The sequence below is a fragment of the Pedobacter africanus genome, assembly GCF_900176535.1.
Taxonomy (GTDB): domain Bacteria; phylum Bacteroidota; class Bacteroidia; order Sphingobacteriales; family Sphingobacteriaceae; genus Pedobacter; species Pedobacter africanus.
Genome location: NZ_FWXT01000001.1, coordinates 1,384,118 through 1,441,788 on the forward strand (window position 1 = coordinate 1,384,118; position 57,671 = coordinate 1,441,788).

46 protein-coding genes and 1 pseudogene (2 of these 47 running past the window's edge) are annotated in these 57,671 nt (G+C 44.0%); 7 read left to right on the top strand and 40 right to left on the bottom strand.

Translation table 11 applies throughout. The features are described from left to right. The 7 genes from B9A91_RS05795 to B9A91_RS05825 all read right to left on the bottom strand — a co-directional run. Nucleotides 1-841 carry the 5' portion of an AGE family epimerase/isomerase gene (locus B9A91_RS05795; RefSeq protein ID WP_084239595.1) on the bottom strand. It extends 374 nt beyond the left edge of the window, so the window shows 841 of its 1,215 coding nt (coding positions 1-841); its start codon is at nucleotides 839-841; its stop codon lies beyond the left edge, outside the window. Nucleotides 842-846: 5 nt separating this feature from the next. Then, on the bottom strand, nucleotides 847-2,418 hold the full coding sequence (locus tag B9A91_RS05800; RefSeq protein ID WP_235012466.1) for a sialidase family protein: 1,572 nt from the start codon (nucleotides 2,416-2,418) through the stop codon (nucleotides 847-849). 19 nt (nucleotides 2,419-2,437) lie between these two features. Then, complete coding sequence (locus B9A91_RS05805; protein WP_084237441.1) at nucleotides 2,438-3,679, bottom strand: MFS transporter; 1,242 nt, start codon at nucleotides 3,677-3,679, stop codon at nucleotides 2,438-2,440. A 21-nt stretch (nucleotides 3,680-3,700) separates the two neighbouring features. Continuing rightward, the gene (locus B9A91_RS05810) at nucleotides 3,701-4,837 is read right to left on the bottom strand and encodes a kelch repeat-containing protein (RefSeq protein WP_235012467.1); all 1,137 of its coding nucleotides are present in this window, start codon (nucleotides 4,835-4,837) and stop codon (nucleotides 3,701-3,703) included. Nucleotides 4,838-4,878: 41 nt separating this feature from the next. Further along, nucleotides 4,879-5,817 (bottom strand): dihydrodipicolinate synthase family protein, encoded by a 939-nt coding sequence (locus B9A91_RS05815; protein WP_084237443.1) that lies wholly within the window; start codon nucleotides 5,815-5,817, stop codon nucleotides 4,879-4,881. Between the two features lie 75 nt (nucleotides 5,818-5,892). Next, nucleotides 5,893-7,476, bottom strand: coding sequence for a RagB/SusD family nutrient uptake outer membrane protein (locus tag B9A91_RS05820; protein WP_159451649.1), 1,584 nt, complete (start codon nucleotides 7,474-7,476; stop codon nucleotides 5,893-5,895). A 10-nt stretch (nucleotides 7,477-7,486) separates the two neighbouring features. Beyond that, on the bottom strand, nucleotides 7,487-10,822 hold the full coding sequence (locus tag B9A91_RS05825) for a SusC/RagA family TonB-linked outer membrane protein (protein WP_084237445.1): 3,336 nt from the start codon (nucleotides 10,820-10,822) through the stop codon (nucleotides 7,487-7,489). A 166-nt stretch (nucleotides 10,823-10,988) separates the two neighbouring features. Here B9A91_RS05825 and B9A91_RS05830 point away from each other — a divergent pair, with 166 nt between their 5' ends. Then, entirely contained in the window at nucleotides 10,989-11,690 is a 702-nt protein-coding gene (locus B9A91_RS05830; RefSeq protein WP_084237446.1) for a FadR/GntR family transcriptional regulator, read from the top strand. A gap of 14 nt (nucleotides 11,691-11,704) precedes the next feature. Here the strand turns inward: B9A91_RS05830 and B9A91_RS05835 are convergent, their stop codons facing one another. The 11 genes from B9A91_RS05835 to B9A91_RS05890 all read right to left on the bottom strand — a co-directional run bounded on the left by B9A91_RS05835 (nucleotide 11,705) and on the right by B9A91_RS05890 (nucleotide 26,331). Further along, nucleotides 11,705-12,073 (bottom strand): response regulator, encoded by a 369-nt coding sequence (locus tag B9A91_RS05835; protein WP_084237447.1) that lies wholly within the window; start codon nucleotides 12,071-12,073, stop codon nucleotides 11,705-11,707. 604 nt (nucleotides 12,074-12,677) lie between these two features. Continuing rightward, on the bottom strand, nucleotides 12,678-13,160 hold the full coding sequence (locus B9A91_RS05845; protein ID WP_084237448.1) for a hypothetical protein: 483 nt from the start codon (nucleotides 13,158-13,160) through the stop codon (nucleotides 12,678-12,680). A 113-nt stretch (nucleotides 13,161-13,273) separates the two neighbouring features. Beyond that, complete coding sequence (locus tag B9A91_RS05850) at nucleotides 13,274-14,689, bottom strand: TlpA disulfide reductase family protein (RefSeq protein WP_084237449.1); 1,416 nt, start codon at nucleotides 14,687-14,689, stop codon at nucleotides 13,274-13,276. Next, nucleotides 14,686-15,909, bottom strand: a complete 1,224-nt coding sequence (locus B9A91_RS05855) for a TlpA disulfide reductase family protein (RefSeq protein ID WP_084237450.1) — start codon at nucleotides 15,907-15,909, stop codon at nucleotides 14,686-14,688. Before B9A91_RS05855 ends, B9A91_RS05850 begins: the two co-directional genes overlap by 4 nt. A gap of 10 nt (nucleotides 15,910-15,919) precedes the next feature. After that, entirely contained in the window at nucleotides 15,920-17,185 is a 1,266-nt protein-coding gene (locus B9A91_RS05860; protein WP_084237451.1) for a TlpA family protein disulfide reductase, read from the bottom strand. A 13-nt stretch (nucleotides 17,186-17,198) separates the two neighbouring features. Further along, complete coding sequence (locus B9A91_RS05865; RefSeq protein WP_159451650.1) at nucleotides 17,199-18,284, bottom strand: TlpA disulfide reductase family protein; 1,086 nt, start codon at nucleotides 18,282-18,284, stop codon at nucleotides 17,199-17,201. A 61-nt stretch (nucleotides 18,285-18,345) separates the two neighbouring features. After that, nucleotides 18,346-19,833, bottom strand: coding sequence for a RagB/SusD family nutrient uptake outer membrane protein (locus B9A91_RS05870; RefSeq protein ID WP_159451651.1), 1,488 nt, complete (start codon nucleotides 19,831-19,833; stop codon nucleotides 18,346-18,348). Between the two features lie 19 nt (nucleotides 19,834-19,852). After that, complete coding sequence (locus tag B9A91_RS05875; protein WP_159451652.1) at nucleotides 19,853-23,338, bottom strand: SusC/RagA family TonB-linked outer membrane protein; 3,486 nt, start codon at nucleotides 23,336-23,338, stop codon at nucleotides 19,853-19,855. Nucleotides 23,339-23,592: 254 nt separating this feature from the next. Continuing rightward, nucleotides 23,593-24,510 carry a TlpA family protein disulfide reductase gene (locus tag B9A91_RS05880; RefSeq protein WP_084237455.1) on the bottom strand — a complete coding sequence of 306 codons (918 nt, stop codon included), beginning with the start codon at nucleotides 24,508-24,510 and terminating at the stop codon, nucleotides 23,593-23,595. Nucleotides 24,511-24,524: 14 nt separating this feature from the next. After that, nucleotides 24,525-25,667 (bottom strand): FecR family protein, encoded by a 1,143-nt coding sequence (locus B9A91_RS05885; RefSeq protein WP_084239596.1) that lies wholly within the window; start codon nucleotides 25,665-25,667, stop codon nucleotides 24,525-24,527. Nucleotides 25,668-25,734: 67 nt separating this feature from the next. Beyond that, nucleotides 25,735-26,331: an RNA polymerase sigma factor gene (locus B9A91_RS05890; protein WP_084237456.1), complete on the bottom strand. Its 597-nt coding sequence runs from the start codon at nucleotides 26,329-26,331 to the stop codon at nucleotides 25,735-25,737. 218 nt (nucleotides 26,332-26,549) lie between these two features. On the opposite strand from B9A91_RS05890, the pseudogene B9A91_RS05895 reads away from it, so the two are divergent. The 4 genes and pseudogenes from B9A91_RS05895 to B9A91_RS05915 form a co-directional block, all read left to right on the top strand. Continuing rightward, a pseudogene (locus B9A91_RS05895) lies at nucleotides 26,550-26,897 on the top strand (PD-(D/E)XK nuclease family transposase); the annotation flags it as partial. A gap of 449 nt (nucleotides 26,898-27,346) precedes the next feature. Next, nucleotides 27,347-27,844 carry a hypothetical protein gene (locus B9A91_RS05905; RefSeq protein ID WP_144008872.1) on the top strand — a complete coding sequence of 166 codons (498 nt, stop codon included), beginning with the start codon at nucleotides 27,347-27,349 and terminating at the stop codon, nucleotides 27,842-27,844. A 171-nt stretch (nucleotides 27,845-28,015) separates the two neighbouring features. After that, complete coding sequence (locus B9A91_RS05910) at nucleotides 28,016-28,582, top strand: peptidase M16 family protein (RefSeq protein WP_084237460.1); 567 nt, start codon at nucleotides 28,016-28,018, stop codon at nucleotides 28,580-28,582. A gap of 282 nt (nucleotides 28,583-28,864) precedes the next feature. Continuing rightward, nucleotides 28,865-29,164, top strand: coding sequence for a RhuM family protein (locus B9A91_RS05915; RefSeq protein WP_084237461.1), 300 nt, complete (start codon nucleotides 28,865-28,867; stop codon nucleotides 29,162-29,164). Between the two features lie 119 nt (nucleotides 29,165-29,283). Here B9A91_RS05915 and B9A91_RS05920 read toward each other — a convergent pair whose 3' ends face one another. Beyond that, nucleotides 29,284-29,523, bottom strand: a complete 240-nt coding sequence (locus B9A91_RS05920; protein WP_235012562.1) for a DUF1016 N-terminal domain-containing protein — start codon at nucleotides 29,521-29,523, stop codon at nucleotides 29,284-29,286. 114 nt (nucleotides 29,524-29,637) lie between these two features. Between B9A91_RS05920 and B9A91_RS05925 the strand changes: the two genes are divergently transcribed. Beyond that, nucleotides 29,638-30,546: an Rpn family recombination-promoting nuclease/putative transposase gene (locus B9A91_RS05925; protein ID WP_084237463.1), complete on the top strand. Its 909-nt coding sequence runs from the start codon at nucleotides 29,638-29,640 to the stop codon at nucleotides 30,544-30,546. Nucleotides 30,547-30,656: 110 nt separating this feature from the next. Here B9A91_RS05925 and B9A91_RS05930 read toward each other — a convergent pair whose 3' ends face one another. The 3 genes from B9A91_RS05930 to B9A91_RS05945 all read right to left on the bottom strand — a co-directional run bounded on the left by B9A91_RS05930 (nucleotide 30,657) and on the right by B9A91_RS05945 (nucleotide 32,376). Then, complete coding sequence (locus tag B9A91_RS05930) at nucleotides 30,657-30,860, bottom strand: hypothetical protein (protein ID WP_144008873.1); 204 nt, start codon at nucleotides 30,858-30,860, stop codon at nucleotides 30,657-30,659. A gap of 315 nt (nucleotides 30,861-31,175) precedes the next feature. After that, a complete protein-coding gene (locus B9A91_RS05935; protein WP_144008874.1) occupies nucleotides 31,176-31,661 on the bottom strand; it encodes a hypothetical protein in 486 nt (161 codons plus the stop codon). 355 nt (nucleotides 31,662-32,016) lie between these two features. Further along, nucleotides 32,017-32,376: a DUF1801 domain-containing protein gene (locus tag B9A91_RS05945; RefSeq protein ID WP_084237467.1), complete on the bottom strand. Its 360-nt coding sequence runs from the start codon at nucleotides 32,374-32,376 to the stop codon at nucleotides 32,017-32,019. Between the two features lie 264 nt (nucleotides 32,377-32,640). Between B9A91_RS05945 and xth the strand changes: the two genes are divergently transcribed. Beyond that, nucleotides 32,641-33,435 carry an exodeoxyribonuclease III gene (xth, locus tag B9A91_RS05950; RefSeq protein ID WP_084237468.1) on the top strand — a complete coding sequence of 265 codons (795 nt, stop codon included), beginning with the start codon at nucleotides 32,641-32,643 and terminating at the stop codon, nucleotides 33,433-33,435. On the opposite strand, the gene B9A91_RS05955 is transcribed toward xth, so the two are convergent. The 18 genes from B9A91_RS05955 to B9A91_RS06040 all read right to left on the bottom strand — a co-directional run. After that, nucleotides 33,432-34,130: a zinc metallopeptidase gene (locus B9A91_RS05955; protein ID WP_084237469.1), complete on the bottom strand. Its 699-nt coding sequence runs from the start codon at nucleotides 34,128-34,130 to the stop codon at nucleotides 33,432-33,434. The two genes, xth and B9A91_RS05955, sit on opposite strands and share 4 nt — an antisense overlap. Nucleotides 34,131-34,405: 275 nt before the next feature. Further along, a complete protein-coding gene (locus B9A91_RS05960; RefSeq protein WP_084237470.1) occupies nucleotides 34,406-35,128 on the bottom strand; it encodes an AAA family ATPase in 723 nt (240 codons plus the stop codon). A gap of 92 nt (nucleotides 35,129-35,220) precedes the next feature. After that, nucleotides 35,221-35,721 carry a protein-disulfide reductase DsbD domain-containing protein gene (locus tag B9A91_RS05965; protein ID WP_084237471.1) on the bottom strand — a complete coding sequence of 167 codons (501 nt, stop codon included), beginning with the start codon at nucleotides 35,719-35,721 and terminating at the stop codon, nucleotides 35,221-35,223. After that, nucleotides 35,721-37,226 (bottom strand): hypothetical protein, encoded by a 1,506-nt coding sequence (locus B9A91_RS05970; RefSeq protein ID WP_084237472.1) that lies wholly within the window; start codon nucleotides 37,224-37,226, stop codon nucleotides 35,721-35,723. The genes B9A91_RS05965 and B9A91_RS05970 overlap by 1 nt, the downstream gene beginning before the upstream one ends. A 10-nt stretch (nucleotides 37,227-37,236) precedes the next feature. Beyond that, nucleotides 37,237-38,412: a TlpA disulfide reductase family protein gene (locus tag B9A91_RS05975; protein ID WP_084237473.1), complete on the bottom strand. Its 1,176-nt coding sequence runs from the start codon at nucleotides 38,410-38,412 to the stop codon at nucleotides 37,237-37,239. Between the two features lie 2 nt (nucleotides 38,413-38,414). Next, on the bottom strand, nucleotides 38,415-39,614 hold the full coding sequence (locus tag B9A91_RS05980; protein WP_084237474.1) for a TlpA disulfide reductase family protein: 1,200 nt from the start codon (nucleotides 39,612-39,614) through the stop codon (nucleotides 38,415-38,417). A 51-nt stretch (nucleotides 39,615-39,665) separates the two neighbouring features. Further along, nucleotides 39,666-41,102 (bottom strand): RagB/SusD family nutrient uptake outer membrane protein, encoded by a 1,437-nt coding sequence (locus B9A91_RS05985; protein WP_084237475.1) that lies wholly within the window; start codon nucleotides 41,100-41,102, stop codon nucleotides 39,666-39,668. Nucleotides 41,103-41,135: 33 nt separating this feature from the next. Continuing rightward, on the bottom strand, nucleotides 41,136-44,636 hold the full coding sequence (locus B9A91_RS05990; protein WP_235012468.1) for a TonB-dependent receptor: 3,501 nt from the start codon (nucleotides 44,634-44,636) through the stop codon (nucleotides 41,136-41,138). Between the two features lie 152 nt (nucleotides 44,637-44,788). Continuing rightward, nucleotides 44,789-45,883 (bottom strand): FecR family protein, encoded by a 1,095-nt coding sequence (locus B9A91_RS05995; RefSeq protein ID WP_084237476.1) that lies wholly within the window; start codon nucleotides 45,881-45,883, stop codon nucleotides 44,789-44,791. An 87-nt stretch (nucleotides 45,884-45,970) separates the two neighbouring features. Next, nucleotides 45,971-46,549 carry an RNA polymerase sigma factor gene (locus tag B9A91_RS06000; protein ID WP_084237477.1) on the bottom strand — a complete coding sequence of 193 codons (579 nt, stop codon included), beginning with the start codon at nucleotides 46,547-46,549 and terminating at the stop codon, nucleotides 45,971-45,973. 255 nt (nucleotides 46,550-46,804) lie between these two features. After that, a complete protein-coding gene (locus tag B9A91_RS06005; protein ID WP_084237478.1) occupies nucleotides 46,805-48,019 on the bottom strand; it encodes a TlpA disulfide reductase family protein in 1,215 nt (404 codons plus the stop codon). A 157-nt stretch (nucleotides 48,020-48,176) separates the two neighbouring features. Next, a complete protein-coding gene (locus B9A91_RS06010; RefSeq protein WP_084237479.1) occupies nucleotides 48,177-48,629 on the bottom strand; it encodes a protein-disulfide reductase DsbD domain-containing protein in 453 nt (150 codons plus the stop codon). A gap of 63 nt (nucleotides 48,630-48,692) precedes the next feature. Next, nucleotides 48,693-49,784: a TlpA disulfide reductase family protein gene (locus B9A91_RS06015; protein WP_084237480.1), complete on the bottom strand. Its 1,092-nt coding sequence runs from the start codon at nucleotides 49,782-49,784 to the stop codon at nucleotides 48,693-48,695. A gap of 2 nt (nucleotides 49,785-49,786) precedes the next feature. Then, nucleotides 49,787-50,863, bottom strand: coding sequence for a TlpA disulfide reductase family protein (locus B9A91_RS06020; protein WP_084237481.1), 1,077 nt, complete (start codon nucleotides 50,861-50,863; stop codon nucleotides 49,787-49,789). A 26-nt stretch (nucleotides 50,864-50,889) separates the two neighbouring features. Beyond that, on the bottom strand, nucleotides 50,890-51,990 hold the full coding sequence (locus tag B9A91_RS06025; RefSeq protein WP_084237482.1) for a TlpA disulfide reductase family protein: 1,101 nt from the start codon (nucleotides 51,988-51,990) through the stop codon (nucleotides 50,890-50,892). A 9-nt stretch (nucleotides 51,991-51,999) separates the two neighbouring features. After that, a complete protein-coding gene (locus tag B9A91_RS06030; protein ID WP_235012469.1) occupies nucleotides 52,000-53,310 on the bottom strand; it encodes a TlpA disulfide reductase family protein in 1,311 nt (436 codons plus the stop codon). Nucleotides 53,311-53,381: 71 nt separating this feature from the next. Next, nucleotides 53,382-54,815, bottom strand: coding sequence for a RagB/SusD family nutrient uptake outer membrane protein (locus tag B9A91_RS06035; protein WP_084237483.1), 1,434 nt, complete (start codon nucleotides 54,813-54,815; stop codon nucleotides 53,382-53,384). A 30-nt stretch (nucleotides 54,816-54,845) separates the two neighbouring features. Next, on the bottom strand, nucleotides 54,846-57,671 hold the 3' portion of the coding sequence (locus B9A91_RS06040) for a TonB-dependent receptor (RefSeq protein WP_084237484.1). It continues 726 nt past the right edge of the window; the window shows 2,826 of its 3,552 coding nt (coding positions 727-3,552); its start codon lies beyond the right edge, outside the window — the gene reads right to left on this strand; it ends in the stop codon at nucleotides 54,846-54,848.

A 57,671-nucleotide genomic window follows, 5' to 3' on the forward strand; every position in this document is an offset into this window, starting at 1 on the left:
GCTCGTCCCAACCGCGGTCCCACATGTAATCGAGCATCTTACAGCCCAGCTTAATTAACCTGGGGTCATTGTTCCTGTATTTTGCTTCATGAAGGATAAACCAGGCCCCTTCAATGGCATGTCCGGGGTTTAGCGTACGGCCATCGATGTGGTCAATGATGCTGCCATCAGGAGCCACCTGTTCCATTACACACCTGATGTCATCTTTTACAAAATCTGTTTCTATTTCATTGATCCACCTATCAATCCATTCGTCGCAACGCGGGTCACCTATGGTTTCCCTGAGTTGCTGGGCAGTATTGATCATGATCATCGGTACACCAATACCCTTTGCAGGCCGTGTATCCATAAACTTTGATGGCAGCAATGCGGGGTTGGTAGCATATTCAATGCATTTGCCGAAGAGGTAGCGGGCCTGCCCGGCAGCCTCCTGGTCTCCGCTGGCCCTGGCATAAGCGGCATTGGCTATTACGGCAAAAGTTTCTGAAAAATAATAGCGGCGCTTACGGATCGGCTGCCCGTTTCGGGTTACGTGGAAAAACATACGCCCGTCAGTATCAAAGCAATGCCGGTTCAAAAAATCTATGCCCGATTTTGCCCCTTCCAGCCATTCCTGTTTTTTCTCTACAGTATTGTATAGCGTAGCCAGCAGCCAGGCTGCACGCCCTTGTATCCACACGGCCTTGTCATCATCTATCAGGCTCCCGTCCTGGTCGCGCATCAGTAAATAACCGCCAAATTCTGTATCTACAGACCTTGGGAACCAAAAAGGCACCGTATCATTCAACAACTGGTCCTGGTAAAACTTTTGCAGTTCCTTTAAGTTCTTTATGTCTTTCATCTTGCTCACTTTATAATTTCTTTTACCGGCACACGTACAAAATAAAGGTCCCTGATGCCTTCATATAAAATCCCTATCGTTTCCTCATCAATTTTTGTCATTGCCGAATAACCAAAAGAAGGCCGTTCATCCAGCAGCAGCTGATTGGCTTGTTGCCAGGTTTCGCCCATATCCAAACTGGCCTTAATGGTCAGGTTGCGGCGGGGCGCTTCAGAAACATTGGGGTTGCTGAAAAACAACACCTCCCTGAGCTTTCCTTTCACCCTAACTTTGGCCTTAATAAAGCTACCCATACATACAGGGTCAGCAAGGTCCCGATAAGACGTTGGGTGTTCCAGCCAGCTATTGCCCATATCGGTGGTAGTGGCCACGCTCCTGAACCTGCCCCGGTTATCCCGCATGTTCAGCATCAGCGTTCCGGGTACAGTTTCTACCAACTGGCTTTCCGTAGTATTAGATTTGGCACCGATCCCGCTTTTCCAGGTTTTTCCATGGTCGGCACTGTAAATCAGGGTAGAATGCGGGATTTTCTGCGCATCCCAATACTGGGCCGCAAAAACGATCTTTCCATCGGCCATGGCTATGCCATTACCCGGTCCATTGAAAAACAATCGCCATTCTTGCCGCTTTACCTGGGGCGTTAAACTGTAGGGGGCGGTCCAGGTTAATCCATCATCACTGCTGCTCACCACTGCAAACTGCCCCGTTTCGTCCGCAGAAAAACCAGGGCCAGAGCCTGCAATAGAGCGGTTTCCCTTGCTCCACAATGCTACCACCCATATCTTTTTTGTAACCGGGTCAAACAGTACGGCCGGGTCTCCTACGCCATTGTTTTCATGTGGGGCGCCCATATCCATAATTACCTTCATAGGCTCCCATGTTTTACCCCCGTCCCTGCTCCGGCTCAAGCCCACATCAATGTTTCCGGGCAGGTCGCCGCTGTTCTTATACCTGATGTCGTATACGGCTATGAGCGTACCTTTATCGGTAGTCACCATTCCCGGAATCCGATAAGAGTTTACCCCATCATCGCCAGGCTGCCTTAGGGCAATACCTGTGCTCTGCGCCATAGGCTTCAGCCCCTCAGCCTGCTGCCATTTACCCTGAACATTCCCAAAAAGCAATGTATTTAATTGCACAAGCCCATCAACATCGGCGTCATCCTTTAAAACGGCACTTATCCATACATGAGCTACACCTGGTTTCAACTGCAGGCTTACCGGAATCTCAAAATTTTTGTCCCTCAGCCTCAGTTCCCCAATTTTTTTTGCTTCTGCAAGCACAGGTTTCCCCTCTGCAAGGTAAACTTCCAGTTTTTCAATCTGCTTCAGCCCCCCGGCGTTCAAGCTGCCCGCTATTTTCACATAGCTGGCTTCTGCATTAGCATCCGGCACACTTATTTTAACCAGCTGCAATGGGTTCCGGGCCAGCCTTTTCAAAACCGGGCTCTGTGCTGGTATGGCCTGCAGGCGCGGTCCTTCGGCAACAACCGGCTTATACATTTTGCCGGTACAGGCTGCCAACACCATCAATAGCAGGCAAAGGCAGTATTTATTTTTCTGTAAAATCATTTTCATTGTCATTAAAAGTTAAACCTCAGCTTCCGGATTCCGAAAAATCGTTCAGCTTTGGCCTTAAAAAATACAATTGCACCAGTAAAGCCAGCAACACCACCGCGGCCAGCATGGCAAAATCACGTCCCAAATGCCCTCCATCAGATGATTTGCCCAGCAGATCGGTTACATAAGCACCTGCAAATACACCCGTCATATTCATCAGTCCGTAGGCTGTGGCCCTATGCCTTGCCGAAACAAACTGGCACAGTATGGGCATATTGTTGGCATCGAACATCCCAAAACCTACACCAAAACCTACCGCGGCACCTGCCACATAAAAAAGTGAATGCCCGAAGCCCAGCATCAGCAAAGAAGGGATGGTAAGTGCCAGTCCTATAGCACCGGTATACACCCTGCCTCTTACATTTTTCTGCACCCAGCGGTCAGATAAGATGCCACCTGCAATTACCCCCAGAAAAGAAGACGCGGCAATGGTTATGGTTGAAAGCGGCCCTGCGGTAGACATAGGGATTTTTAAATTCTCTGCAAACAAGGTAGGCAGCCAGTTTTTTGCCGCCCAGCCAGGCAAACTGGGCACTGCAAAATAGAAAAGGATGGTCCAGAAAGCGCTATTCGTAAAAAGCAGGGCCAGCCCTTTAAAAACCGAAGGTTTTAAACCGGCACCACCTTCCACTGCCGCTTGTTCCCTATGTTTTTTCTCTTTCAGGAAAACAACCAGCACCAGCGCATAAACTATACCTGCAAAGCCAAATGCATGAAACGTTGCCTCCCAGGAAAAACGCTCGGCTATAACTGCACCGAAACCACCCAATGCCTGGCCCATGTAAAGGCCCGTCATGTGGATACCTATAGCCAGCGACCTGGTTTTTGAAGTATGGTAATCTGCGATTAAAGACAGCCCGGCCGGAATATACAGTGCTTCACTTACACCCATTAAGGCCCGTAGCCAATAAACCTGGCTGAAATCAGTGGCATAGCCCATTAGCCAGGTCACTGCAGACCACACAAACAAACTCCCTACAATCAACCATTTACGGTTTAATCTATCGGCTATAATGCCCGAAACCGGGCTCATGAAACCGTATATCCATAAAAATATGGCCATCAGCTTGCCAAAATTAATGGCCGACTGCAGTTCAATGATATCTGCCTGCATGGCTGGTTTCATCGTAGACAGCATTTGCCTGTCCATGTAATTCAGCAAGGCCACCACCCAAAGCAAGCCTACAACTACCCAGGCATATGTTTTTGTATTTGTCATGTATGTTTTTTTCCTGTTAAATTACTCAATTCTGCCCAGCCTGACCTCGGGTGTACGTATGCCCGGTTTAACTTCCCCGCTGGGAATTACGATGTTGCCTTCCCAAAAAACCGCAGTTGTGGTTACCTGGGCCGGGAAAGGCAGTTCTGCTATTTTTGTCCACGCATTGCTCAGCGTATTGTACAACAGCAGCCCTCGGTAAAAGCCTTTATGATAAACGCTCAGCTTATTTTTTGCCTTTACCAGCTTGTTTTTTTCTGCTTTATCTTTTGCCCTGGCTATCTGCGCAATATAATTTTCTATCCGGTGGAAGATTTCTCCGGTATCCCCACCCATAATCAGGATAAAATGACCGGCACAGGCAAGCCCTGTACCTGCAGAAAAATGCAGGGCATTTTTCCCATCTGATATTGCTGCAGCTTTCTTCCACAACCGGTTTTTAACATCATATACAAATGTTGTTGACCTCAATGTACTGATTCCTGAAGGATTTTTTGTTCTTCCGCCTATCACATATATCCCAATCCCCTGGCCTGTGGTTTGTGTTAGCACTACGGCGTTGGCAAGGGCAAGGGGCAATGGGGGCAGCTTTGTCCAGCCCGCTTTAGGATTCTCCAGGTCCAGGCTAAAAAAGCCGGCCGAAGAACCTGTTTTGCCATCTCCGCCAGCTGCGTACACCACATTTCCGATATGCGTTAGCCCAATATTTGTAAGCGCCAGGGGCAATTCCGGCAATGGGTTTACTTTTACAGCTTTTGCACTTAAATCCAGTTTCAATAGGTAAGCACGGCTGGAAGGGCCATTTTCATTTTCACCTCCGGCATAAACTATACCCGCCGGAGTAGAAACACTGCCACAATAGGCAACAGGTTCTGGCAACTGCCCGCTAAAATCCCCATTCCATACAAAGCCCGATTCTGTACGCTGCAGTACCTGTATTGCATCGGAGTAATGCTTTTTCCCCCCGTCCCATGGCATTTTCTCCGGAAAATTTGCCCCTCCGGCCAAAAGCAGCAGGCCCTGATCAACACCGCTGATCATCCCTGCAAATCCCAGAGATGCCGCTCCGTTAACATCCTGCAGCCGTGCAGAGGCCATCCACTTTACTTTCGGCTGTTCATTTTCCTGGGAAAAAACAAGTCCTGTTGCCAACATCATATAAAATAAAAGACAGCTAATTTTGTACATAAACTAAATCATCAGGATCTGCCAACTGGCCAAACAGATTTAAAATTATCAAAATCCAGCTGTTCCACATCCTTTTTAAACAACTCAAACTGCAGGCCGTCCATGTTTTTTACCGGCAGCCTGAATTCACCGCAATCCATTCCTGCAAGTTTCATATAAGCCTTGCCTACAGCAATGCCCCCATATTTACCCAGCAACCTGATCATGTCTATAGATTTTTGCTGAAGCACACGTGCATGGGCCAGGTTGCGGGTATTAAAAGCCGAAATCAGCTCGTGGTATAGCGGTGCAGCATAATTGAATGTACTGCCTACAGCTCCTTTTGCGCCCAGCACCAATGCCGAAAGCATGTTCTCATCCCGGCCCCAAAGCATGTCATACTTACCTTCCTTAAAGTTCATGCAGCTTTGGAAATCCATAAAATCTTCATGGGTATATTTGATGCCGGCAAAATTATGTACCCGCCCGTCAATAGCCTGTAAAAGATCGTACATGGCATAATTCCCTCCGGTAAGTACCGGAATATGATAGTAATAAAAAGGCATATCAGGTACTGCCGCCGCAATTTCAGCACATGCATCTGCCAGTATGCCTGCGTTTGCCGGCTTAAAATAAAAAGGCGAAGTGAAAGATACCGCATATAAACCGATCTCGCTGGCATACAAGGCCAGCTCTTTGCAATCTGCAATGCTGGTACCGCCCAGCAGCAGCATCACTTTGAACGCATCATCCTGCGCAGTACAATCTGCCCAGGCGGCTGCCACTTTCTTTTTTTCGGCACTGGTCAGTGAAACCCCTTCACCCGTAGAGCCGCAGATAAAAGCACCCGCAACCTGGTTGGCCTTCAGAAAGCGGTAATAATCAGGGATGAGCCCCAGATTTAAGTTTCCTTTTTCATCCATAGGTGTAAAAGGAGCGGCAATTAAACCTTCAATTTTTTTAAATTTCATCTATGTATTGTTTTTAATGGTCGGCTGCTGTTTTTACCTACAGCCGGCATAAGCTGCCGGCCGTAAAGTTGTTCCTCAGGTGCCCGGATAACCGGTATTCTGGTCGTTTTTAAGGGTCTCATCGTTATTCAGGGTATTCCTGTCAATCGGCAGCACAAGCTTGTAGGCTTCTGTTGCTTTATCGAGCACCCCAATCAGCGGCAGGTCTTTTCTGAAAACCAGCGGACTGCCCGAAGCATCCTGCATACGGCGCAGGTCGTACCAGCGTTTGCCTTCAAAAACAAACTCTTTGGTCCTTTCTTCCAGAATGGCCAGTTCATTCTGTTCAAAGCTTCCGTTTGCATAAACAGGATAAGGGTTATTGCCATAGGCGCGCTGCCTTATGCGGTTGATTTCTGCAGAAGGGTCTTGTCCCTGTTTGTTTTTTATCTCGGCAAGCAGCAGAACCGCATCGGGCAGGCGGTACATCGGAATATCGTCTACAAACCTGCGTATGCCTTCGGTAATGGCGCCCATAAACTTGGTCATCATGATAAAGCGGTTTGTAGCTGTTGGCGCTTTGTAATAGTCAAAGAAGGTAGCCGCCCTACGCGTGTCGTTGGCGTCGTACCTGCTAAACAGATCGTATTTGTATTCGTAGCGGATAATGGAACTGCTGCCCGCAATGCTCAGCGGATCTGAAGTATAAGGCTGCCCGGCAGCGTTTAAAAAGCCCGCCATGTTATCTGCCTGCTGGTAAACAAACTGGCTTGCCGCATTTGCCGCTTCGGGATAGGCATAACGGAGGGCAAATATGATTTCGTTATTGCCTTTGTTGGCCGGAACCCCTGCGCTATTGAACACACTGGCAAAACTGCCCTGCAGATTGTACTTAGGGATAATGGTTTCCAGTGCAGCTCTTGCTGCACTCAGATCAGCAGCCGTATTGGAAGGGTTCTGCCCATCGGTAAGCACTTTTGCCGACCACAGGTACACTTCTCCTTTTAACATCAGTGTGGCGGCAAGCGACCACTGTGCCTTCTGGTTTTTTGTGGTAAACACATTGTTGAAATTTGTTTCAGACTGACCGATATCGGATTTGATAAAATCCAGCGTCTCTTTTTCAGATTTTGCCCTGGGCAAATAAGCCTGATCAGAACTGGTTGGCGTATTGGTCAGCACTTTAGGCTCGGTAGCCAGCGGCACACGGCCAAATGTTCGGTACAAATGAAAATAGTATAAGGCCCGCAGCCCATAAGCCTGCCCTAAATAATAGCCTTTATCTTCGGCCGATAGGAAATTGGTCTGGCCTACCTGGTAAATAAAGTTATTGATCTGGAATATGTCTGCATAAAAACCCGCCCAGCCCGATAAGCCCGGGCTCGACTCGCGAATGTCCTGGCGGATAAAATTGCCAGAATTGAGTGAAGAAGAGCCTGTGCCACTGGTTTGGCTGTTGAACACCCCGCTGCGCAGCTCTCCCATGGTAAAAAGTGTAAACTGCTGCCCCCGTAGTGTACTGTGCAGGCCCAGCATTGCCCCTTCCACCTGCGATTTGTTTTTCCAGAAATTTCCGCTTCCAAAATAATCTTCCGGAGCAAGTTCCAGTTTTTTGCAGGCATTAAATGTACACAGTACAAGTCCTGCCAGGAGTATGGATAAAATATAGTTTGCTTTCATCTCAGATAGTTTAAAAAGTAAATTTTGCACCGAAAATAATTGTACGCGGCAGCGGATAACCTGAAGAGCCGCTGATGCCCTGGCCACCATAAACTTCAGGTGAGAACAAGGTTGACTCACTAAAATAGGTGAGGTTTTGGCCCGTGATACTCAGCACTACCCCTTCGCTTTTTATTTTCTGCGCCAGTCGCCTTGGCAGACTATAACTCAGGCTTGCTTCCCTGAAGGCCAGGTAATCGCCTTTTTTATACAACATGCTTGAGCCCCTGTTCAGGTTATTTTTGTACAGCTGATCTGCCCAGTAATAAGTTGGGTATTTTGCATTGACATGATCGGGTGTATAGGTATCCAGTACATCGGTTGTGGTATTGAAAGTTCCCTGCATGTTTCCCAGAAACCAGGCACGCGGCCCGTCAAACTGTACAAAGCCCAAAGCATAATCCCATCGGGTGCTTAAAGAAAAGTCCTTGTACTTTAAATAGGTACCAAAACCGCCGGTCCAGCTGGGCTTGGTACGCCCCATATAGGCCCGGTCTTTAAAGTCTATCACATTGTCGCCGTTCAGGTCTGCCCATTTCACATCGCCCAGTGCGATAGGGAAAAAGTTATTTTTCTGTGCAGTGGTCAATGCATTATACGCTACAGGCGGTAGCAGCACCCTGTTGCCCTGCAGGTCCCGGAAAGCCGGGTCAATGGCATCCAGATCGGCCTGCGTGCGGTAAAGCCCGTTGGCCACATAGGCATAGGCCACATTCGGATCCTGTCCTTCCTGGTAGCCCCCTACAAAAATCACCTGTCCGCTTTTCGGATCGTATACCTCTAAGCCACCCTGCCTGTTGTTTGGAAGCCCATTGAAAGGCAGTTTAAGGATTTTATTCCTGTTAAATGCGGCATTGGCGTTCACACTAAAGTTCCAGTCGCCCTCGCTGATCACCCTGTAATTCAGGTCCAGCTCCAGGCCCTGGTTCTGCATGCTCCCGTTATTGGTGGTCAGGCTGGTCATGCCAGCAGTTGCGGGTAAAATGAAGGATGATATTTTATCTTCCGTTTTACGTTTGTAATAGGCTGCCGTAAAATCAATTTTATTGAACAATGTAGCCTCCAGTCCAAACTCAACGGTTTTTGAATTTTCCCACCTCAGGTTCGGGAAGGGCAGTCCGGTAAGGCTGTACCCAACAGCACCGTCATAACGTGTGGTACCATAGGCACCCTGCAAGGTATAGGCACCTATAAAGTTGCTGTTCACATTGCCGCTCTCCCCGTAGCTGGCCCTGAGTTTTAACTTGTTCAGCACCCTGCCAAAATAGTTGGCCAGGAATTTTTCGTTGTGCAGGTTCCAGCCCAGCGATACCGCAGGAAATGTTCCCCAGCGGTTATTGATCAGCGTAGAATAACCATCCCTTCGGGCGGTGAGCTGAAGCAGGTACCTTTTGTCGTAGTCGTAATTTACTGTGCCAAAGAAAGACAGGATCCTTCTCCTGGTATGGTACGAATCGATCGACCTTCTGTCTTTATCCGAATTGGTTAAAGCCAGGTCCATAAAGTCATCTGTTGGTGCCCCGCTCCCTGCCGCAGATAGCCCCCTGCTGTAAAAATCATAGAATTCCGAGCCAACCGTAGCACTAACGTTGTGTTTTTCGGCGATGGTTTCATTGTAATTGATAACGGCATTATAGGTCTGGCTCAGCTCCCGTCCAAAACTTGCACTGCTGGACCGCGTGATGTTGAGGCTGCCCGGCCCGTTCAGGTAATCTTTATTGAAGCTTTCGTAAAGCCCTTCGTCATAAAACAGGTTACCGCTCGCTTTTAACGACAGGCTTTTCGTAAAATCAACTTTAAAAGCCTGCGATAAGGTAAATTTATCGGTATTGTTTTTCCGGATAAGCTGCCCGTCATAAACCGCCGGGTTGCCATCGCCACCGGCACGGCCAATCAGCAGTTCTCCTTTTTCATTGGTGCCCCGCAGCGTGGGCGGCGCCCCAAGCATCCTGCCCAGGTAATCACCCTCGGCAATTAAAGAAGGGTTCCTCCATTTGGCATCTGCAAAATTGAGCGAAGAAATGGAGCTCAGCCAGGGTTTTATTTTATATTCGCCGTTCAGTAAAAAAGTTAAGCGGTTGTAAAAGGTATTGATGGGCATACCTTTCTCGGTATAATAACCAATACCGGCGTAATACCTGCCTTTGTCGTTACCGCCTGTTACCGAAGCATTATAATCCTGGGTAAGGCTTTGTTTTTTTAAAGCATAATCCGCATAATTAAAATCTTTAAAGATAATGTCCTTGTAGGTACCGTTGATATCATAAGCACCAAGGGCGTTTGTAGGAACAGGATCTTTCATCACCTGCCATCCTGCGTCCAGCTTTTCACGGTTTACCGCATCTAAAAACATCGGGCTCCACACTGCCGAAGAATTTACGTTACCATCGTAGTAATTTCCGTTTGCATCTTTATAGATGTTCCCCGTGCCGAATGGCCCTGGCGCGTTCAGTTGGGTAAGACGCGAGGCTTCGTATTGCCCGGATACCAGTATGGCCCTGCGCGACCAGTTCAGGTATTGTTCTGCATTTATAAAATTGAAGGGGTCATTCAGTGTATTGATTCCAGACCTGGCCTGCAAAGAAATGTTGGAAACCCCTGCTTTTCCTTTTTTGGTAGTGATCAGTACCACACCGTTATTTGCCCTTGCCCCATAGATGGCGGTAGCCGAAGCGTCTTTCAGCACTTCAATAGATTCGATATCTTCCTGGTTGATCTCACTGAACCCGCTCCTGAGAAAACCGTCTACCATTACCAGTGGCGAACCGAAACCGTCATAATCCGTTCCGCCCCGCAATACAATACTGGCCACGGCCCCCGGCCTGCCCGAACTTTGCTGTACCCTTAAGCCCGGAATAGTGCCTGCCAGTGCAGATGAAGGGTTGGAACGCACACCTGTTTCCAGTACCCTGCTGTCCAGCTTGGAAACCGAGCCCGTGATCTGTGAACGTTTCATGGTTCCATAGCCCACAACAACCACCTCTTCAAGCCCCTTATTGTCTGGCTGGAGCATCACCTCAACTTGCTTCTGGCTGGTAATGGCAAGCTCCTGGGGCAGGTAGCCCGTTGAACTGATCATCAATACATCTCCGGATTTAACGGCAATCACAAATCTGCCATCTGTATTGGAGGCCGTTCCGTTCCGGGTTCCCTTAATTAATATACTGGCACCGGGAACCGGTTTTTTGTCGGGGTCGGTTACCCGCCCGGAGAGCTGCTGTGCCTGCCCTCTTGCCGTAAGCACAATGATGCTTACTAGTAATGTCAACAGGACTTTGTTGACATAGTTTTGGTAAAGTCTTTTCATATTGTACAGGTTTGGTTAAGGATTATGTATAACATAATACCACTAAGGTAAAGAGTTTTATTTCTATATTCCAAGAATATTCCAATTTATTTTTTCATATTTAGGGCAATACGCTTATATTTGGCCCCAGAACACCTCAACACAAACAATATTATCATACATAATAATGGAAAGCATAGCCGAATCCTTTCAGCCGCTCGATACCAGTTCGTTGGTAGATAAAGTGGAGGCAAACCTGGTGCAGCTGCTGCGCGACAGGAAATTAAAAGTGGGCGACATTATACCTACGGAACTGGACCTCTCCAAAACATTGGGCGTAAGCCGCACCGTGGCCCGCGAGGCGATACTCCGCCTACGGATGATGGGCCTGATAGAAACCAAGAAGAAAAAAGGCTCCGTTATTACCAGCCCCGATATTTTTGGTATCATGAGCAAAAGTATGAACCCCCATATTCTTGATCAGGAAACCTTAAAAGGAATATTTGAGATCAGGCTGGCGCTTGAAATTGGCATGGCCGATTTTCTTTTCCAGCGGGTAACCCCGGAAGACATTGCCGAATTAAAGGAAATTGTAAAAAACGAACCGGATACTTCGCAGAATTATATTTTTCATATAGACCATGAAATTATTTTTCATGGCAAACTCTATGAAATTACAGGCAACGAATCACTTAAAACATTTCAAAAAATGCTGCTTCCCGTATTTGATTATGTGCACAATAGCGGCCTGCTGAAAAAACAAACGCATATCCATAAATTCGTATCCCATAAAGGACTGGTAGATACCCTGGAAAATGGTTCTCCGGAACTGTTCAGGAATGCCATGCGCAATCACCTGGAGAACCATTTTGCAAGGTTATTTGAATAACTCTCCACTTGCTGCTACTCCTCATTTTCACTATTCCTTTTAACCACATCAACCATATGGTCTAAATCAAAAGGTTTTTGGATATAATCGTCGGCTTTGCTTTCCTCCGCCAGCTTGGGCAGCTGGGCTGAAGTTGAGGTCAGTACTGCAGGGATGCCCTCAGTTTCCGGATCGGACTTCAGTTCTTTAATTACTTTAGAGCCTTTTTTACTTCCCTGAATGTGGTCATCAATCACCACAACATCGGGCTCAATCTGATCAATTTTTTCGATGGGCTCGGTTGTTAATGATGAAGTAACTTCAAATCCTTCTTCGTCTAACACCTGGTCCATGATTTCAAGGACCTCTTTATTGTCCTGAACTAAAACCACCTTTTTCTTCATCGGTTTAAATGAGATTGTTTTGTACTAAATATAAGAAAAAGACCAATACCCTATGCATAAAAGAGGAGTATATTTATATTGATTTGTAAATCCTGATTAACGGGAACCAGATCTTTCAAAAACAGACCTGATCCTGGTAAGCATACCGGTTTTAACACTTCGCTGTTTCTCTGGGCCTGTTAAAAAACCGTAGGGCTGCAGGTCGGCTTCTGGCCACTTTAACCTTGTGCGTTGATCTTTTTTCGGAAAATCTTAAACAAATTTTTATGCCAGCGGTTATTACCCCCAGTTGTTTCAAATACAGCTGAAACATCCAGAACATTTACCTTTATTAAACAATAATTATGGCAGCTAAAAACACAGGCCGGCACAAAGACTGCCCCTAAAACAAACACAAAATCAAAAACCGGAAAAATGGAAAATTCAGAATTCCATGAATTCTTTGTAGATGAGTTGAAAGACATTGCTGGCCGCGGCTTTTGAAAAACATACGGAAGAAACCAATAACCACATTGAGATTGCTAAAAGGCACCTTAATCCCACTAAACCCCAATGCATCCTGCTGTTAGCGCTCATTTAGCTCAATAGTTGGGAGTGATTGTAGCTAATGCTGTACACTGTCACTATTGGCTGCAATAATTAGCTGCTTAATGGCGCTAAGGTGGTAGGCCGCATGGGGCAATAACGCCAGGGTGCCTTTCAATAAAAAAGGGTTCGACCAGTCTTTAACATCTTTGATTGCATAAACCAATTTCTGATAAGCGACCAGCAATGCAAGCTGCAGCTGCTCCCATTGTTCTTCATTTACTTCATGTATTTTCCAGCTTTCTGCCCAATTCCCTTCCGGCTGCCGGCCCTGGTAAAACTCCATTGCAAATTCAATACTCCATCTTAAATGCTCCACATGGGCCGCTACTGTTGATCCGCCCTTTACTTGCGGTGTAGATGCCTGTTTGGCTGTTAATTCCTTTATAGTCATCGTTAGGCCATGCCCCGGCTTGGCATCAATAATCCAGACTTCTTCGTTTTCAGAACCTATGTAAATTTCACGCATAAGGTCCAGAAATGGTTTTAATATCGTTTCCATAGTTATGATGTTTTAAGAAGAACAATCCCGAAACCAGAATGTTCAGGGTTGAAGCCGAGAGATGGTACCTTATACTATAAAAGCCCAAATCTATACCCAGGCACTGGAATTGATCATGTTTTACGCGCCATCTCTACCATTTGTACCACTTCTTCTGCAACAGCCTCATCTTTCCCTTCAAATCCTTCCACTTTAAAGCGGATCTTTCCATTACCATCAATGATAAATTTGGCAGGGATCCCGTCTATTTTGAAAGCATCTGCAGCTGCACTATGCTTGGTGTCGGGATTTCTCGGATCCAGGTACAAATCGAATGTATAATTGCGTTTGGCCAGAAAATCTTTACCATCATTTAACAGATCCGGTACATTATTCCAGGTGTAAATGAAGAGAAATTTTACATCCGGGTCATTCTTGTAGCGGTTCACAGCCATCTGCATAGCTGGAAATGACGCTACACATGGTCCGCACCAGGTTGCCCAAAAATCCAGTACAATGGTTTTTCCTTTAAAATCAGCCAAAGAAACTACTTTTCCGTTCACATCTGTTACCGTAAAATTTGGTGCCGCTTCACTAATCAACATCGGTGAAATATCTGCCTTAATTTTTTTGATAAAAGTATCTTTCAAGCCCTGAATGTAGGCATCAGCATCCTTATCGGGGTTCAACTTTGTATAACCTTTTTTAACCTGATCGATGTACTTCTGCTCAAGCTTCCCTGCCGCAACGGCTTTTGCCAATATGGGTAGCGCTTGTGCGTAGTCGCCGTTCAAACTGGAAAGGAAAGCATAATTTTCAATCAATTCCCCATCCTTATTTTTAATGTTACGATAAGCTTCGGAAGTATACCTGAACGCTTCATCATTTTTCCCGGCTTTAAAGAGTAACTTACCATAAAGGTTAATAAAATCATAATAAGCAGATTTCGGATCTATTTTCGGGGGACCACTTAATGCGGTCTTATCTTTCATTTTTTTCGCGTTTTCTAATTCGCTGGTGGCAAAATCCAAAGCCTTTGTGTTATTTATCGCAGCCATTTCCTGAGTTGACATCACCAGGGACTGTAATCGAAATCCCGGATTAGCAATGGAGTTGATATATTGCCGTGTTTTCGCAGGGTTCATTTCAGTAGCATACATAGTCGCCATAAAGTTTTTCTCCATATCTAAATTGACATTCGGATAATCTTTGATCATATTTTGCAAATGAGCTTCCATGTTTTCCACTCCTTTGATGTTAAGAAAGGAGGTGATTCTCATCATTTGGGCATTTTTACTATTGGGGTATTTTTTGAGCAGAATCCTGGTTACCGCATTTTTTTTGACTTCATTTTTATCATAATACTGAATCAATGTCCATAAGTCCTGATCGGAACCATTTTCCAAATCTTTGATCCTCTGATTGAGGACCGTTTTATTTTTTGTTTGCTTTAATACTGCTAATTTAGCATTATTACCTTCTTTTTCCCTTTGTTGCGCCACCACGCTCAAACAACTGAGCATCAGCATTATAAAAATTAATTCTCTCATTTGCTATTCGTTAATTTTACTTTGGCGAGTTCCACCATAGCTTTCAACTTATAAAATTCTTTATCATCTGAACCTGCATAACCTATGCCTGTTTGATTGATGTCTCCCTTCGCATTGATGATAAATTTCTGAGGCGTACCCAATGCACCCAGCGCTTTGAACATTGTTTCATCCTGATCAAATAACACATCAAGTTTGTAGCCTTTCTTTTCCATATAGGGTTTCACAATATCCGGGCTCTCCCCCTCATTGATAACAAACAACTGAAAAGGTTCCTTACCATACAAATTAATTGCACGCTCGAATGCCGGAAACGCCGCTACGCATGGTTTGCAGGCAGTACTCCAAAAATCGATCACCACAATTTTACCTTTGTAATCAGCTAACTTAACGGCCTTGCCGTTCATATCTGTTAAAGTAACATCTGGTACAGGTTTGGTATCGGCAATCCAGGCCTTGGCAACTTCCTTTGCAACTTTCTGATAGGCTTCTTCCTGTAGTGAACTGATATATTTGTCCATCCCGCTTTTACTGCCTTTTACCTTCTGGTAAGCAGCTTTCAAACTGACAACTGTTTTTGGTGTGGAGGCTGCAGTACGCACCGCCTTAGACAGGGTATCGAATGCCTGTTGATGCCGGCCGGCTGCCAATAAGATCAGGCCAAGGCGGTTCAGGTAATTGGCATTGGAATTTCTGAAATATGGAAATTTCCTGAACGTGGCATTTTTATCCGACTTTTTGATATTCTCCATCGCAATAGCCAGGTTGCCGAGTTTGGCATTAGCCACTGCATTCACTTCAAGCAAAACACCGTTCCGATCAAAGGTATCATCATGCCTTTTTAGCGCGATTTCGCCCAAAACCTGTTTTGAAATTTGTTGTACCCATTCAATATGCTGATCATCGTCTACCCAGGATTCCAGCAGGTTAGAAAGCTCGAACAATTGAATTGCTGTAAATTTGGGATTGGTATTCTTGTAGAAATGATATCTATCAATATTCCCTTTTTTCAGCCAGTCAATTGCCAATTGCGCACGATATTCAGCGTATTGTGCTGGCTTTGCCGGGTCAGCAGGATATTTTGAGAGAAGTTCATTATAGAACCGCTCCTGGTCCTCTACGTTTACAAGAGCATTAAATTCTTTAGCCATCTCCTTAGATGACTGCTGCCCGTATACATGCGTGGAAATTAGTACCAACAATAAAACTAGTCTTTTCATATACTTTCAATTAACCTCTTGCCTTTATGATTTCCACCATAGCTTTCAACTTATAGTATTCCCTGTCGGTTGAACCGGCATAGCCCGAAGCGAAGAACCTGATATTCCCCATCGGGTCGAATACGATTTTAGTTGGCGTTGCACGGACGTCGTACATCTTATTTTCCTGGTCCCTCAATACTTCCAGTTTAATTGGTTTCTGAGCAGCAAAAGCCTTTACGGTTTCACCCTCCTCAAACAAGTTCACAACGAACATCTGGAATTCATCCTTTTTGTAGTCAGCAACCACTTTTTCAAATCCGGCAAAAGCCGCAACGCATGGCGTACACAAGGTCGTCCAAAAATCCAGTGCAAGGATCTTTCCTTTCTGGTTCGCCAGGTTAACCACGTTCCCCTCCATGTTGTTCATCGTTACTTCATAAACTGGCTTTGTAGCATGGAAGGTGGTCAGTTTTTTCCTGGCATCGTTTGGGTCGGGGATGATTCCATCCAGTGTTTGTTGTGCTGGTGCCACGTAGGACATCTCCACTTCTTTATAGTATTTTTGGTAAGCTTCAGCCTTCAGAGATTTGAGCGTATCTTCAAATCCATTTTCAGTGCCTTTTACTTTTTTAAATGCTTCTTTAAATGTATCCACCATATACGGGTTGCTTTCAGCTTCCCTAAAAGCTTTGAACAGGATATCGTATGCCTCTTGATGCGCTCCCGTGGCCAACTTTACTATGGCCAGACGATTGAGGTAATTTGATTGCGAATCTTTAAAATACTTAATTAGCCGGTCCGCACTTCCTTTATCGGCATCTGCCTTGGCCATCTGTTTTTTCGCCACATCTAAATGGCCCAATTTGGCATTGGCTGCTGCGTTTACCTCTAACAATACGCAAGTCTTTTCAGTAATCCCGTCATTTAACAGTTCCTGCGAGATTTGCGCAGCGTCCTCATATTGTCGTTTTTCATCAAACAGTTTCTCTACGGCATAAGATAGGTAAAGTGCCTGGCGGTAAGAAAATTTCGGTTTGGTTGCCTTATAAAATCTATAGCGTTCTACATTACCCTTGGCCAACCACATGTAAGCCAGTTCTGCCCGAAAATCATTTAGGGCAGTAGGTGTCAGGTTTTCAGGTGAAACGCGAAGCATTTCGTTGTATTTTTTCTCCTGGTCTTCAACCTTCTCAATCAGCATGAACGCATCGATGCCGTATTTGTTTTTTTTTACACCTTGTTGTGCCCAGCCCGTGCTGGGAATCAGTAAAAGCAAAAAGAGTATTTTTTTCATAATTATCTGCTGTTTATTTAATTAATTCCGCTAAACGGTTATGGAGCTCGCCCCCTCTGAGATCTTTTCCCACAATTTTGCCAGTTGGGTCAATCAATACGTTAGAAGGTATGCTAGATACCTCATAGGCCTTTGTTGCCTTACCTTGGTCGGCCTTAAAATCGCAAAGTTGTTTCCAGGGAAGCTTGTCTTCCTTAATGGCTTTTAACCAAGCCTCCTTTTTAGTATCCAGCGAAACGCCCAATACTTTAAAGTTTTTATCCTTGTATTTTTCGTAGGCGGCTAAAACATTGGGATTTTCCTGGCGACATGGGACACACCAACTGGCCCAAAAATCAACCAAAACGTAATTGCCCCTGTAAGCGCTTAACGAAACTGGCTTACCCTCTGTATCATTAATGGTAAACTCTGGAGCCGTCATATTTCCGCTTACGAAAATTCTCGCCTTATCCAATTTCGGTTTCCAGTTCAGTACCTTCTCAGATTGCTGCATACGCTTACTCAATCCATCGTACATCGGTCCAACAAGATCAGGGTTAATGGCTGCCTGGGTAAATATATCTAATAAATCAACGGCTACGTAACTGTCTGGATAGGCATGAATCACCTCCCTGACTGCCCCCGCCAGCATCGCCATGCCGTCCGTGTTTTTATCTGCATCCTTTGATCGTTTGCTAACCTCTCTTCCATAATACTCCCATGCTTTTTGTTCATTCCCTCCTCCCATATAAGACGCCATTCCTTCACTATCGAAGGTTACATTGACATCGCCGTCGAGGTAAAACAGGCCTACATTTTTCATGTTTCCACCATCATCTGATGACTGCTGCCTATCCGGTTTCGCCTCAGAACGGGGCACGATCAGGTTCAGCTCCGCAAGCTGAGGTCTTTCAATACTTCCACTGAATCTAAATTGTCCATTTTTAATCAGCGTAGTGTCGGATTTGTATTTCCCTCCTTTATCGTCAGGGGGATAAGACATGACGGCTTTAACAGCCTTATGGCTGGCGGGCAGCTGTCCTTTAATGGTATAACTGGTTTGTGCGTTAGACAATACCGGCAACATACAAGCCGTTGCCCAAATCATTAGTTTATTCATATCTCTGTTGAATTTCAAATTGCTGCCTTTCCGGGCAGCAATTTGCTTAAGTAATTCTTTCTTATGGGTTTTCTTGCAAACCGTTACTTTCATTCAGCATCCGCTCTCCAAATTTAAGCGCGAACCTTTCCGGCTTAAGCTCATACGAAGACTTTTCTATGCCATCCTGATCGTAAATCTTGTGTGTGAATTTAATGTGATTGCTATATACAGGATCAACAGAAAGACGTCTCATATCCAGCCAGCGTAAACCAGTAATAGCAAATTCACGAATGCGTTCATCCAAAATAAATCTGACCAGGGCTTGTTGATTTGTAGCAATGCCGGAAGGAACAAGGGCTGCAGTGCCCGCAATTCGTTTGGCTCGCAAAATTTGCAAATCTGTTACCGCCCCAGATAGATCGTTTGACCGCGCCTTGCACTCTGCACGCATTAAGTATAAATCGGGTAGCGAGGGCCCGACATTTATTCCTGTAAAGAAATCTGTATTCCGGCGTCTCATTCCAAGTGGATACGCTGTCGTCGTAAACAATTGAAAAGGCGAATACAAGTTTAGACGTCTGTCGGTTGAACCATATAAGGCGGCTGTTTGCGGACCAAATACAAATGCATTAACAGCTTGAAATTGAAACCAACCTGCATTGATATTATAGATGGTTTCTGTATTGTTGGCTGCAATAGGTACATTTTCCAGCCCGAAAAAGCCATCCGGAAGCCAGGACCCTTCTGCATCTGGATTATCTGCATCGAGGACCATCGTGTAATCATACAATTTCATAGGAATCTGAGCTTTTTGAGCCTCTAAAAATGCAGCGTCGAGATGTGTTTTTGCAGCGGCGAAATTGTTCATCGCGATATAAACCCTTGAAAGGTAAAATTCTGCCGCCAATCTGGAAATCTTGCGGCGATGTGTAAGTGCGCCTAAGTTAGGTAAAGCCTCATTTAGATCGCGGATTACCAAATCATAACCGGCTTGCAAAGTCCCTCTTTTAAAATCCTTTTGGGTCACATCTGCCACAGTAAGGTTTGGGATCCCTAAATCGTTGCCGGCAGTGTTGACGTTATAGGGTTTGGTGAAATCTGATAAAAACATGAAATTACAGATTGCGCGGCCGGCTTGGGCTTCAGCGAGCAATGCCCGTTTCTGGTCATCGCTTCCACCTTTAGAATCCATGACTTCATTAATTATTTTATTAAACAGGTAAAGTCTCCTGATGTAGTTCGTTTCACCTGTAATCTCATTGGGCAACTCAGCAACATCGTATACCCGCGCTTCATACTTAAACAAGCGCTGCTGCCGGAGCAATTCAGAGCCCTCCAGGTTGCTAAAATCAGGTTGCAAAGCAGCCATCTCATCTCCCTGATATACGCCCGCAGTGAACGTCGTTGCCAAATAATTTGCATTCAATAGCTTCTCATAATCGGCTGTTGTTATAGCGATCGCCTGACCTTTAGGCACAATCTCCAGGAATTCACGTTTGCAGGATACCTGAACGATAGCCACCATCAGTGCGAATGAACCTAAAATATATTTTCCGAAAATTTTCATATCTGATTCTGTTTGATAATTAAAACGTAATGTGCGCGCCAAGACTAACTGTTCCCTGGGCATCCCGTATCTGGCCTAAAAACTCCGGATCTATACCATTTTTATTGGCAGTCCATAACAATAAATTATTTACCTGGAACCTGAAGGATACAGCCTGTGCACGAATTGATTTTACCAATATTTGCGGAAGGCTGTAAGATAGGGTGATGTCGCGGAGTTTGATATATGCTCCATTTAGCGCGTATCGCTGAGATTGATTGAAGTAGCCGATATTACGGGCACTTGCCAGCTCTCCAGAAGGTACATACCTTGGAATATCCGTTTTTTGCTCATCACCGGCAGACTTCCAGCGGTTCAAAAATTCTACTGGCAAACTGTTGTTACCAAGAATGGATTCATTTGTAGCAGGATTGCTGTTATTGGTGATTTTATACCCTCCGCTGTAAATCAGGCTTGCACTCAGATTAAATGATTTGTACTGAAAATTGTTTTGCAATCCACCTGACCAAACTGGTTGCGTAGTACCTGCGTAAAGGATGTCCGCTGGTTTAGTGATGTTAATTTCGGAGGTTACTGTACCATCCGCCAGTCTGACCTGTGGATCCCCATCCGCATTCAGGCCTCCATAATTGTAGATAAAGAGTGTGTATAAAGGATAATCTACCAACCTTTCCCGCAAACTCAGTTCATCCCCTGTAACCGGCGGATTCTCACGCAGTAACGTCAATTTGTTTTTATTGTAGCTAAAGGTAAGCCCAGTACTCCAGCTGAAGTCATTTGTGCTGATGTTGGTGGAATTCAATCCAATGTCTATCCCTTTATTATCTAAATTACCATAATTGCCGATTACGCTGTCATAACCCGTAAACGGTGAAGTCGCCAGTTGGCCAATCAGGTCTTCCGTTTTCTTGATATACCCGTCAATGGATCCACTCAACCTGTCCCTGAATATAGAAAAGTCTATACCTGCATTGTAAACTTTTGTGCCTTCCCATGTTAGCTTGGTATTGGCGGGAGAACTTAGCAAGTATCCCGCTCCTGTCACATAATTAGGATTACTTTCAGCCGTCAGAATATCGTAAGACGCAGCTGCTCCCGCAAAAGGGGCATTACCGGTAATTCCGTAGGTCAGGCGAAGATCCAGTTGACTGAGCCAGGTAGCTGGCTCCATAAATCTTTCCTTGCCTAACGCCCACTTCCCACCAATACTGTAAACAGGCCTGTTTTGTGCAGATTTATCGCGTCCGAATAAATTACTCTCGTCGATTCTCCAACTGGCATTCAAGGTGTATTTCCGATCGAACGTGTAACCCATATTAGCAAAATAGGAAGTGGTTCTCGCTATACGCCCCTCTGAACCACCAACATTGTTTGGTAATGTTGCTAACCCACCAATTCCATTAACCCCTTCACCCAACCGTGCCAGATCTACCGGCCTTGAAGTTTGCAGCTGATCGTCCCAGCCGTAATAAGTTGCTGTTGTCGTCACCGGCGTGCTGCTGGTGGCCTGCTGGCCAGCCATGAGCGTGAATTGATGCTGCTTCCAATCGCGGTTAAATACCAATTGGTTCCTTAGCGTCCAGGCCCTGGTAGAGTTACTTCCTGCAACCAATCTTCCGCCGATTTGCGGGAGGTTGTAAACGGGAGGGGTAGTGTTTCCGCCTTGCGTAAATTGCACCACCTGCGTTCTCATTTCATAATTGTCTTGCAGTCTAACTGCCCGCGTATTGGAGTTACCCAGGTTATACCCATAGGTTCCCTGGTAATCCAGTCCTTTCAGAATCTTGACTTTTAAGCCCCCAACCAATCTGGCAAAAATCCCATTGCTGGTATCATAAGCCCTATCCTGTTCAAGCACCGGGTTATAGTCAAGATTGATGAGGCTTCGTGACTGGTATCTGGTTCTTAAAGAATCCGAAAGGGGAGTAGCTCTATAGTTACCTAAATAATTTATGTTCAGCGGATTGCCGTTGGCATCCTTAAATAGCTGATAAGGGACAATGCTTCTATCGGGTTGATAGGTATTGCCATTTCTGGTCACCGTATTCGTTAAATCCGCATTTATGGAAACTGTTATTCTGTTATTGATGATCAGGTTATTGCTCAGATTGATTTTGTACTGATTGTATTGTTGTCCCGGTGTATTGCTTTGCGTGCCAATGTGGTTTAATGAACCATAAAAGGTATGCGCTTTTCCACCTCCGGAAACAGATAATGTCTGGTTTATTGTACCTGCATTTCTAACAAAAAGATCTGCAATCTGAGCGGTATTGGATAGGTTGGCGAGACTGTCCAGTTTAAAATCTTCCTGCGCCTGGGTAATGCGGTTTCGGGCGCGATCGTATTGGATCTGCAGGTGAGGCAGGTTTCCAAAGTTACTGTTAACCGTTCTCCAGTCTGGAAAATATGGACTAAATTGTGGAAACAGTTCTCTGGCGAGGCCGATAAACTGCTGCGTATTCATTCGCTGTACATAATCGAGGTCCGGACGGCCCTGAAAAGCATAATATCCGTCGTAATTGAACGTAAGCCGATCACCTGCCACCCCTTTTTTCGTGGTGATGACAATGACGCCGTTTGCAGCTTTTGCACCCCAGATGGAGGCTGAAGTTGCATCCTTCAATATGGTAATGTCTTCAACATCTTGCTGGTTTACCTGTTCAATATTTCCTTCAAATTCAATTCCATCAATCACAATTAGGGGCCTGGTGGAAGTTAAAGGATTATCACCGGTTGGTAAAGAACTTTGCCCCCTTACAAGCAAACCGCCTGGGCCGCGGGTGGTCAGGCCAGGAACCAATCCTTCCAAACGCGTTAAAATATTTGGGGTACTGGTCCGGTTCATCATTACCTTGAGGTCAGGTTTGGCAAACGATCCTGCAGCGCGTTCGCGGGAGATTTGCTGATATCCTGTATTGAAAGTCACTTCAACTTCGTTGAGGATATCGGTTGAAACCTGCATTTTAACGGTACCGAGGTCGCGCGCGGCCTTAAGCTGCATCGGCTGATAACCAACATAACCGATAAGTATCGTCGCATTCTCATCTACATTTTGAAGCAGGAACTCTCCTTTACTATTTGTTGTTGTCCTGATCTGGCTATCTTCAACAAACACGGATGCCCCTGGCAGAGGCTTGCCCTGCTCGTCAACCACTTTGCCCTTTACATCTATCCGGGCAAAAACCGAAATAACCTTATCAATAATTGTAGGTTTACTTTGTCTTATGGTCACAATCTTACCTTCAATGGTATAATTGAGAGAAAAGCCGGCCAGTACCTTTTTCAGTGCCTCGTTGATATCAGCATTTTTCAAACTCACATCAATCAGTCTGTTTTTAGGGATTATTTTTCCATCGTAAAAGAAGTCATAATTGCTTTGCGTCCTGATTTCCTTTAGCAACGATTCCAAAGAAGCATTTTTCCGGTTAATGGTAATTTGCTGGCCAAATGTAGAGGCACTGACCTGCATTATAGATGCTATTAGTATTACGGTGGTTAATCGCATAATCAGCATAATTTTAGAACAGAGGGAATTGCGCACTCCCACGTATCTGTTAGAATTTTTATACATTTGTTTAGTTTGGTTTATCACAGCAATCCTTTTCTTTCCACGGACCAGGTTGCTGTAGTTGACATTTTCTGTTAATTCCAAGCTGTGCCAGTTCCAACCACGTTGGGACTGGTTCTTTTCAATTTCTATGGTAAATTTCTCTGCATGTTTGGTTAGTTTAGGTGAATATTAGATTGCTTGCGCAACATTTAATTAAACAGATCTGCCAGTTTGGTTTCCAGTTCCTTACCGTGTAAATCCCTAGCTATAATATTGCCTCTCTGGTCAATCAGCAGGTTTCTGGGAATGGCAACGATATTGTATTTTTTACTGATGGGCGATTCAAAACCCTTCAGATCACTCAGATTTGTCCAGGTGTAGCCGTCTGCCTGGCTTGCTTTCTTCCAGGCTTTAACATCAGTATCCAAGGAAACGGCAATAACATCAAAGCCTTTAGATTTATAGCTATTGTATATCGGGATCAATTCACGACCCTGCGCCCTACATGGGGCACACCAGCTGGCCCAAAAGTCAATAAATGTATATTTGCTTCTTGAGGTAATGTCCTTTGACGAAACGGTCTTCCCATCCATATCAGCCATATTGAAATCTTCATACGTGAAAGACATGATTTGACTAGACGAACTGGAAGAATCTTCGTTTTTAACGACGGCAGCATCCTTTCCCAAATTATCCAATTCCAGTGTAAAGTCTTTTTTCGATGGTGGAAGACACATTTGATTTGTACAGGCCATGTACTTTATAGTAAAAGCTAAGGTGGTCTTCCTTTCAGACTTCAGTTTGAGTGTCTGCGTGAAGGTTGCCCCTTTTGCGTAATACGCCAGGCTTTCCCCATTTTTCTGTTCATCGCCATGCTCTTGCGGCTCTCCAACATATTCTACATTGTCATCCTCCTTAAACAAAATCTCTGTTGGCATTCCCATACCCCCCGCGGCTCCCTGAGGGTAAATGTGATAGGGCTCCTGAACAGTAGCGTGCAATTTGACCTGATAAGTTAACGGCGCAATTTTTTTACTGCTAAAATTCCAGGAAACCGGATGGCTCTCCTGAGAAAAGCTTGATTTAGCCACCAGAAATATGATTATAAAAAAAACAAATCGTTTCATATTATTCTATTTAATTATCGCATTACATAAATTTTTCTGCCTTCTACCCGGAATTTTACCAGGCCAGACGATTCTATGGACTTAAGCACCGCCGATAAAGGTTTATCCCTTGAGATCCACCCTCCCGATTCCATATTATCCGGCACACTCTCATCGTAAATGATATCCATGTCATACCATCTCGCAATTTTTCTCATGGCTGTTTTAAACTCGATGTGGTTCAGGTAGAAGTCGCCATTTTTCCAGTCTACCACATTATCTACATCGGTTTGCCGCACAGCAATAACACCTGAATTGTTTATTGCCTGCTCACCGGGTTTTATAATTTTATGCTTACTTCCGGCCTTAATCTTCACGGAGCCTTCCAGCAGCGTTGTGGTTATGCCCGGTTCATCCTTATAACTATTGACATTAAAATGCGTACCCAGTACTTCGATTTCCTGGCCATTGCTTTCCACAACAAAAGGACGTGACTTATCCTTTGCCACCTCAAAATATGCTTCACCATTAAGTGTCACCCTACGTTGTCCTCCCCTGGTTAACCTGGCAGTATAAGTCAAGCTTGATGCAGCGTTAAGCCATACCTTTGTCCCATCAGTCAAAGTAATCTGATAAGTACCGCCACGGGGTGTGCTCAGCGTCATACTTCTTTCACCTGCGTGTAGAGAACGGTCATGTTGCAACAAAGCTGTACCATCATTATAACTTAATTTATCATCATCTACAAGCACCCCGCTCTTTGCATCGCTTAGCACAATTGATTTGCCGTTGGCAAGGGTTAATGTTGCTGTGTTTTTGCCTGGGAGAATGTCGTTTTTAACAATCTGAGATCCTGAAAGGGCATCAGGATAACGAAGCGCTTTAAAGAATATCAGACCAATTACGATCACTGCTACAGCAGCAGCCGCGGCTACTATTCTTGGCCATAAACTTATCCGCTTAGCCTTACCCGAACGTATCCTCAATATCAGTTCTTCATAATTTGTACTAAGCAGGCCGTCCAACCGATCAGAATGCTCATCCTTCCCCTCATCAAAATGACTTTTAATTGCAGCATCACTGTAAGCCCGCTCTAAAAGACTTCTCTCTTCCAAGGTTGCTGTTCCGGAAAAATACTTATCGATCAATTGATCTAAATACTCATTTGAATTCTCCATATCTGTCCCCATATCTACAAGATACCTGAGAATAACTTAGGGGGACATTTTTTGTAGAAATATTTTTTTAGGGCTTTTGATGGATCACTGCAATCAGCATCAAGGAGATTTCGGCAGCACTACCCAGTTTAAGCTTAAGCTGCTTCAGTGCACGATGAATCTGCTTCTTTACAGCTTCTTCGGTCATATTCAACCGGGCCGCAATTTCCTTATTGCTTAGAAATTCTTTGCGGCTAAGTTCAAAAACCTGTTTCATTTTTTTTGGCAACGCTTCGATTTCCCTATCAATCAGGGCTATCAATTCCTTCTCATCGATTGTTTCAACGGTGGTATGGTCCAAGCCGTCCAATTGTGCTGCAATCAGATTGACGAAATCAAGATTCACCTTTCGTCTCCTGATCAGTTTAAAAATGCGGTTCCTCAAAGCAACATACAAATAACCTTTTAAGTTAGTCTTTACCTCTATCAGAGAGGCCTTTTCCCAAAAAGCAAAAAAAACTTCCTGGATCAGATCTTTGGCTTCATCTTCCTCTCCTAAGATTTTAAAGGCATGCAAATAAAGCATATGGGCATGTCGCCGGTAAATTTCTGTAAAGGCAAGCTCATCCCTCTCTTTCAATAAGATAATCAGCTCCTGGTCAGAAAGTGCGGTATAAGTAGCCATTGTGGTTATCCTTCTACTAATTTAGTTCCTAATTAAATATAATCAATTTACCGGCAATTGTCAGGGCTTAGTCTGTACTGCAATATCACTACAAAGTTATGCACTATTCTTTGACCAACAGTCCAACATTCAGAAAATATTTGAGGCAGTGCTTTTCCAACCTCTGGGCCGCACCTTTATAGTATTCCACTAGGTCCAGGCGAAATTTTTTATTTTACACCGCAAACCTTGTACAGGGGCATGGCAAATCCGTTGAAGCCAATTGGGACTACAAGCTCCCTGAAGTTTACTTTGTTGCCGTAATGGACTTTGTATTGGGTGAAAGTCCAAACGAACACTACATACACGACGTGCGGCTGGTAGACATGCGTACTAAAAAGCAGTTTTATGACAAGCTTGGGTACATTTATATTGAATTGCCAAAGTTTACCAAAACGCTTGACGAGTTGGGAACAAACGAAGACAAGTGGCTGTGCTGCTTAAGACACATGACAGAGTTTGACGAAATACCTGTATCTTTGAGTAACAACTCAACATTCAGAAAACTATTTGATTGGCAGAAGTAACGAATTTGAAAGACAAGGAATAATTTACAACCATTAATTATTACGGCCGTAATTGCCAACCTGTTAACCTTGTTATTATATGTAATTAACGCTAATCAACCAGTTGGGAACTGGCAAGGACTGTTTTTTCTGTACCTGGAAATGCCGCTGGTATGGCTTGCTGCACTCATAAATACGATTGTTTTTGCGATAAGACGTCGGAAAACTATATTTTAAAAGAGTTTCCTTTTTACAAGGCCACCAAATTTTCTTTGCTTCATATACCCAAACACCCAGCCAAAACAAACTATGTTTTCTTTTACACCCCAGTTTCCGGACAGCTTCCTGTTTTGCACAGAGTTCTTCCATATCTAGAGTCACGGCTGTAAGTTTGCTTTATTCAAAACAAGCCATAATGCCAGATATAAATAGCCGTAAACAGGGAAGCCGATACGATAAAATCTTGAGAGATGATATACATGGGAAGTGCCAAAGCTATAGTACCTCACAAAATTAACCTACCAAACTTCAAGTACCAATACGGTTTAATCAACTTTAAAGAACTCCCTTGCGATCTGTTTTTATCTTCAAATGAGCCGGAAGAACAGATACTTGCAATTTTAGCAAACAAAGGGAATAAAACTTCAGCAGAAATTGTTAAGTCAATACTGCAAAAAATCATGGCTGTCAGTCCTGACTGCTCAACCGAGAATAAATACTACCAGCAATTGCGTGTAATTATGCAATTGCGTAAATTTGACAACGAAACAGAACAAGCTATGCTAGACGTAAATTCATTTTGGAAATTAGAACGTGACCCTTTTTATAAAAGAGGAAGACAAGTAGCCGAAGCTAAAGCCTTGGAAGAGAAAAGGGCCATTGCCCGTAATCTAAAAAACAAAGGAATTGATCTGGCTATCATTGCAGAAGCCACTGGCCTTACAATGAAACAAATCCAGGCGCTTTAAAACCGCATCCTAATACCACACCTTTGCAAGACTCCGTAAGATCGAGGTTAACCAATTCTTCAGGCCGGTTCCTATTCCAGCTCAGTTCAAAGGAAAGGCTTGGTCGATTTTAATGGCCGAAACGCCCTGGAGTATTTTAGATAATAGTGTGGCTACGCCCAAACCTCGACCATGAAAAACCCGGTTAGTTATACCTTAAAAAACGGCACTACAATTATTGTAGCGCACAACGAAGCCACACCTAAAGTATTTGCAAACCTTAGCTTTGAGGCAGCTAATGTTTACACACCTGCAAAAGCTACGGTTCAGGAAGTATTCAACACTTTATTAAATCAGCAGTTGACCGCTTTAGATGCCGGATTAAGCTACAGCCATAAAGGCATTAACCTGGCTACCTACAGCGACGACTTTGAAACTGCTTTGCAAAGCATGTATGCTTGTATCAATGCGCCAGCATTTGACCAGGAAGACCTGGCGAAAGCCAAAGCAAGTGTAATGGAGCATTTAAAAGCACAGGATAAATATTTCCCTGAGGCTGTAAATGAAAACAGCATTGCTAAATTAACCCTGGCTGATGTAAATGCCTATTATGCTGAAATCAATAATCCTGCGCAAATAGTACTAACCATTGCCGGTAATGTTACTCCTGCAGTAGCCAAAAACTTTGCAAAAAAAGCAATTGAACAGCAAAAACCTATGGCCGACATCAGTAAAAACTATCTGGTTTCTAACAATTAGAAATAAATAATACCACACAAACATTAGGTTAAACAAGGGTCCCGCGGCAAATGCCGCGGGACCCTTGTTTATGGAAAAGCATTGCCACGTAAACCGCTAAAAACAATATATTAGGGACCAATAGTTTATTCTTTCCTTTCCTGCCGTCCTTTGCGAACGATATATAGTTTCGGAAGCCCCACAAACTGTAAAAAAGCTCAAAATTTTAATTTTTTTATTACCAGCGAATATTGTTTTTTGTAGATAATTCCGTCTTGAAATAATCTTTTAAAAAAATCAATTATGCAAACGGAACAAATTATCATTTATCAAGCCGGGGATGGCACCACAACTATTGATGTAACACTGGAAAACGAAACCGTGTGGCTTACACAAAAATTAATGTCTGAATTATTCGAAAAAGATTCCGATACAATTGGACTTCATATCAAAAATATTCTGGTTGAAGGAGAGTTAGAAGAAAAATCAACTACCGAGGTTTTCTCGGTAGTTCAAAATGAAGGGAAAAGGAATGTTAAAAGGAATTTAAAATTCTATAATTTGGATATGATCTTATCAGTTGGTTACTGTATATTTCGGTAAAAGTAACACCCTGATTAAAGCTCGGAATCCAGCAGACTGGACGACCATCTTTCCAGTTTGCACATTTCTATGTAGAAGTCTCGTTTTAAAGGTTCATCGATAAACGAGATTATTCTAATTTATGTCCAACTTAATTGTGGACGCACTGCGTCCACAATCTGGCGCTCAGGAAATGTTTTTGCAAAACGAGTAAATTTTCTAAGCTGATCTACTCCCCAGCCCTTTCCGTATTCCTCAGTCAACTGCTTCGCCAATGTTGCAACAACCTGCTTCCCATATGCCGCCCGCTCATTTCCCAAAATCTCTTCATTAATCCTCCTCTCCAAATTTTCTTTGCTTTGCCCAGGCACAACCACCACCAAAACAAACTATATTTTCTTTTACCCCACCATTTCCGGACAGTTTCCTGAAGTGAACACAGTTCTTTCAACTTAAAAAATACCTGTTTAGGTTTGTGGTATAAAACCCAAACTATGCAACAAGAAACCAGCGTAAGCACCACAACAACTACAACTGAAGAAGTTACTTCCAGGTACATAGATTTTAAACTCGATTTTTCCTTCCATCATTTTTTTGCAAAAGAAGGCCATCTTGACCTTTTGAGAGACTTTTTAAACAGCGTGTTTGAAGGCCGTAAAGTGATTAAACAGGTAAGGTTAGGAAAAACCGAACGTAAAGGCGATCAGAAGCAAAACAGAAAAACCGTATTTGATGTGTATTGCACCGGCGATAACAATGAAGACTTTATCGTAGAAATGCAAAAAGGTAATCAGGAACATTTCAAAGACCGCATCTTATTTTACACCGCAAATCTTGTACAGGGGCATGGCAAATCCGTTGAAGCCAATTGGGATTATAAACTCCCCGAGGTTTACTTTGTTGCCGTAATGGACTTTGTATTGGATGAAAGCCCAAACGAACACCACATACACGACGTGCGGCTGGTAGAGATGCGTACCAAAAAGCAGTTTTACGACAAGCTTGGGTACATTTATATTGAATTGCCAAAGTTTACCAAAACGCTGGACGAGCTGGAAACAAACGAAGACAAATGGCTATACTGCTTAAGACACATGACAGAATTTGAGGAAATACCTGTATCTTTGAGTAATAACTCAACATTCAAAAAACTATTTGAAGTGGCAGAAGTAACGAATTTGACCCCCGAAGAAATGGATGCTTATCAGCGGGAGCTGAAAAGAAAACGTGACAATTATAGTCACGAACAGTATATTCTTGGAAAGGGTATTGAACAGGGCTTGGAGCAAGGAAAACACGAGCAGGCTGTTGAAATGGCACGTGAAATGATTGCCAATGGCGAACCAATCGAAAAGGTCATTAAGTACACCAAACTGTCAAAAGAAGAAATCGAATCCCTTTAGCATCCCCTTTACAACCTGTACCGGTGCTTAACGTTCCGGACAATGGATGGAAAACAAATTTGTTATGACAGGAAAGTTATCATTGAGTAGCCGCCATAATGGTTTTACGGCTATGCATACAACTGGCAATAGTTCTGTAACTGGTATTCATCAGCAGCCGCAACCACAGCTGGGAGGGGGTTTGGCCCCGCAAGGCTCCCTATAGATAAAAATTGGTTTAAGGTTTTAACGCCGTTAAAAAACAGGTTGTACTTTTTCATCTCTCTTTTGATCATGTCATGGTCCGTTTCCCTCACAATCCAGGCATACATCATACCTGCGCTAATTATTGCGAGGACAAAATCTACAGCAACAACAGGAACAAGAGGGTCTCCCGCTGGGTAAGATAGTACACATTACTACCCTAGCCCCCAAAGCTGGCGAATAGCCTGGATACTTGCATCATTTATATAACGGATAAGAAATCTAATTATAACGCTTTACAAAAGTCAAGTCAAATACAACAAATGTCAAGACAAAGTTGACAAACCGCATTATTAACCTTATATTTGTAATGCAGTTTTGCATTTATCATAATGCCCACTGGGGCAGGTTGAGAGTATTCTCACAGGAAGTGCAAGACTGTTTTTTTATATATACCCATCTGTTCTTAATTCACTCGACTTTCCAGGATCAAATAATCTGTCAACAGTATAATGCTGCTCGTTGTCATATAAGTCAATGATCAAAGTATATTTGTCAATTAAAGCTTTATAAAACCGGCTTTCACCCCTTAGTATATTCCGCTGCAGGGCCCATAACAAATAGTCAACAATACTTAGTTCAGGGGTTTCTTTACTTAAAACAATCTCACAGTTATAGGCTATTTTAAGCGGGGCAGCACGCTTTTCATTATCACTATGGAGTGCCTTTTCAATAGATTCCTTTAATTTATGCTGTGAACTCTTGTGTCTTGCCGAAAGTAAAATCCCTCCATTTATGATCCCGCATTCAAAGCTTACCGGGAAACCAATAATGCCAACTGGCCCAAAGTTCCGTTGCTGGCCTTTCTTTTCAGAGGGGACCCGGGAGCAGAACAAGCCATCAGGCAACAAAAGTATTATGGTCTTTCTCAATTTGCTGAATTAATAAAGTTTAGTAAGGAGAATTTTAGTGATGATTTTTTGTACCATTAAATTCGGTATAACATTATGATAAAATATCTGGTCATTAGGATAACCATTATTGCTTCAGTTATACTGTTGTTGTATTATGGTGCGCATTTTGTTTTGCCACAAAGGTATAACGACGGTCAATTCAGTTTTGTAGGCGAGTTGGATGCATTTTTAAGATTGGCCACAATTTTTTTGATGCTCTGCCTGATATTCTTCGGTTTTGAGACCTACCGGTTCCATAGGATGAAGAATTATAAAATCTTTTCCGCCTGAAACTGGCCGAATGACTTGACTTGAGGCTTTTTGAGGTGCAATTTTAACTTTTATCCATCAATTGCATCCACTGCCTAACTACTGTTTGCAGTTCATCACTTTTTGTTTCTACTTCTGCCATACTTCTAAATTTAGCATAGGCTTTGCCTTTTGACGCCGGTTCAAGTACCTCTCCGGCTCCCAGCCCCTCTGCTTTATGAAACACCAGCACTGCAGCGTCTTTAACGCGTGGGCCAAAAGTGGCCATATCTCCTTTGTAATAAAAACTCGGACCGCCCCATTTCACGTCTTCTGTAATTTCAGGACTTACTTTCATAATCACATCGCGCAGCGCAGCCATTTCTTTTTTTAACGGGTGATCCAGTTTTTCCAGGAACTCGTCTACTTTCTTTTTATTGCTCATAGTAACTTGTTTAATCTACTGAAAACAAATATCCTGTTTTTTCGGCCCCAGGCATAGGGGCAAAAACGACAATTAATAGGCTGATTACGACTTTCATAGAATTTTTGGTAACAAGCTACTCTCCTCTAATCTGCAGGTTTATCAGAACACTTTCTGCCGGCAATTGTTACCTCAATACAAAAATAACTGTAGAGAACCAGGCAAAAGGCCAATAACCATAAAGCATAAGCCCCGCCTTTTTACATTCATCTGTTTACATTTAAAATGAAAATTGCCAGTTACAATATCAATGGAATCAATGCACGCCTGGATAATTTGCTGCGCTGGTTGGCCGAGGCAAAGCCCGACGTGGTTTGCCTTCAGGAGCTTAAAGCACCAGATGACCGTTTTCCCTGGAAGGCACTGTTAGCAGCTGGATACCACTCTATCTGGCATGGCCAAAAGAGCTGGAACGGCGTAGCCATTTTATCAAGCTACGGAGAAATCCAGGAAACCCGGCGCGGACTGGACGGCGACCCAAATGATCTGCACAGCCGCTATATAGAAGCATTTATTAACGGGATAGTAATTGGCTGTTTATATTTGCCTAATGGCAACCCGTTTCCAGGCCCTAAGTTCGATTACAAGCTTAAATGGATAAAACGCCTTACCAAACATGCAAAAAAATTAAATGGTTTTGATTTGCCTGTAGCCCTGGTTGGCGACTATAACATTATGCCAACAGAACTGGATACCTACAAACCCGAAAAATATATAGACAATGCCCTGTTTCGGCCCGAGGCCAGAAAACTTTGGCAGATACTCCTAAGCCAGGGCTGGACGGATGCTTTCCGGAAAATGTACCCTGAACAGCGGATCTATACTTTCTGGGACTACCTCAGAAACGCCTATCAACGCGATGCAGGTTTACGGCTGGATCATTTTCTGCTTAACCACAAGTTAGCAGACAAACTGCAATCGGCCACAGTTGAAAAGCATGTCAGGGGCTGGGCGCATTCCAGTGACCATGCTCCTGTATGGATAGAAATCAGTGAGGCCCGTGCCCCGCATCCCAGTTAATCGCGATCTCTGCTATTAACAAAAAGCAGAATATAATACAGCAAAGTAGCAACCGAACTGATGGCTGCAACTACATAGGTTCGTGCCGCCCATTTGAGGGCATCTGCAGCTTTATCGTGTTCAGCAGAGGTAGTCATCTGGTTATTCTCCAGCCATTTCAACGCCCTGTTACTGGCATCGTATTCAACAGGTAGCGTAATGATGGTAAACAAAGTGGTCACTGCAAATAAAAGGATTCCGATCAGCAAAACAGTAGGATTGGATCTGCCGATCATAAACCCCAAACCAGCCAGTATTACCCATTGTGAAAGTTGCGAGCTGATATTGACCACAGGAACAATAGCGCTTCGGAATTTAAGCATTGGATAGGATACGGCATGCTGTACAGCATGGCCACATTCATGTGCAGCAACAGCAGCAGCGGCCACACTTCTTCCTTCATACACATCCGGGCTTAGGTTAACTGTTTTATCCTGCGGATTGTAATGATCACTCAGATGCCCGGGCGTGGAGATCACATTAACATCATTAATGCCATTATCAGAAAGCATTTTCTGGGCAATTTCCCGGCCGCTTAATCCATTCCTTAAACCAATCTGGCTATATTCATTGAACTTACTTTTAAGACGGCTGCTTACAATAAGGCCCACTACAAACATGACACCCGCTATCAGATAATATCCAATTAGTCCCATCTCTTTTTATTGTTTAATCAGTAATATAACCAATAACAATTTCAGGGGCGGTTTTGTTGATCTTTTAATTCCTTTGATGGAAAGCACAATCATCCTGCATCGGGCAAATGGGGGTTTGATCAAGGCCTGCTCAAGGTTTTATTGGTTAAAAGTACCTTCTGCCCCACAAAGCTTCCCACAAGGCCTTGAGCAGGCCTTGAGCTGGTTATATGGTCATCGCAAATTCTACACTTCTATGCAATCTATCTTTCATGCTGTACAAAAGGCGTATTTGCTCATGCTTCTACGCCTTTTTCCTTTTCCTCTAATTCTTTAATCAATGCTCCTTTTACTAAAGTAAATGTATGGTCCCTGGCTTCCGCGTAGGAAATGTTGTATTTACGCTCTATATTTTGCAATTCTTCCGGAAAACGGGATAAAAGCCTATCATAGTAGGCATCCAAGATTTCGGATGTGGGCATTTCAAAGTTTATGCGCAGCTGAAACCGTCTTAATAATGCGGCATCAATAATTTCTGGATGATTGGTAGCACATAACAACAGGGCATTTTCCGGGTAATAATCGATCAACTGGATCAGGGTATTCACCAACCTTCTCATTTCGCCAACGTCTTTATCGTCGCTGCCCCTCGCCTTTCCGATCTGGTCAAATTCATCCAGGAACAAAACGGCTTTTTCCCTGGCAGCCTGATCAAATACCTGCTTGATGCTTTGTGAAGTTTCGCCAATCCTTGAGCAAACCACATTACTTAAATTAAGTATCAGGATGTTTTTCCCCAATGCATTTGCAATGGCCTTTGCACTCATCGTTTTACCGCACCCCGAGCTGCCCTGAAGTAGTATTTTATTGTTTACGGGTAGTCCGTACCGGCTTAACTCTTCAATATAGGCATGTTCCTTAACCAGCTGCACAAACTTTTTCCTGTTGCTTTCCTCCAGGATGATATCATTTAAAGTAACCTTCTCCTTATCGTTGATTACAAGGTCGTATATGTTCATTTCCTTCTATCTATTACTGAACAAAGTTACCGTAACTTTTGATGACTACGGTAGACCAGTTTTAGCAAAAACATGGGGCCAGATGTCACATCTCATAGATTTGGCAGATCAAATACCTTTTCAACAGGGGGCAGGCATTGGCGCAGGTCGCAGGTCTGGTAATACAGACCTGTCTGAATTGTTCCTGTTGTTTTCGTCTTGCGGAACAGCTTATGTATAAACACTGCTTCGTTTTCATAAATCAGCACACCAGGATCGTTCGCAGAGGGAGAAGGCTTACTCGTCCCCCATTTCCCTACTGGTTCCAGGCCTTCGGGAAGCCTTAAGATATGCTCAATAGGGATATAAGGCATAGTAGAAGGTACATATTGGTAAATATGCCAGCCAGCGGCCATTTTTACTTTAACAATTACTGCCATGCTGTCCTGCTCAGCCAGGAGTTTAGCATTCAGCGTAACCGGAACCTCCTGGTCGGGCACCGTGCATTCCAGCTCCTGCACCGCTGCTGCTATTTTTTTATCAAAGGCCGACTGTGCATTTGCGCACAGCCCCGCCAGTGAGAAGATGATTAAAAATCCGATCAGCTTTTTCATTAACTGTAAGTATTGATCATAAACCTATAGCCATTTGTTTCCGAGAAGAACAGTCTGCTCCTGTTCTTTGAAAGCCAGCTTCCCCACTGCTTTGCTGTAGCAAAATTTTCGCCCGTGTATTTTTTTAGTACCCTTAGTGCCAGCTCACTTTTTTCGCCTTTTTTGAGCATCGCAACACAGGCATCCAGAAGCTTGAGGCTATGATTGGAGATGCCGATCTGTTGTACATCCTCATCAATTGAATAACTGAAAAAAGCTTCAGGGTCGCAATAGATATAACCAAGATTGTCATTCATATACTTCTGGAATGCCGCTGCATCTGTACCAAATTTAGCCGCGTATTTTCCCATTGCACGTTTCAGAAACACGTCCCATGAATCTATTTCCTGCTGGCCACCGATATACTGCAGGGATTCCTCCTCTTCTCGCGTTAACTGTTGGCCTGCTGCTTTTTTATCGGTAAGACGTTGGTTTTCTTTTGCATTTGCTTCATTAAAAGACTTTATCTGGGCCACATATTCATCGTAGCTTTCTCTTGAAGTGTGGCTTATAATTTCCTTTACATCGTTAGTAGTGGCCATGCGGTCATTATATTTTTTGGCAATTGGCGTTCTGCCATTAAACTGCTTCATATAAGCCACTGCATTCACAAATACTTTCTTTGCCTCCTCAGTCATATCGGCCGGTGATGCACCAAACCCCCACAAAAAGAAGTTACCATGCCTGCCCAGGGCAACTGCACCAACATCTTTTTGGCATACTCCACTTGAGATCATTTCTGCATCTGGTGATTCTGTAAACCTGTTTCCACGAGATACCAGGCCTATACGTGCTCCGGTACCATCCAGATAGCCCTCTTTTTGCACTCTCCACATTGGTATTTCTTTTGGAATACCAACTCCAGTGGTATAATGAAATACCCCATCCGGTGTTTTTTTGTTTTGCAGGGTTGGCACTACCTTTTCCAGGGGGCCTTTAAAGATGGCGTGGTTTGCATTCAGGTGATGTGCATCCGCATCCAGACAAAGGCATAGCCAGTCTAGTTTAAGCCCTATCCTGCGCCCCATTTCATCAGCGGTGCTCGCCATAAAAATAACCGGTTTAGAAAAATTATCGGGCAGGTAGCGGGCAGATATGTACTTCATGTTTCCCTTTTCATCTTTTTCCTGTTTTGCAGGTTCTAAAGGTGTGGTTGCAAAATCGAAAATGGTTACATCATAGGGTTCCGAGTCAGCGGGTTTCCAATCGCGGCAGTCCACGGCTTTTACCTCCGCAAAATATTGCCCCAGCAATGCCTTAAAAGCGGGCATACGCAAGGGATATTCAGCCTTGAATTCCTTTTCGGTCATCATTCCAGGGTACGACCTTTTGGCTTCCGGCATGGGCTTGGCCGGGTCGTAGCCTACAAAGAGTACTTTTACCGGGCTTTGCGAGCGCTGCTGTGCGTAGAGTGGCACCGCACATACCAGCAGGGCCAGCAAGAGGATATTGAATTTTATGTTCATCTTTTTATAACTATTTAAAAACTGTGGCTAACTTGTTGTCTATATCTTTTTCGGTTATCGTATGCACCAATATCTTTCCTTCCTTATCCAGCAATACATAACAAGGTAAGGACGGTGTCTGGTACAATGTGCCTACCCTGGCAGGCATATTTTTAACGGGGAATTCATCACAAACCTGGATCCATGGCATCCGCTCCTGGTCAAGCGCCTTAAACCAGTCCTTCCATCTGCTGTCATTTGAAACACTTACCATCTCGAGACCTTTATCCTTATATTTCTGGTATACTTGTTTCCAGTGGGGGATGGCTTCCCTGCAGGGTTTACACCAACTGGCCCAAAAATCGATCATAACGTACTTGCCTTTCAAAGAAGACAATGTAAATGACGTGCTGTCCCTTTTCAGCAAAGTAAAATCGGGTGCCAGACTGCCCGGGGCAACACGCTTGCGCATCTCCAGCTGCCTGGCGAGGCCCGCATAATAAACCGAAGCTTTAGCGGTCGATTCAAATTTAGCCAGCATCGATTCTATTTCGGATACAGTCATGCCAGGTTCAAACTGGTAATAATTGCTGAACATATATACCCCTGCTACCGAAGTAGGGTTCTTTGCCACAAAATCATTTATGTAATTCCATTGCCAGGCCTTATACAATTTGCTGATGGAATCTGCTTGTGCACGTTGTGCCTCATAATCTGCAGCTTTTGCTTTGTTGAGTTCGGCAAATACTGACTTAAATTTCAACTGCTGAGGGTCATTTTCAAATTTCTGGTATTCATCCTGGGTTCTGGAACCGCTAACCTTAAACTTCGTCAGGTTTGCGCCCTTATCCATACCATAAGCGGTGTAATCGTAGTGCTCGGCACCGGTGGTATCGCCATCAACCGTAATTTTCCCATTCTCTACAAACAGCCGCACCGCCCAGTTTCCCGGGGTAATCAGTAAAGTCATGAGTTCGGGGCCCTGAACCTTACCTTTAAGTTCAAAAGTCCCGTTCTTGAACAGCACACTATCAATTACCTTCGAGGTCCTGTTGCTATCCATATAACTGACCAATTTGATCATCCCCTCATTTATTCCCCTTATGCTGCCGGTAATTACATAGTCTTTTGCATTTTTTTGGTTGCAGCTGCCTGCAATAATGAGCATCAGGCCCATTAAAAAATTAATTTTTGTGCTGGTTTTCATAGCTATTGGTTAAAGATTTCTGCCAGTTTTTTGTCCATTGCCTCATCATTCTCACCGCCGCCCCCGTAACGGCCAATGATAGTACCTTCTTTATCGATAAGGATTTTGGTTGGAAGGGTATGTATGGCATAGGAATCGCTCAGATCTGCAGAGCGGTCAAAGCTATTGCCTACCTGTTTCAGCCCCCTGAGTACGTGTTTCCATACGCCTATCCCGTCTTTTTCTACTGCTTTTTTCCAGGCTTCAGGGTTGCCGTCGTCGTCTGATACGCCCACAATTTCCAGGCCTTTATCTTTGTATTTGCTGTATAAGGATAGCAAATGCGGATTGCCTTTTCGGCATGGCACGCACCAGCTTGCCCAGAAGTCTAAAAGCAGGTATTTTTTGCCTTTATAATCGGCCAGGTTCAGGGACTGTCCGTTGATATCGGTTGCAGAGAAAAGATTGGCCTTTGCCCCAGGTGAACCTCCTTCAAGGTTTTTGATTTCTTTGGCAAATTCCTGTCCGTACTTGCTTTGCTTTATACGTTCAGAAAGGCCTGCATAAATGGCTTTTGATTCGTCAAGAGACATTGAGGATGCCCTCCAGCGCAACATCGATGCAGTATAGTAAGAATCGGGATGAGATTTGATAAACTCCATATCAATTTCCCCCAGCTGCTCGCGGAAAGGGTCCATTTTGTCTTTGGCAGTGTTTGCCGCTTCCTTCAATGCTTCCTGCTCTGCTTCTGGTTTACCAGCTTTTTTTGCTGTGCTGTAGGCAATATTGGCTTTATCATATTCCGCTGATAACTTTCTCATCTGGTCCATTACCGGCTTTTGACGCAATTCTAACGCAGCGTATTCATCATGGGTTTTAGAGCCCTTCAATTTCAGGTTCCTGAAATCACCCGCGGTCAGTTCCAGGCTTAGTTTTCCGGATTCCAGGAACAGCATCCCCCGGTTCGGATCGTCCATCATCCTGCCAGCCTTTTCACTTTCGATAGAGGCCATAACCGGCTCCAGGGCTGTACCTTTGAACACAAAAGTGCCGTTCTTAACCAGTGTACTGTCCATCTGGTACTTGCCACCAGATTCGTAGGCAAGTTTAAGCTTGCCGGTTTGCATACCTTTTATTTTGCCTTGTAAAACAAATGTGCCCTGCTGGGCCATAACAGGTAGTATTCCTGTGAATAAAAGGCAGGTTAATAAGTATTTTTTCATAGTTTTTTAATAGGCGCAGCACATATGCGTGCTGCGCTGGTAAACAATTGGTTAATTGGCGTTATATCCTGTATTCTGCTCACCAAACTGAGGATTGTAAACAAACTCCGTTTGCGGAACCGGTATGATATATTGGATCTGACTGGTAATGGTTGGTTTAAGTGCTTTAACAGTGTCAAAAGGCAGGCGAAGCAAGGCCATCCACTCACTGCCATCCTCAGCCACCATGCTTCTTGATGTTTCCTTATAGATTTCTACCAAAAGTGCAGCAGGTGTGCCAGCAGTGGTCACTGCGATATATGGCGCATTCGTAGCGGTTAGCCCCCCTTTTTGCTGAATGGTATGCACCAGCGTCCTGGCATCCGTAAGGTTTCCGCCCGAGCGTACAATGGCTTCTGCTTTCAGCAGGTAAACCTCTGTGAGTCGCAGCACATAATCGGTTTCTGTTAAGGCTGTAGGGCTTGAGCCCACGGCCACATATTTGGTAAAAAAGGTGGTATTGGGTGAATACTGCTGATAAGGTGTTGCCGGGCCGATGATCCAGCCTTGGCGCGGATCATCTGTATACAAATTCTTTAGTGCCAGGGTGGCAACATATAGAGATGACGCGGAAGGCCAGTATTGCCTGGTTTTACTGTAGGGGTCTGATGCCTGCAATGCCTGGGGCTTTATGCCAAGGATAACCTCTTTGCTGGCCAGGCCGGCTACACGGAAAAGGTTTTGCTGACTGGCTTCCAGTTCATAAGCAGGGTTCTGCATGATCTGATCGGCCAGCTGGATCACTGATGCATAATCACCGCTTTGTCCGCGGTTAATCAGCACCCGCATTTTCAAAGCCATGGCGGCCCATTTGGTGGCATAATGGTTTGGATTGCTGGCCGGGCCGTTGGCAATCGCTTCATCCAGATCTGCCAGGATAAAATCATAACTCTCCTTTACTGTACTGCGCTTTTTAAGGATATTGGTCAGTGTCGACAACTCATCGCGTAGCAAAACACCCTGCGTACTGTTTATCTTGTACCATTCTGCATAATAGCTCAGTATTTTAAAATGAGCATAAGCCCTTATAAACTTGGCTTCGGCCAGGATCTCCTTTTTCCGGTTACCGCTGAAAGCATTATCCGACAGGGCATTTACACCCGCAATTACGCCATTTGCAGCGTTCAGTGCACGGTAAGATTCATTCCAGAAAGTTCCGCTGGCTCCTTTAGTTATATTTAGTTCTTCGCCAAAAGACCCGAAGCCATAGCCAATATATCCTGCAAATTCAGCCGGAAGGATCTGGTGCATCTGCCACCCGGTTTTGATGTTTGTTGCGTTGGCAAAATTATAATAGGCACCGTTTAAAGCAATCTGAGAGGTAGCTTGATCAATAATGGTATTGCCTTCCACCTTTGCATTTTTAGGCGGTGCGCTCAGCTCTTTTTCACAGCCATAACCAGTAGTAATGATTATCGCAACTGCCAGTATTTTATATAATGTTTTCATGTCTGTTTATTTCTATTTGTACTAATTTATGTGCTACAAGCCTACCCTCAGGCCAATGCTGATCTGCCTTACGAACGGATACCCCCCTGCATCGCTGTAACCACCTATAAGGCTATAAGGGTCATTACTTACCTCAGGGTCTACACCAGGGTAGTTGGTGATCGTTAGTAAATTGGTTCCGGATACATAAGCAGACACGCTATTGATTTTGAGTTTGTCTGTCAGGCTTTTCGGAAGCTGGTAGGCCAATGTTACCGACTTCAGCTTCAGGAAAGAAGCATCGTACACATTGTCGCTGGCTGCATAAGCATAAGAACTCTCACCCATAATCAGCCTTGGCCTGGTAGCAGTTGGGTTTTCCGGTGTCCAGCGGTCCAGGATACGGATACCTTTATTTGTTCTCTGGCTCACATCACGGTTTTGGATGTCGGCAAGGTAATAGATGTCGTTCCCGTACGAGAAGGTAGCCAGTGTAGTGAGGCTGAAGTTCTTATAGCTTAGCCTATTGGTATAGCCGCCGTAGTACTTGGGCTCTGCCCGGCCAATGATATCATCTTTAAAATAAGTAAATCCCTGATAGCCCATATAATTTTCAACTACCTCATAGCTGGCATCACCAATGCCCAGGTAAGGATAATATGAAGGACTTAATGCACTATAAGCATCAACTTCCTCCTGCGTAGTTAAAATCTTTTTAAACACCCTTCCATACAGCAGGCCTACAGGTTCGCCTACTTTCAATACGGTATTTCCAAAACGGTAAACGCCCGGGTTTGCCGGATCCTCAATATCATTGTTCAGTGCAAGTACTTTAGAACGGTTGCCTGCGATGTTAAAGGTACCCGACCACTGGAAATTTTTATTGCGGATAAAATCTGCACCTATGGTTAACTCCAGTCCCCTGTTACGAATCTTCGCAATGTTGGCAGTTACCTGGTCAAAACCGGAGGTTCCCGCAACAGATGTCGGGAACAAAATCCCCGAAGTGGTCTTTTCATAGTAGCCGATCTCTCCGCGTAAGCGTGAGTTGAAGAGTTCAAATTCGAGGCCTGCATCTTTCTGCAAGGTCGATTCCCATTTCAGCCGCTGGTTACCCAATTGTGTTGGCGAAAGTCCATTAAGGCCTGCATAAGATACCGGTGAATAAAGGGTATAAAACAGGTTGTCGGCAATGTTTTGTGTGCCGGTGTACCCCATACTGCCCCTCAGCTTAAGCTCGTTAACCCACTTCACATTTTTCATGAAGCTTTCCTGGGAAATGCGCCAGCCCAGGCCTCCTGAAGGGAAATAACCTACACGGTTGGCCTTTGGAAATTTGGACGAAGCATCAGACCTACCGGTAAAAGTAACCATGTATTTGTCCATGAAGCTGTAATTTGCCCTCAGGTAAAAACTCAGCAGTGAACTCTGATCGGAAGTACCGGTTGAAGGCAGCGTTACAGCTGCAGAGGAAAGGTTGTTCAGATAAGTATCGTCGGGGAAGCCCTGCCCGCTGGCCGAAAAAGCATTTTGTTTGGTAATCTGCCAATCGGTACCCAATATTACGTCCAGGCTATGCTTGTCGTTAAATTCTTTCTTCCAGGTCAGCATGTTCTGGATGAAGGTATTTACCTGTTCTGTTTGGGCCTGGGTAGCTGTTCCATTGCCCGAGCTGCCCGAACCATTGGGCGTAGCTACAGACACGGTACTTGGTACATAGTTCGTTTGACGGTAGTTGTTGTAATTCACAGCTACCGAACTTCTGAAAGTAAGCCCTTTCGTGATATCATATTCCCCCGCAAGGCTTCCAATGGCAAAAATTGTATTAGAGCGGTTGATGCCCTTTGTAAGCAGCAAGGGGTTTTGAAAACCCTGGTAAGCATAGGCGCCCAGGTCAGCCGGATCAAGGATTTTGATGCTTCCATCGGCATTATAAGGATCGAACGTTGGAGGTGCAAAAAGCGCCTGTGTGTACAATCCATTAGTGATGTTATTGGTCATGAAACCATAATCCATATTGGTATTGATGCGGAACCTGCTGCTGATCTCGTTATCCAGGCTTACTTTACCGGCAATACGCCGGAAATCGGTACCCAAAACCGTTCCTTCATTTCTATTGTAGCTCAATGAAGTGTAGTAACGCGTGCCGGTGCCACCTCCCCTTACCGAAAGGTCTGCATTCTGCGTGATGCCGGTACGTGTTACCAGGTCCATAAAATCGGTATTTGCCGTACCGAAGAAATTAGGATCTGTAAGGATTTGTGTAGCCACACCGTCCGGAGCCTGGCCGGCGATACCCCTCACGTCATTCAGGTTTTTAGCTGCTTCTTTGATAATTGTGATGTACTGGTCCCTGTCCAACACCTTCTCGTTCTGTACCAGACTGAAACCATTGTACACATTGGCTTCAAAAGTAGGTTTCTGATTGATCATCCCCTTTTTCGTAGTAATGATTACCACACCATTAGCGCCTCTTGATCCGTAAATCGCTGTCGCAGATGCATCCTTTAATATCGTTATCGACTCAATGTCGTTGATGTTCAAGCCACCCAAGCTGTTAAGCCCTCGTGCAAAAGACCCCGCCACAGTTGTATTCGGATCGTCTTGTCCACCCCGGTCAACCGGACTTACAATATCAGAAGCAGTTTGCTGGAACCGGTTTTGCACCTGTACCTGCACTCCATCTATAATGTACAAAGGATCGTTTCCACCGATAAGCGAGGTTCCGCCCCTCACCCTGATCTTGGCCACACCGCCCGGTGAGCCATCGGCCTGTACTACCTGTACCCCGGCAGCCTTACCACTCAGTGCCTGGTCTATTGTTGCAAAAGGCACATCTCTTACCTCGTTGATATTTACCGTAGCAACAGATCCTGTAAGGTCTTTCTTTTTCATAGTTCCGTAACCTACCACTACAGTTTCTTCGAGCTTGTTCTGGCTCATCTGCATCACCACCACCATCGTTGGGCTGGCTGTCATCTCTCGGGTAACATAACCTACGTATGAGAATACCAGCACCGCATTATCTGGTACAGAAAGATTAAAAAAGCCCTGTTCATTAGATGAAGTTGACCTTGTAGAAGTCCCTTTCAGTTTAATACTCACACCTGCCATCGCTTTACCGTTTTCATCCACCACGCGGCCACGAACATCAACAGCAGAAAAAGCATTCTTAAGTTTATCCAGAAAGGAAGGCTCTTTTTTTGAAACCACTACAGATTTTTTAATAACCTGGTATTCAAACGGCTGCCCCTCAAACACCTGCTCAAGCACCTCAGTTAACAGGGCGTTCTTTACATTTATATTTACAGGTCTGGCATTTCTTAAATTGGTTGTTGTGAAAAGAAAATCGTAGCCGCTTTGCTTTCTGATCTCATCAAAAATGGCTTTAATAGGTGCATTTTTCTCTGAGAGCGTAATTCTTTGTCCATAGGTAGCTGCATTAACCTGCAGAATAGCTGTGATCAGGAATAAAGTGGTCCACTTCATAATCAACAGAATTTTGGTCACATAGCGCACAGGCTCTGTAACCCTTTTGGTGTAAAATTTGTACATTTGTTAGAATGGTTTAAATGGCAGGCCTTCATTTTCGAAGATGTACGGGCATGCCGCTTGGTTGATAACTTAGGTTGTTGATATTGAAACCAGTAATCTTTATCCCGGTTCACAGGCCGGGATATTTTTTTCTGGAGTTCTTCTTGTAGAAATTAATTCATTACGGTGACCCTCCTTCCTTCAATTTTAAAACGAACGGCTCCGGTGCCTTCCAGCATAATCAATACGTCACTGATGTTTGTAAACCGGGATATGGCCCCGGTAAACCCTTCCCTGCTAATTTCCCCCTCATAATTGACATCAATATCGTACCAGCGGCTGATTGTTGACATCACCTCAGTAATCTTCTCATCGTTGAAATAAAAATATCCCTTTTTCCAGGAAACTGCGGCTTCTAAATCGGCTGAGCCTACATTCAACTGCCCCGGTGTCAATACCGACTGCTGCCCCGGTTTCAGGATCACTTTATTATTTTTTCCAGTCACCATCAGGCTTCCTTCCAATAGTGTAGTTTTAATCGCTTTATTCTCCTGATAACTATTGATGTTAAAGTGCGTTCCCAACACCCTGGCCTCCTGTCCATCTACATTTACTATAAATGGGTGCAGTTTGTCTTTAGCTACTTCAAAATATCCCTCACCCGACAATTCTACCCTCCGTTCAGTTAAGTGGCCAAAGCTACGGGGAAACCGTAAGTAAGACGCAGAATTTAACCATACTCGGGTACCATCAGACAGAACAATTTGAAATTGTCCGCCCCTTGGTGTGCTTACATTCATATTTTCACGTCCTATCATGGAAGAATCACCAATCTGCACTTTAGTCCCGTCGTTATACACCAATTTAGCAGCTTCAACAACAATGCCCGTTTTTGCATCGTTAAGATTGATTACTTTACCATCGGCAGTTGTTAATATTGCTGTGTTCTTACCTGGGGAAATATCGTTCGCATACCGAACACTCGTTCCAGGTTTTTTCATGAGGTAAAAGCCAAAAACAGCTGCTGTTAGTGTGGCTGCAATACCTGAAATTTTTAACCATAGTGCAAACTTTCCGGCAAGAGGTGTTTTGTTTTTCTGAATGCCGGCCCATATTTCTTCAGATGCTGCGGATAGCTGTGTCTCAGAAACCTCATTTCCTTCTTGCTGATTAAGCTGATGCAGCCAATATTTGGCCATAGCCTCCTCTTCGGCACTCAGCTTTTCCTTATTGAGCTTACTTAATATATCTTTGATGTCTTTTTTCATTTCCTGTTGATGCAACTATACCTGCATTTAAAACAAAGACGATTGTGAAAAAGGGATTAGGTACAGCAGCAGGAAAAAAATTCTCTCTTAACGCCCCAGGAGATATAAAAGCCAGACTACAATACCCAGTTTAGTTCTAAGGTGTTTCGAAGCTCTTTTAAGCTGGGTAGAAACGGTATGTTCTGAGATTTCCAGCTGGCTGGCAATTTCTTTTGTGCTTAGAAAGGCTTTGTTTTTAAGTTCAAATATCTCTCTCATCTTTGGTGGCATGGCCGCAATTTCCCTGGCAATCAGCCCTGCAATATCCTTTTCCCTGATCAGATAATCAGTTTCTGTACTATCTATTTCTATAAAGTGCTGACCACTTTCAATGTATTTATGTACGATATTTTTATGCTTAAAAATATCAAAAACCCGGTTGAGCACCATTTTGTATAAATAGCCGGCCAGGGTAGTTTTCAATTCAAAATTCTTTCTTTGGTTCCATAGCCAGGTAAAAACTTCCTGAACCAAATCTTTGGTGTCCTCATCATCTTTGAGCTTCCTGTAGGCGTACAGATACAGCAACCTGTGGTAACGCTCATAAATTTCAGCAAAGGCCGCTTCATTCCCTTCTTTCAATAAAGCAACCAGTTCCAGATCATTATGTGTGCTGTAAATGTTCATTCAGTAGCTATGTTCATCCCCCTATTAAACTCTTCCAGTTAAAGGTACTTTTTTTTTGACAGTCAAAAACACTTTGAGGTTTAAATGCCAATAATAGGGAATTATTTTTATTACTAGGAGACAGCCACTCAATAATCTTTCGCAGACGACAAAATCTTAGCCCTATTAAAAAGATAGCCGGATAAATCTATTATCCGGCCCATTCTTTGATCAGATACTGGCCACCAGCAACTCATCATATTTTACGTTTGTTTATTATTTGAAGATTTGGCTCAACATCATATCCAGTTCAGTGTCATCCGCAAACTGATGCACAATTTTACCCTCTTTATCAATCAGGATCTTGGTAGGATAGCCCCCAACTTCGTATAAACTGGAAAGATCTATATTCCCGCCCTTGTCATTTTGCTTACCCCTGTTTCTGAGCACCTGCGGCCAAAGCCCAATCCCATCATCTTTGATTGCTTTTTTCCAGCCAGCAATGTTATTGTCATCGTCAGAAATGCCAATAAACTCCAGTCCCTGATCTTTGTACTTCTTGTAAACAGCAATCAAATGCGGGTTGCCAGCACGGCATGGGCCGCACCAGGTTGCCCAGAAATCGAGCAATACGTATTTACCTTTGAAATCGCTCAACTTAACCGGTTTACCATTGGCATCCGTCACCGCAAAATCAGGGGCTATAACCCCGTCGGTTATCTTTTTCACATTAAACAGCTGCTTGTCCCATTCTTTGCCTATGGCGCTTTTCTTTAGCTTATCGTCAAAGCCTGCATACATGCTTTTTAGGGCTTCCTCGCTCAAAATACCTGAATTAAGGGCATTGTAGGCTGTAAAATAAGTGTTAGGGTATTTTTTAAATGCTATTTTCAATTTTTCATTGCGTGCTGCAATATAAGGGGCTGCAGCGGCTCCCATTCTTTTGTAAAGATTTTCATAGTAGGCCACAGAGTCTTTGTTCACCACATCTGCCTTACGTATTTGCGACATCCGCATAGAAGCATAGTTCAACGAGTCGTAAATGCTGGAAAGGTCAAACCAAAAGGCTTTATTTTCAGCCTCCACTACAGTCATGATGTCGTTGTTGGGACTTCCCTTCGCCTCTATCTGTTTTCCTCCTTCATACAGCTTTACCTTTATTTTACCGGGCTCAATAAACACATTAAAATATTGGCTAAACATTTTTTTCTTATTTTCAACGATGAGTGTACCAAGCGAAACCATTTTTGCCTTTCCTTTAAAGAAAAAACTTCCATCAGGGTTTTGTGCACTGTCTAGCAATACGCCTCCATATCTATCTCCCGATAGCAGGATTTTTTCCGAACCGGGAAACTTTCCGGAAATTTCATAATCAAAATTCTGTACTCCTTTTACAGTTGTTTGCAAGCCCTTTACCTTTGCCTGCTGTCCAAAAGTTGCTCCGGCTATACAAAGTATAGCAGCAGTAGTTAATGTTTTTAATAGTCTCATTGTTTTTTATGTTTTTTGTTAGTAAGGCAAATCGGCCTTATACAAGAAAGACAACCCAAAGCAGGTTAAAGACTACAAGAAACCTAAAAAAGGTTTTGAGATCTGCAAAAAAAAGGCCGGATAAATCTTTATCCGGCCTTTTTTCAAACTTTCGCTTTTACGATTTAATGGTTACGCTAAATTGTACATCCTTAGGTGGTATACAACTGGTGTCATCGCAAGCACCAAAATTAACACTTCCCTTAACTGTGGTCTGGTTTTTAGATTTCAGCTTTACCTTTTGCTGAAAAACAGCTTTGTTTTCAAAATATTTCACCTGCATATTGAACATCTTTTCAAATTTTGCAATTGGTTTAGATTCGAGGGTTTTTCCAACGAGTGCATACTGAGCCGAAGGGGCAAAAGTAAATACTGTTTTGGTAGGGCCTCCATCGGCAATATCCTGCGAATACAAGTGCCAGCCCTCTTCAATAGTTGCTTTAAGGTACACAACAGCTTCTGTTGCGCTTACTTTTTTTGCTGCATAGCTCCATTTTACCGGATCTACCATTTGGGCCTTTACCAACTGTACCGAGGTTAGCAGCAGTAGGGCCATAATCAGTTTTTTCATTTGTTTTTATTGTTTATTATTTAGCTAAAATAACGATTTTTTGTTATGCATAGTATCATTCTGTTACTTCAACTTTTCTTCAAGTAAAGTCTCTAGCTCTTGCTCCGACAGGTTTCGTGCAATGATTACGCCGTTCGGATCAACAAGGACTGTGGCCGGGATACTGCTTACCCCAAAAGCACGGGAAATCTCGTTGTCCCATCCTTTCAGGTCTGATATATGATTCCAGGTAAGACCGTCTTTCCTGATGGCCTCCGTCCATTTAGCCTTATCGTTCTTATCTAAAGAAATCCCCAGAACGGTAAAGTTTTTAGATTTATAATGATTATAAAGCTTTACCATACCCGGATTAGCGGCACGACAGGGTACACACCAGGATGCCCAGAAATCAATCAGCAAATACTTGCCTTTAAAATCTCTTAATGACACCAGATTGCCCAGCGTGTCAGCCTGCTTCATTGCCGGAACCATTTTCCCAACTGCGGTGTTTCTCTGCCCTACCATAGAGGGCGTTATGAATTTAAAAAACGAGTTATCTGCCAGCAGGTTAGAATCCAGGCTGCTGTACAACTTCACCTCAGTAGCCATATCCAAACGATTTGACCATAACAAAAAGGGAGAAACCCCGGAGCCTGGATGCTGTTCAATGAATTTAGTTGCCAGCACCTCGCTTTTCTTGTTCAGCGCATTGTTTTTCTCTTTAAGTACTACTGCGGCTGCCGATTCCTTGTCCAGCGATCGCAATTTCGTATAGTTTTCCCTGATTTCAGTTTCCAAAGCACCTAAAGTCTGACGATATTGATTGTATTGTTCAATTTGCTTACCACCTGATAGTTTTGTTGACTTCAAATCATTGGCATCTGCTTCAATACTGACTGACTCGTTGTAAAGTACAAACTGAATTTGCTTCTGTGGTTCGATGGCTAAACTGGCAAAATAGGGAGAGCGCAATGCTTTCCCTTTATAACTGAATTTCCCTTTTTGAACAGGTATGGTGATGGCCTCGGGTGCACCCATATGATCTTTAGTGATATTGAGTTGCACAGATGGTCCACTAAAATTTTTGATGTTGCCATGTAGTGTAAATTCCTGCGCCATGGCACTGAAGCCACCAAGCAGTAGAAAGCTTAATACGATTTTGATTAACTGTTTCATATCTAATTGTTAAATATTTCTTCCAGTTTCTTGTTCAGGATCTCCCCTCTCAAATCTTTGGCTATGATGTTTCCTTTAGGATCTACCAGCAAAGTACTTGGGATACCCATAATGCCGTAATATTGAGAAACTTCGTTTTTCCAACCTTTCAAATCAGAAAGCTGGGTCCATGGCATACCATCATCTTTAATTGCCTTTTTCCAGTTGTCACCCTTATCGTCCAGCGAGATACCTACCACAGTAAAATTTTTGTCTTTATATTTATTATAAGCTTTCAGCACATTAGGATTTTCTGCGCGGCATGGTCCACACCAGCTGGCCCAGAAATCAACCAGCACATATTTACCTTTAAAAGCTGAAAAGTTAACCGGTTTTCCTTCAGTATCGTTCTGGGTGAAGTTCAGCATTGGTGTACCGATAGCGCTGCGTTTCAGTATGGCCAGACGCTCGGTAAGACGTTTGCCTTCCGGACTGGCTTTTACGTTTTTACCCAATTTATCGTACACAGCCTGTATATCCTTATACTCACCCATTCCGGCACGATCTGTAACCAGGCTCAGGCTAAAAGCGCTTTCCGGATGTTCGGCGATGTATTTATTGGCAACAGCACGTTTTTGCATCCTGATGTCCTGAAGCTTTTGTTCCAATGCCAGTTGTTCTTCCTTGCTCACCTTGCCGTACTTCTGGTACAAGGGCTGCTCCTGTGCTGAGAATGGCTCCAGCAGCTTATTGTATGCATCGGCCTCATCCTGGATTTTAGAGCCGGTAAGCTTCACTTTGTTCAGGGAGTCCATGCTTCCGTTCAGTTCCATATTTCCCGGTTCAACAAATAACCATACCGCCCTTTTTGGGAACATCACAGTTACTTTTTGCGGATTGGCCATAGGGGCTGTCCAGGTAAATTTGTCGCCGGCGGCTTTTACACTACTGGTTTTGGCTTCACTGCCTTCATAATAGTGGAAATTCAGTTCCGCATCGCCCAGGCCTTTGATGTTGCCTTTTACTGTAGCTTGCTGCGCAAAGGCTGTACCTGTTACACAGATCAACGCCGTTGCCGCCAATTTTTTAAGTGTTTTCATAGTTCTTTTATTTATGGTTCAATTAGTTAGCTTCCTAATAGCTCTGCTAGTTTACGATCTATTTCGCTTTTATCACCACTCTTCACTAAAATTTTACCTTCTTTGTCTAGCAGTACATACAGCGGTATGGTACCGTGTTTATACTTGCTGATCACCCTGGCTGGCATATTTTTTACCGGAAATTCATCTGCCAGCTGTATCCATGGCATTTGTTCTGCGTCCATGGCTTTTTTCCAGTCGCTCCACCGGCTATCGTTGGTTACCGCTACAATCTCAAATCCCCTGTTTTTGTATTTGGCATACACTTCTTTCCAGTGCGGGATAGCCTCACGGCAGGGCTTGCACCAGCTGGCCCAGAAATCGATCATCACATATTTGCCCCTGGTTGATGAAAGTGTAAACTTAGTGCTGTCTGGCTTCATTAAAGTAAAGTCCTCTGCATAATTTCCCGGCAATACTGCTTTTCTTTCTGCAACTTCTTTTTGAAGGTTGCTGTAGTACAAAGATTGTGTAGCTGGGGCTTTAAACTGGGCAAGCATTTGTTCCATCTCATTAAGCGGTAAACTGGAGTTAAACATATAGTGGTTGCTGAGCATATAAGCACCGGCAACTGAACCAGGGTGCTTGGCAATGTAAGGACGGATGTAATTCAATTGTGCTGAAAACAAGGCTTCTCTGCCTTTTAGTCCTGTGATGCTGGCTTCATATCCCTGATAGGCAGTGTGGCTTGCAGAGCCGTTTACCTGCACCTTTTTGAGTACAGCCCCCTTTACCCCACCGTATTGGGTATAATCATAATGTTGTGAGCCTGTTGTATCGGCAGTAATAGCTATGGCTCTGTTTTCCAGGAAAACCTGGGCACCCCAGTTCCCTGGAATAAAAGAAAGGCTCACCAGCTCTGGGGTATTCAATTTCCCGCTGACTACAAACTTGCCGTTCTTTACACTGGCTGAACCAATTTTTTTTGTGGTCCTGGTTCTTGAATCGTAAGTGGCCAGCTCTACTGTGCCATCGGCAATTCCTTTAACAGTACCTGTTAATGTGTAACTACCATCCTTTTGTGCAAAGCTACCAGACGAGGCCATAGCCAATAGCATAGCCGCAGCCAAATATTTTAATTTCCTCATGTTTAATCGTTAATTGTTAAAAATTTCAGCCAGCTTTTTATCCATGGCCTCATCATTTTCTCCACCGCCGCCGTAACGGCCAATAATCATTCCGTTTTTATCTACAAGGATCTTTGTTGGCAGTGAATGAATGGCATAGGGTTCCGTAATGTCGTTCGTTTTATCATATCCGGTGGCTGTTCTTTTTAAACCCCTCAACACGTGTTTCCATACACCAATATTGTCTTTTTCTACGGCCTTTTTCCAGGCATCAAGGTTGCTGTCGTCGTCAGATACACCTATGATTTCCAAACCCTTATCTTTGTACTTACTGTACAGGGAAAGCAAATGAGGGTTGCCTTTACGGCAAGGCACACACCAGCTGGCCCAGAAATCGAGCAGTACATATTTTTTACCTTTAAAATCGGCCAGGGCCAGGGGCTGTCCATTAATGTCAGTTGAACTGAACATCGAAGCCGGACTTCCTGGCGATCCACCTTCCAAGCTTTTGATCTCTTTGGCGATCTCTTTACCGTAGCTGCTTTGCTTTACCCTGTCTGATAATTTCGCATAAAGTGATTTCGATTCTGCCAGCGGCAAAGAAGAAACCTTCCAACGCAGGGCATAAGCCGTATAGTAAGAATCAGGATGAGTTTTTATGTACTCCATATCTATTTTACCTATCTCTTCCCTGAAAGGGTCCATTTTATCCTTCGCTGCAGTGGCAGCTTCCTTCAATGCTTCCAGCTCGGCTTCGGGCTTTCCGGCCTTCCTGGCGTCAATATAGGCCATATTGGCTTTATCGTAGACCGCCGACAGCATCCGCATGTGGTCCATTTGCGGCTTTTTACGGATATTCAATGCCGTTACTTCATCTTGGGTTTTAGAGCCTTTCAATTTCAGGTTCTTAAAGTCACCTGCAGTTACCTCCATTGTAAGGTTTCCGGGTTCAAGAAAAAAAGAAGTCAGGTTAGGATCATCCATCCCTCTGCTTTTTACTGCCCCCATAAAGTAGGCCATTACAGGCTCGTTCAGGTTGCCTATGAATTCAAAGCCCCCGTTTTGTATGGCCGCACTATCCTGAACAGCTTTACCATCGGCTCCAAGATACGACAGCTTTAAGAAACCGGAGTCCTGCCCTTTGATCTTCCCTTTAAGTACAAAAGTATTTTGCTGTCGGGATGATTTTACCATAGGATCGTTTTTTCCATACATCAATGCAGCCTCACTAATACTCAGATTAGTACCATTTGCATTAACCCGAGGCTTTCCTTGAGCAAAAGTGTTTGTAACACTGCCCAGCAGTGTTACAAACATCAGGGTATACTTTGTTTTCATCATAATTTATTATTGGTATAACGAGTAGGCCGGGACAAAGTCCCGGCCGTTTTAAAAAGTTTATACTTACGGGGTTATTGCCTTGGATATCCCGGATTTTGTTCCCCTATCGTTGGATTTAGCTGGAATTCTGTTAAAGGAATTGGCAGGATATACTGTTTCTGTTCAATTATGGTTGGTCTGAGTTGCCTTACTGTTGCAAAAGGAAGACGTAACAATGCCAGCCATTCAATACCGTCTTCGGCCACCATGTTCCTCGAGAATTCTTTATAAATCTCTACCAACATCAAAGCAGGTGTATTGGCATTCTCTACTGCAAGATAGTTAACCGTATTGGCCAGGGCAGTTATCCCTGCCTTTTCCTGCACCTGGTGAACCAAGGTTCTTGCATCGGCTAAATTGCCTCCGGAGCGGACGATAGCTTCTGCTTTAAGCAGGTAAACTTCTGAAAGACGGAAAACATAAGACTCTTCCACTTTTGGACCGAAGAATTTGCTCATATAAGTGGAATCTCTGATCGAAGCCTGGGTAGATGTGGTAGCCTTGGTGAGCATCCAGGTAGCTCGCGGATCATTTTCCAATAATTTTCTGAACTGCGGCGAGGCGAGATAGACGGAAGACTGTATAAACTCAAATCTGGACCTTTTGCCTACCTGCGAAGTAAATGGAGTAATGCCAAGTATAATTTCCTTACTGGTCAGTCCTTTTACCTGCATCAGGTCTTTCAGACTTGCTTCCAGCTGATAATTGGTATTGGCCATAACCTCGTTGGCTAACGTGATAATGCTGCCATAATCAGCAGATTGCCCACGTAGCATCAGCACACGCATTTTCAGCACTTTTGCAGCGGTTTTGTTGGCATAATAGTTTGGTCTGGTATCGGCTGCATTTGCAATTGCAAAATCTATATCCTGCAAGATAAAGTCATAGCTGTCTTTCACATTGCTCCGCGCCTGCGCGGCATTACTCAACTGCAGACTTTCCTTCCGCAACATTACGCCATAAGCACTGTTAATGTTGTACCATTCCGAATAATAAGCTAGCAAATTGAAGTGTGCATAAGCACGTAAAAACCGGGCCTCTGCCAGCATTTCTGCTTTCCTTGTACCCGTAAACTTACTGTCAGCTAGTGCATTTACCCCTTCTACAACACCATTTGCCGCATTTAGTATCGCGTAATTAGGTGTCCATAAAGTAGCCGAAGCCGCAGGCGTAACTGCATTGATGTAGTCGGGAACCTGCCCAAACCCGTACTGCATCCAACCCGCATACATAGCGGGTGTTACCTCGTGATAGATCGAATACGTGGTACTGTTTACTGACAAAGAAGTGCCCACTACAGCCAGGCGGCTGTAGGCTCCATTCATCGCCACTTCTGCACTTTTCTGATCGATAATGACATTACCTTCAACTTTGGCCTGAGGAGGCAAAGCATTCAGGTCTTTTTTACATGCGTACTGACTTATAGTGGTCAGCAGTAACATGATATAGCAAACAATCTTTTTCATCGTCTTATTTTTAAATTGTTAAACCCTCTGTTAAAATCCAAAACGTAAACCTATGGTCAGTTCCCTGGTGGTTGGATAGGTGCTCAGATCGCGACCGCCGCCAATAATACTGCCTGGTGCATCACTCACCTCCGGATCCAGTCCTGGATAGTTGGTGATGGTAAACAGATTTGTTGCAGAAATATAGATGGAGGCCATGCGTACATTCCACTTCGTTGCCAATCGTCTCGGAAGGTCATAAGCAAGGGTTATAGATTTCATTCTCAGGTAAGAAGCATCATACACGTTTTCGTTGGTATTGAATACACTACCTCCCCAGATTAGCCTTTGCCTGTTGCTGTTCAGATTGCTTGCGGAATAATGATCAAGAATAGCAACACCTTTATTTACACTGTTTACCACTGCCCGGTTAGAAACATCGTTCTGGTAAAGCAGGTCGTTTCCATACGAAAAGGTCATCAAGGTAGTAAGACTAAAATTTTTATAACCGAAGATATTGGTAAAACCACCAAAGAAATCAGGCGTAGCATTGCCAATGATGTCCTGCTTCCATACCTGGGTAGCCGGGTCTATCTCGTACGACAGGTCGCCGATGTTCAACCAGCGGTTAAATACGCTCCATAATGGGAACGCTGCTTTTTGCGCATCCAGCTGCTCCTGGGTTTTAATCACCCCCTGCGAGATCCTTCCATACAATAAGCCCAGCGGCTCACCCTCTTTCACGATACTGGTGCCCAGGTTAAGGGCGTTCCTGTTGTTCGGATCAGAGAACGGGCCTCCGTTTACTTTCAACACTTTTGAGCGGTTGCGTGCAATATTGAAAGCAGTACTCCAACTGAACCCTTTAGATTGAATAATGTCACCTCGAACATCAAATTCTAAACCGCGGTTCCGTACTTCTGCTATATTAACTACCACATTACCAAAAGCAAAACTTGGTGCAGTACTGATGTTCAGCAAGACCCCATCTGTGGTTTTGTCATAGTAACCAAAGCTTCCACGTAAGCGGTTGTTAAAAAAACCGTAATCCAGTCCCAGGTCTTTTTGCAGGGTAGACTCCCATTTGATTTTATCATTACCCAGTTGTGTAGGCACAATAGCGGCCGCTCCAGCATAGGCCGTAGGTGTATACAAGGTACGGAACATGTTATCTGCAATGCTGTTGGTGCCCGTTTTACCTGCACTTACCCTGATCTTCAGTTCGTCAATCCATTTTACATTTTTAAGGAAAGGCTCCTGGTTTATTTTCCAGGCAATAGCCCCTGAAGGGAAATACCCCGCCTGATTGCCCTGTGCAAACTTACTGGAGATATCGGCACGACCGGTAAAGGTTAACAGATAACGATCTTTAAAGGAATAGTTAGCCCTTGCATAAAAAGATAGCAATGCATATTGACCAGAAGGGTTACTGCCCCGTACCTGTGTAGGTGTAGCTGCTGAGGTTAGGTTATTGAGGTAAATATCATCCGGGAATGTCCTTCCTTCTGCAGAGAAGAACTCGGCAGTGTATTTTTCAAAAGATTGACCTGCAACCATGTTTAAGCGGTGGTCGGCATTGAACTCTTTATCCCAGGTCAGTGTATTTTCGATGAGTGTGTTTGTAGATTCATTGAGTGCCTGTGACCCTACGCCCCCACCTGCGCTTACACCACCCTGACTATTGGGATTGGCAATTTCCAGGTAGCTTGGGATGTAATTTCTTTGTTTATAAGAATTGAAATTAACCTGTAGCATACTTTTCAATTTCAAGTCTTTCAGGATAGTATACTCTCCGGATAAGGAGCCCCTGAGTTGGTTTGTTTTACCCAGATTGGTTGCAGTAGCCAGGGCCAGTGGGTTTTGCAAACCAAAATCGCTACCCACATTATAGTTATCGAATATTGTGAAGCTGCCATCGGCGTTGTATGGATTGATGGTTGGAGGTGCAAGCAATGCATTCCCATAAAGTCCGTTGGTTACATTATTTTTTGTGAAGCTGTAATCGACATTAGTAATTACCCTCAGTTTGCTGGTAATTTCATTGTCCAAATTCAATCTACCCGAAACCCTGGAAAAGTCGCTACTTATTAACGTACCTTTTTGCTGGCTGTAAGATAGTGAGCTGTAATAGGTAGAACCTGTTCCGCCGCCGCGTACCGACACAGTTGCGTTTTGTGTCAATCCGTTTCTTAGCACTTCATCCAGCCAGTCGGTATTGCCATTGCCCAGGTTCGCTGTACCATTCACGATAGAAAGCGACGCAGGGTCTGGGGTTCTGCCCAGACGCTGATCTTCGGTTACCCTGGTCTGTGCAGCCTCCTTTAGTACAGACAGATATTGATCACGGTTCAGTACTTTTTCAGACCTTGCCTTGCTAAAGCCAGCGTAGTAATTCATCTCCAGAACTGGCTTTTCATTCTTTTTACCTTTTTTAGTTGTTACAATAACAACGCCGTTGGCTGCCTTGGAGCCGTAGATTGCAGTTGCGGAAGCATCCTTCAGGATATCAATACTTTCTATATCTTCAATATTCAAGCCAGCCAGGTTGTTTAGTCCGCGTGCATAGGAGCCTGAGATAGCGCTGTTCCTGGCATTCTCACCACCATAATTCTCCATAGGGTTGGTCATATCAGTTGTACCCACAAAAGTATTGGTAACAGTTACGGGAACACCATCAATGACATACAAAGGATCATTAGAACCGATTAATGAGGTTCCGCCCCTTACCCTGATCCTTACTGCACCACCCGGTGCACCATCAGCCTTGATCACCTGCACACCCGCGGCCTTACCCACCATGGCATTGTCAAGGCTCATGAAAGGTACATTTTTTACTTCAGACATACTCACTGATGCTACCGAGCCAGTCAGGTCCTT

Bases quoted from the DNA above. Each gene is read 5' to 3' on its own strand.
- B9A91_RS05970 (WP_084237472.1), bottom strand. From the start codon at position 37,226: ATGAACATAAAATTCAATATCCTCTTGCTGGCCCTGCTGGTATGTGCG.
- B9A91_RS05985 (WP_084237475.1), bottom strand. From the start codon at position 41,102: ATGAAAACATTATATAAAATACTGGCAGTTGCGATAATCATTACTACT.
- B9A91_RS05915 (WP_084237461.1), top strand. From the start codon at position 28,865: ATGCAAACGGAACAAATTATCATTTATCAAGCCGGGGATGGCACCACA.
- B9A91_RS06010 (WP_084237479.1), bottom strand. From the start codon at position 48,629: ATGAAAAAACTGATTATGGCCCTACTGCTGCTAACCTCGGTACAGTTG.
- B9A91_RS05880 (WP_084237455.1), bottom strand. From the start codon at position 24,510: ATGAAACGATTTGTTTTTTTTATAATCATATTTCTGGTGGCTAAATCA.
- B9A91_RS05870 (WP_159451651.1), bottom strand. From the start codon at position 19,833: ATGAAAATTTTCGGAAAATATATTTTAGGTTCATTCGCACTGATGGTG.
- B9A91_RS05955 (WP_084237469.1), bottom strand. From the start codon at position 34,130: ATGGGACTAATTGGATATTATCTGATAGCGGGTGTCATGTTTGTAGTG.
- B9A91_RS05925 (WP_084237463.1), top strand. From the start codon at position 29,638: ATGCAACAAGAAACCAGCGTAAGCACCACAACAACTACAACTGAAGAA.
- B9A91_RS05995 (WP_084237476.1), bottom strand. From the start codon at position 45,883: ATGAAAAAAGACATCAAAGATATATTAAGTAAGCTCAATAAGGAAAAG.
- B9A91_RS05875 (WP_159451652.1), bottom strand. From the start codon at position 23,338: ATGCGATTAACCACCGTAATACTAATAGCATCTATAATGCAGGTCAGT.
- B9A91_RS05860 (WP_084237451.1), bottom strand. From the start codon at position 17,185: ATGAAAAAAATACTCTTTTTGCTTTTACTGATTCCCAGCACGGGCTGG.
- B9A91_RS06005 (WP_084237478.1), bottom strand. From the start codon at position 48,019: ATGAGACTATTAAAAACATTAACTACTGCTGCTATACTTTGTATAGCC.
- B9A91_RS05815 (WP_084237443.1), bottom strand. From the start codon at position 5,817: ATGAAATTTAAAAAAATTGAAGGTTTAATTGCCGCTCCTTTTACACCT.
- B9A91_RS05830 (WP_084237446.1), top strand. From the start codon at position 10,989: ATGGAAAGCATAGCCGAATCCTTTCAGCCGCTCGATACCAGTTCGTTG.
- B9A91_RS05805 (WP_084237441.1), bottom strand. From the start codon at position 3,679: ATGACAAATACAAAAACATATGCCTGGGTAGTTGTAGGCTTGCTTTGG.
- B9A91_RS05850 (WP_084237449.1), bottom strand. From the start codon at position 14,689: ATGAGAGAATTAATTTTTATAATGCTGATGCTCAGTTGTTTGAGCGTG.
- B9A91_RS05965 (WP_084237471.1), bottom strand. From the start codon at position 35,721: ATGAAAAAGCTGATCGGATTTTTAATCATCTTCTCACTGGCGGGGCTG.
- B9A91_RS05810 (WP_235012467.1), bottom strand. From the start codon at position 4,837: ATGATGTTGGCAACAGGACTTGTTTTTTCCCAGGAAAATGAACAGCCG.
- B9A91_RS05865 (WP_159451650.1), bottom strand. From the start codon at position 18,284: ATGAATAAACTAATGATTTGGGCAACGGCTTGTATGTTGCCGGTATTG.
- B9A91_RS05945 (WP_084237467.1), bottom strand. From the start codon at position 32,376: ATGAGCAATAAAAAGAAAGTAGACGAGTTCCTGGAAAAACTGGATCAC.
- B9A91_RS06025 (WP_084237482.1), bottom strand. From the start codon at position 51,990: ATGAGGAAATTAAAATATTTGGCTGCGGCTATGCTATTGGCTATGGCC.
- B9A91_RS05890 (WP_084237456.1), bottom strand. From the start codon at position 26,331: ATGGCTACTTATACCGCACTTTCTGACCAGGAGCTGATTATCTTATTG.
- B9A91_RS05885 (WP_084239596.1), bottom strand. From the start codon at position 25,667: ATGGAGAATTCAAATGAGTATTTAGATCAATTGATCGATAAGTATTTT.
- B9A91_RS05820 (WP_159451649.1), bottom strand. From the start codon at position 7,476: ATGAAAGCAAACTATATTTTATCCATACTCCTGGCAGGACTTGTACTG.
- B9A91_RS05905 (WP_144008872.1), top strand. From the start codon at position 27,347: ATGATATACATGGGAAGTGCCAAAGCTATAGTACCTCACAAAATTAAC.
- B9A91_RS05990 (WP_235012468.1), bottom strand. From the start codon at position 44,636: ATGTACAAATTTTACACCAAAAGGGTTACAGAGCCTGTGCGCTATGTG.
- B9A91_RS05800 (WP_235012466.1), bottom strand. From the start codon at position 2,418: ATGAAAATGATTTTACAGAAAAATAAATACTGCCTTTGCCTGCTATTG.
- B9A91_RS06015 (WP_084237480.1), bottom strand. From the start codon at position 49,784: ATGAAACAGTTAATCAAAATCGTATTAAGCTTTCTACTGCTTGGTGGC.
- B9A91_RS05930 (WP_144008873.1), bottom strand. From the start codon at position 30,860: ATGATGTATGCCTGGATTGTGAGGGAAACGGACCATGACATGATCAAA.
- B9A91_RS05960 (WP_084237470.1), bottom strand. From the start codon at position 35,128: ATGAACATATACGACCTTGTAATCAACGATAAGGAGAAGGTTACTTTA.
- B9A91_RS05845 (WP_084237448.1), bottom strand. From the start codon at position 13,160: ATGGAAACGATATTAAAACCATTTCTGGACCTTATGCGTGAAATTTAC.
- B9A91_RS05855 (WP_084237450.1), bottom strand. From the start codon at position 15,909: ATGAAAAGACTAGTTTTATTGTTGGTACTAATTTCCACGCATGTATAC.
- B9A91_RS06035 (WP_084237483.1), bottom strand. From the start codon at position 54,815: ATGAAAAAGATTGTTTGCTATATCATGTTACTGCTGACCACTATAAGT.
- B9A91_RS06020 (WP_084237481.1), bottom strand. From the start codon at position 50,863: ATGAAAACACTTAAAAAATTGGCGGCAACGGCGTTGATCTGTGTAACA.
- B9A91_RS06030 (WP_235012469.1), bottom strand. From the start codon at position 53,310: ATGATGAAAACAAAGTATACCCTGATGTTTGTAACACTGCTGGGCAGT.
- B9A91_RS05825 (WP_084237445.1), bottom strand. From the start codon at position 10,822: ATGAAAAGACTTTACCAAAACTATGTCAACAAAGTCCTGTTGACATTA.
- xth (WP_084237468.1), top strand. From the start codon at position 32,641: ATGAAAATTGCCAGTTACAATATCAATGGAATCAATGCACGCCTGGAT.
- B9A91_RS05835 (WP_084237447.1), bottom strand. From the start codon at position 12,073: ATGAAGAAAAAGGTGGTTTTAGTTCAGGACAATAAAGAGGTCCTTGAA.
- B9A91_RS05975 (WP_084237473.1), bottom strand. From the start codon at position 38,412: ATGAAAACCAGCACAAAAATTAATTTTTTAATGGGCCTGATGCTCATT.
- B9A91_RS06000 (WP_084237477.1), bottom strand. From the start codon at position 46,549: ATGAACATTTACAGCACACATAATGATCTGGAACTGGTTGCTTTATTG.
- B9A91_RS05980 (WP_084237474.1), bottom strand. From the start codon at position 39,614: ATGAAAAAATACTTATTAACCTGCCTTTTATTCACAGGAATACTACCT.
- B9A91_RS05910 (WP_084237460.1), top strand. From the start codon at position 28,016: ATGAAAAACCCGGTTAGTTATACCTTAAAAAACGGCACTACAATTATT.